This is a genomic window from Reella acinonychis (genome assembly GCF_052384575.1).
Taxonomy (GTDB): Bacteria; Pseudomonadota; Gammaproteobacteria; order Enterobacterales; family Pasteurellaceae; genus JBQSUQ01.
In genome coordinates, this window is the sequence record NZ_JBQSUQ010000016.1 from 56,682 (window position 1) to 114,352 (window position 57,671).

General features: G+C 38.7%; 45 protein-coding genes, 1 pseudogene and 1 riboswitch (2 of these 47 cut by a window edge). Of the genes and pseudogenes, 16 read left to right on the forward strand and 30 right to left on the reverse strand.

Going from position 1 to position 57,671, the window contains the following annotated elements; genetic code table 11:
• Positions 1–358: the 5' portion of a septation protein A gene (locus tag ACT2CV_RS08265; RefSeq protein WP_464972358.1), read on the reverse strand. It extends 176 nt beyond the left edge of the window; 358 of the gene's 534 nt are visible here — the first part of the coding sequence; its start codon is at positions 356–358; its stop codon lies beyond the left edge, outside the window.
• Positions 359–1,138, reverse strand: coding sequence for a hypothetical protein (locus tag ACT2CV_RS08270; protein WP_464972359.1), 780 nt, complete (start codon positions 1,136–1,138; stop codon positions 359–361). It lies immediately after the preceding gene.
• A gap of 261 nt (positions 1,139–1,399) precedes the next feature.
• On the opposite strand from ACT2CV_RS08270, the gene ACT2CV_RS08275 reads away from it, so the two are divergent.
• Positions 1,400–2,041, forward strand: a complete 642-nt coding sequence (locus tag ACT2CV_RS08275; protein WP_464973999.1) for an OmpW family outer membrane protein — start codon at positions 1,400–1,402, stop codon at positions 2,039–2,041.
• A gap of 90 nt (positions 2,042–2,131) precedes the next feature.
• Here ACT2CV_RS08275 and argA read toward each other — a convergent pair whose 3' ends face one another.
• The 5 genes from argA to potA form a co-directional block, all read right to left on the reverse strand.
• Positions 2,132–3,445 carry an amino-acid N-acetyltransferase gene (gene argA / locus ACT2CV_RS08280; RefSeq protein ID WP_464972360.1) on the reverse strand — a complete coding sequence of 438 codons (1,314 nt, stop codon included), beginning with the start codon at positions 3,443–3,445 and terminating at the stop codon, positions 2,132–2,134.
• Positions 3,446–3,600: 155 nt separating this feature from the next.
• Positions 3,601–4,650 carry an extracellular solute-binding protein gene (locus ACT2CV_RS08285; RefSeq protein WP_464972361.1) on the reverse strand — a complete coding sequence of 350 codons (1,050 nt, stop codon included), beginning with the start codon at positions 4,648–4,650 and terminating at the stop codon, positions 3,601–3,603.
• A 133-nt stretch (positions 4,651–4,783) separates the two neighbouring features.
• Positions 4,784–5,554 (reverse strand): spermidine/putrescine ABC transporter permease PotC, encoded by a 771-nt coding sequence (gene potC / locus ACT2CV_RS08290; protein WP_464972362.1) that lies wholly within the window; start codon positions 5,552–5,554, stop codon positions 4,784–4,786.
• Complete coding sequence (potB, locus tag ACT2CV_RS08295) at positions 5,554–6,411, reverse strand: spermidine/putrescine ABC transporter permease PotB (RefSeq protein WP_464972363.1); 858 nt, start codon at positions 6,409–6,411, stop codon at positions 5,554–5,556. The genes potC and potB overlap by 1 nt, the downstream gene beginning before the upstream one ends.
• On the reverse strand, positions 6,395–7,507 hold the full coding sequence (potA, locus tag ACT2CV_RS08300) for a spermidine/putrescine ABC transporter ATP-binding protein PotA (protein ID WP_464972364.1): 1,113 nt from the start codon (positions 7,505–7,507) through the stop codon (positions 6,395–6,397). The genes potB and potA overlap by 17 nt, the downstream gene beginning before the upstream one ends.
• Before the next feature lie 303 nt (positions 7,508–7,810).
• Between potA and pepT the strand changes: the two genes are divergently transcribed.
• A complete protein-coding gene (pepT, locus tag ACT2CV_RS08305; protein ID WP_464972365.1) occupies positions 7,811–9,049 on the forward strand; it encodes a peptidase T in 1,239 nt (412 codons plus the stop codon).
• Between the two features lie 67 nt (positions 9,050–9,116).
• On the opposite strand, the gene ACT2CV_RS08310 is transcribed toward pepT, so the two are convergent.
• The 4 genes from ACT2CV_RS08310 to argR are packed head-to-tail and all read right to left on the reverse strand — an operon-like array spanning position 9,117 to position 14,415.
• Positions 9,117–11,777: a PqiB family protein gene (locus tag ACT2CV_RS08310; protein ID WP_464972366.1), complete on the reverse strand. Its 2,661-nt coding sequence runs from the start codon at positions 11,775–11,777 to the stop codon at positions 9,117–9,119.
• On the reverse strand, positions 11,767–13,011 hold the full coding sequence (locus ACT2CV_RS08315) for a PqiA/YebS family transporter subunit (protein ID WP_464972367.1): 1,245 nt from the start codon (positions 13,009–13,011) through the stop codon (positions 11,767–11,769). The genes ACT2CV_RS08310 and ACT2CV_RS08315 overlap by 11 nt, the downstream gene beginning before the upstream one ends.
• Positions 13,012–13,043: 32 nt before the next feature.
• Positions 13,044–13,946 carry a TIGR01777 family oxidoreductase gene (locus tag ACT2CV_RS08320; RefSeq protein ID WP_464972368.1) on the reverse strand — a complete coding sequence of 301 codons (903 nt, stop codon included), beginning with the start codon at positions 13,944–13,946 and terminating at the stop codon, positions 13,044–13,046.
• Position 13,947: 1 nt separating this feature from the next.
• A complete protein-coding gene (gene argR / locus ACT2CV_RS08325) occupies positions 13,948–14,415 on the reverse strand; it encodes a transcriptional regulator ArgR (protein ID WP_464972369.1) in 468 nt (155 codons plus the stop codon).
• 252 nt (positions 14,416–14,667) lie between these two features.
• Between argR and mdh the strand changes: the two genes are divergently transcribed.
• Positions 14,668–15,597: a malate dehydrogenase gene (gene mdh / locus ACT2CV_RS08330; RefSeq protein WP_464972370.1), complete on the forward strand. Its 930-nt coding sequence runs from the start codon at positions 14,668–14,670 to the stop codon at positions 15,595–15,597.
• A 57-nt stretch (positions 15,598–15,654) separates the two neighbouring features.
• On the opposite strand, the gene ACT2CV_RS08335 is transcribed toward mdh, so the two are convergent.
• The 6 genes from ACT2CV_RS08335 to ydiJ all read right to left on the reverse strand — a co-directional run bounded on the left by ACT2CV_RS08335 (position 15,655) and on the right by ydiJ (position 24,386).
• Entirely contained in the window at positions 15,655–16,401 is a 747-nt protein-coding gene (locus ACT2CV_RS08335; protein ID WP_464972371.1) for an SDR family oxidoreductase, read from the reverse strand.
• Between the two features lie 81 nt (positions 16,402–16,482).
• Positions 16,483–17,784: an L-cysteine desulfidase family protein gene (locus tag ACT2CV_RS08340; RefSeq protein WP_464974000.1), complete on the reverse strand. Its 1,302-nt coding sequence runs from the start codon at positions 17,782–17,784 to the stop codon at positions 16,483–16,485.
• Between the two features lie 11 nt (positions 17,785–17,795).
• Positions 17,796–19,832 carry an oligopeptidase A gene (prlC, locus tag ACT2CV_RS08345; RefSeq protein ID WP_464972372.1) on the reverse strand — a complete coding sequence of 679 codons (2,037 nt, stop codon included), beginning with the start codon at positions 19,830–19,832 and terminating at the stop codon, positions 17,796–17,798.
• Between the two features lie 48 nt (positions 19,833–19,880).
• Positions 19,881–20,852: a ferrochelatase gene (gene hemH, locus ACT2CV_RS08350; protein WP_464972373.1), complete on the reverse strand. Its 972-nt coding sequence runs from the start codon at positions 20,850–20,852 to the stop codon at positions 19,881–19,883.
• Positions 20,845–21,273: a hotdog fold thioesterase gene (locus tag ACT2CV_RS08355; protein ID WP_464972374.1), complete on the reverse strand. Its 429-nt coding sequence runs from the start codon at positions 21,271–21,273 to the stop codon at positions 20,845–20,847. The genes hemH and ACT2CV_RS08355 overlap by 8 nt, the downstream gene beginning before the upstream one ends.
• Positions 21,274–21,296: 23 nt before the next feature.
• Positions 21,297–24,386, reverse strand: a complete 3,090-nt coding sequence (ydiJ, locus tag ACT2CV_RS08360; RefSeq protein WP_464972375.1) for a D-2-hydroxyglutarate dehydrogenase YdiJ — start codon at positions 24,384–24,386, stop codon at positions 21,297–21,299.
• A gap of 425 nt (positions 24,387–24,811) precedes the next feature.
• Between ydiJ and ACT2CV_RS08365 the strand changes: the two genes are divergently transcribed.
• The gene (locus tag ACT2CV_RS08365; RefSeq protein ID WP_464972376.1) at positions 24,812–26,905 is read left to right on the forward strand and encodes an autotransporter outer membrane beta-barrel domain-containing protein; all 2,094 of its coding nucleotides are present in this window, start codon (positions 24,812–24,814) and stop codon (positions 26,903–26,905) included.
• 146 nt (positions 26,906–27,051) lie between these two features.
• On the opposite strand, the gene fdhE is transcribed toward ACT2CV_RS08365, so the two are convergent.
• The 4 genes from fdhE to fdnG all read right to left on the reverse strand — a co-directional run bounded on the left by fdhE (position 27,052) and on the right by fdnG (position 32,687).
• Positions 27,052–27,951 (reverse strand): formate dehydrogenase accessory protein FdhE, encoded by a 900-nt coding sequence (fdhE, locus tag ACT2CV_RS08370; RefSeq protein ID WP_464972377.1) that lies wholly within the window; start codon positions 27,949–27,951, stop codon positions 27,052–27,054.
• A 65-nt stretch (positions 27,952–28,016) separates the two neighbouring features.
• Positions 28,017–28,706 carry a formate dehydrogenase subunit gamma gene (locus ACT2CV_RS08375; RefSeq protein WP_464972378.1) on the reverse strand — a complete coding sequence of 230 codons (690 nt, stop codon included), beginning with the start codon at positions 28,704–28,706 and terminating at the stop codon, positions 28,017–28,019.
• Complete coding sequence (fdxH, locus tag ACT2CV_RS08380) at positions 28,706–29,620, reverse strand: formate dehydrogenase subunit beta (RefSeq protein WP_464972379.1); 915 nt, start codon at positions 29,618–29,620, stop codon at positions 28,706–28,708. The genes ACT2CV_RS08375 and fdxH overlap by 1 nt, the downstream gene beginning before the upstream one ends.
• 1 nt (position 29,621) lies before the next feature.
• Positions 29,622–32,687 carry a formate dehydrogenase-N subunit alpha gene (gene fdnG, locus ACT2CV_RS08385; RefSeq protein ID WP_464972380.1) on the reverse strand — a complete coding sequence of 1,022 codons (3,066 nt, stop codon included), beginning with the start codon at positions 32,685–32,687 and terminating at the stop codon, positions 29,622–29,624.
• Between the two features lie 177 nt (positions 32,688–32,864).
• On the opposite strand from fdnG, the gene fdhD reads away from it, so the two are divergent.
• The 5 genes from fdhD (at position 32,865) to thiP (ending at position 39,660) form a co-directional block, all read left to right on the forward strand.
• The gene (fdhD, locus tag ACT2CV_RS08390) at positions 32,865–33,710 is read left to right on the forward strand and encodes a formate dehydrogenase accessory sulfurtransferase FdhD (RefSeq protein WP_464972381.1); all 846 of its coding nucleotides are present in this window, start codon (positions 32,865–32,867) and stop codon (positions 33,708–33,710) included.
• An 86-nt stretch (positions 33,711–33,796) separates the two neighbouring features.
• Positions 33,797–35,977, forward strand: coding sequence for a DNA helicase II (gene uvrD / locus ACT2CV_RS08395; RefSeq protein ID WP_464974001.1), 2,181 nt, complete (start codon positions 33,797–33,799; stop codon positions 35,975–35,977).
• 4 nt (positions 35,978–35,981) lie between these two features.
• Positions 35,982–36,863, forward strand: a complete 882-nt coding sequence (rarD, locus tag ACT2CV_RS08400; protein WP_464972382.1) for an EamA family transporter RarD — start codon at positions 35,982–35,984, stop codon at positions 36,861–36,863.
• A gap of 40 nt (positions 36,864–36,903) precedes the next feature.
• Positions 36,904–37,000: riboswitch (TPP riboswitch) on the forward strand.
• Positions 37,001–37,054: 54 nt separating this feature from the next.
• Entirely contained in the window at positions 37,055–38,056 is a 1,002-nt protein-coding gene (thiB, locus tag ACT2CV_RS08405; RefSeq protein WP_464972383.1) for a thiamine ABC transporter substrate binding subunit, read from the forward strand.
• Positions 38,032–39,660 carry a thiamine/thiamine pyrophosphate ABC transporter permease ThiP gene (gene thiP, locus ACT2CV_RS08410; RefSeq protein ID WP_464972384.1) on the forward strand — a complete coding sequence of 543 codons (1,629 nt, stop codon included), beginning with the start codon at positions 38,032–38,034 and terminating at the stop codon, positions 39,658–39,660. The genes thiB and thiP overlap by 25 nt, the downstream gene beginning before the upstream one ends.
• A gap of 85 nt (positions 39,661–39,745) precedes the next feature.
• Here thiP and ACT2CV_RS08415 read toward each other — a convergent pair whose 3' ends face one another.
• From ACT2CV_RS08415 to queA, 8 genes are all read right to left on the reverse strand, one after another.
• Positions 39,746–41,203: a DASS family sodium-coupled anion symporter gene (locus ACT2CV_RS08415; RefSeq protein WP_464972385.1), complete on the reverse strand. Its 1,458-nt coding sequence runs from the start codon at positions 41,201–41,203 to the stop codon at positions 39,746–39,748.
• Positions 41,204–41,450: 247 nt separating this feature from the next.
• Positions 41,451–42,344 carry a protein translocase subunit SecF gene (gene secF / locus ACT2CV_RS08420; protein WP_464974002.1) on the reverse strand — a complete coding sequence of 298 codons (894 nt, stop codon included), beginning with the start codon at positions 42,342–42,344 and terminating at the stop codon, positions 41,451–41,453.
• Positions 42,345–42,424: 80 nt separating this feature from the next.
• A complete protein-coding gene (gene secD, locus ACT2CV_RS08425; RefSeq protein WP_464972386.1) occupies positions 42,425–44,275 on the reverse strand; it encodes a protein translocase subunit SecD in 1,851 nt (616 codons plus the stop codon).
• Positions 44,276–44,297: 22 nt separating this feature from the next.
• On the reverse strand, positions 44,298–44,591 hold the full coding sequence (yajC, locus tag ACT2CV_RS08430) for a preprotein translocase subunit YajC (protein ID WP_464972387.1): 294 nt from the start codon (positions 44,589–44,591) through the stop codon (positions 44,298–44,300).
• Between the two features lie 76 nt (positions 44,592–44,667).
• Positions 44,668–44,892, reverse strand: a complete 225-nt coding sequence (locus ACT2CV_RS08435) for a sulfurtransferase TusA family protein (RefSeq protein WP_464972388.1) — start codon at positions 44,890–44,892, stop codon at positions 44,668–44,670.
• On the reverse strand, positions 44,892–45,404 hold the full coding sequence (locus ACT2CV_RS08440; RefSeq protein ID WP_464972389.1) for a hemerythrin domain-containing protein: 513 nt from the start codon (positions 45,402–45,404) through the stop codon (positions 44,892–44,894). Before ACT2CV_RS08440 ends, ACT2CV_RS08435 begins: the two co-directional genes overlap by 1 nt.
• A complete protein-coding gene (tgt, locus tag ACT2CV_RS08445; RefSeq protein ID WP_464972390.1) occupies positions 45,397–46,548 on the reverse strand; it encodes a tRNA guanosine(34) transglycosylase Tgt in 1,152 nt (383 codons plus the stop codon). The genes ACT2CV_RS08440 and tgt overlap by 8 nt, the downstream gene beginning before the upstream one ends.
• A gap of 56 nt (positions 46,549–46,604) precedes the next feature.
• Positions 46,605–47,672 (reverse strand): tRNA preQ1(34) S-adenosylmethionine ribosyltransferase-isomerase QueA, encoded by a 1,068-nt coding sequence (queA, locus tag ACT2CV_RS08450; RefSeq protein WP_464972391.1) that lies wholly within the window; start codon positions 47,670–47,672, stop codon positions 46,605–46,607.
• A gap of 163 nt (positions 47,673–47,835) precedes the next feature.
• On the opposite strand from queA, the gene ACT2CV_RS08455 reads away from it, so the two are divergent.
• The 6 genes from ACT2CV_RS08455 to ACT2CV_RS08480 all read left to right on the forward strand — a co-directional run bounded on the left by ACT2CV_RS08455 (position 47,836) and on the right by ACT2CV_RS08480 (position 54,251).
• Complete coding sequence (locus tag ACT2CV_RS08455; RefSeq protein WP_464972392.1) at positions 47,836–48,285, forward strand: DNA polymerase III subunit chi; 450 nt, start codon at positions 47,836–47,838, stop codon at positions 48,283–48,285.
• An 8-nt stretch (positions 48,286–48,293) separates the two neighbouring features.
• Positions 48,294–48,746 (forward strand): DIP1984 family protein, encoded by a 453-nt coding sequence (locus ACT2CV_RS08460; RefSeq protein WP_464972393.1) that lies wholly within the window; start codon positions 48,294–48,296, stop codon positions 48,744–48,746.
• A gap of 215 nt (positions 48,747–48,961) precedes the next feature.
• On the forward strand, positions 48,962–49,462 hold the full coding sequence (gene tpx, locus ACT2CV_RS08465) for a thiol peroxidase (RefSeq protein WP_464972394.1): 501 nt from the start codon (positions 48,962–48,964) through the stop codon (positions 49,460–49,462).
• Between the two features lie 222 nt (positions 49,463–49,684).
• Positions 49,685–50,440, forward strand: coding sequence for an ADP-ribosylglycohydrolase family protein (locus ACT2CV_RS08470; RefSeq protein WP_464972395.1), 756 nt, complete (start codon positions 49,685–49,687; stop codon positions 50,438–50,440).
• Positions 50,441–50,704: 264 nt separating this feature from the next.
• Positions 50,705–53,572 (forward strand): valine--tRNA ligase, encoded by a 2,868-nt coding sequence (locus ACT2CV_RS08475; RefSeq protein WP_464972396.1) that lies wholly within the window; start codon positions 50,705–50,707, stop codon positions 53,570–53,572.
• 67 nt (positions 53,573–53,639) lie between these two features.
• Positions 53,640–54,251, forward strand: coding sequence for a hypothetical protein (locus tag ACT2CV_RS08480; RefSeq protein WP_464972397.1), 612 nt, complete (start codon positions 53,640–53,642; stop codon positions 54,249–54,251).
• A 58-nt stretch (positions 54,252–54,309) separates the two neighbouring features.
• On the opposite strand, the pseudogene ACT2CV_RS08485 reads toward ACT2CV_RS08480, so the two are convergent.
• Positions 54,310–54,441: pseudogene (locus tag ACT2CV_RS08485) on the reverse strand (IS3 family transposase); the annotation flags it as partial.
• Positions 54,442–54,558: 117 nt separating this feature from the next.
• On the opposite strand from ACT2CV_RS08485, the gene ACT2CV_RS08490 reads away from it, so the two are divergent.
• A protein-coding gene (locus ACT2CV_RS08490; RefSeq protein WP_464972398.1) for an autotransporter outer membrane beta-barrel domain-containing protein crosses the window boundary here: on the forward strand, positions 54,559–57,671 show its 5' portion. Its footprint extends 325 nt past the window's final position; 3,113 of the gene's 3,438 nt are visible here — the first part of the coding sequence; the start codon lies at positions 54,559–54,561; the stop codon falls past the right edge of the window.

Below are 57,671 nucleotides of genomic sequence, written 5' to 3' on the forward strand. Positions count from 1 at the left end.
TTAAGCGATTCCACACCGCAGTTGGTAATTGAATTTCTTTACCGAGTAATTTTTGGATCAATGGGGTTTTAAATACAAACTGACCAATTAATAAGACAGCGGCAAACAGAGCATTAATTAATGTGACTTTCCATTGCAAATATTTAATATCATCAAAATAAGCAGTCAGCAAACCAAAGAAGACAACAGACCCACCTAGAATGATTTGCTGTTTTTCGATTTTTTTATATTTTAATTTTAAGATTAGCATTTGAATCATTGTGGCAATAACCAGTACGATTGCCGCTTCTCTTATGCCTGCTAATTTATATACCACAAAGAATAAAATCAGTGGGATAAATTCTAAAAGTTGTTTCATTTATGATGCCTTTTGCGTGAAAACTTGATAGAAACGATAGCTAAATACCATTAAAAAGAGGTTGAGAGCAGAAGTGAGGACGACTGCTAAAATCATCATCACTTCATTACGAGCTAATAATGCAATTTGCGCATTCAATATAGTAGCAAGAAAATAGTTGATGACACAGTAAAAAAATAAGGATGAATAGCCTTTCTTACCTAATTGAAAATTCACTTTTAACGTATTTCTAAAGGAAGAATTATTACTTAAATAAGCAATTGGGGATAAACAAAGACGGATTGCTAACCAGCTGGCGATAATAACCAAAATTAATGCTGGAAGTGGTGATATTGGTTCAACCCCTTGAAATAGATGGCTAAGTACAGCAGTTGCTAAGTAAACAATGCTGATTAATACAGGAATTAAAATCATGAGCGCCATGATGATGGCTCCCAATAAACGAGGTAAATGAGAGATTGCGGTTGGGATAATACCTTGAAACTCACGTTGACTAATTTTATGGACAGTTAATATTCCCCAATAAGAAATAAATAGCCCCACTAAAAATTGAACAACGGTGATTAAGCGGCCATCTGCATTTTGGGTTTGCTGTAATAAAATTTCCATACGTTGTTCTTGAGTTAATGCTTCGGCATTTTCAATAGCAACGGTTGGATGTAATAGGATTGCCATCAATGTATTTAAACTTAAAATAACAAGAAAAGTGATAGAAAATTGGCGCTGATTTTGCAAAAAATGCCAGCTATCTTTGAAAAGTTGCGTGAAATTAATTGGCATAATATCCCTTATAAAATATGGCAAAATTTGGTTGTCTATTATACCTGCTTTGATGGAAAAAGTATAAAAAAGTTAAAATTGATCTATATCAAAAATAAGGTTTTAAGTAAAAAATTAAAAAATAGACAATCAACATTATCTTTTTTTAACTTTTTTATTGTTTTATGATCTCGATCACAGTTTTTGTACTCAAAAAGAAGTATATTTAACTCCACGTTTAATGACGTATATTTTTTGTGGATATTAACTAAGGAGTCTATGATGAAAAAAACAGCTTTAGCATTAGGTTTAGCAGCAGCATTAGTAAGTGGTGCAACAATGGCTCACGAAGCAGGCAGTGTTCTTGTTCGTGCGGGTGGCGTATTAGTTGTGCCTAAAACTTCAAATTCAGATTTATCAATTGGCGGAGCTAAACAAGCTGCACCTTTATCTTTAGATGTGAATTCTAATGCACAATTAGGTTTAACAGCGACTTATATGATCACTGATAACATTGGTGTGGAATTATTAGCCGCAACACCATTTAGCCATAGCATCAAATTAGGTAATACTGTTGTTGCTAAAACTAAACATTTACCACCAAGCTTATATGCACAATATTATTTCTTAGATAAAGATGCGAAAGCACGTCCATATGTAGGTGTTGGTGTGAACTACACTACTTTCTTCAGTGAGAAAGAAGTGTTACCAGGCATGACAAACCTCAAATTAAAAGATTCTTGGGGCGTAGTTGCTAATGCAGGTGTTGATATTAATTTAGCAGATAACTTGTTCTTAAATGCAGCAATGCATTATGCAAAAATCAAAACAACTGCAAAATTTGATTTAGGTGGTGCACCAGTATCACAAAAAGTAAAACTTGACCCAATGGTTTACTTCCTAGGTTTAGGTTACCGTTTCTAATTTCATTTAGAAATGCAAAGCCCTTAATTGAATTAAGGGCTTTTTTGTTGGAAAAATATAAGAAAAGTGCGGTGTGTTTTTTCTTATTTTTTATTGGGATAGATTGAGAATAAGAATTTTAGAACGACGCTGATAGTTATAATTTTCTCTTTTCTCTGTTGGTAAATCTTCCACGTTTGCCATTCTAAAGCCACGTTCTTGGAACCAATGCACTGTTCTTGTGGTTAACACAAATAATTTTTCAATTCCTTGATTGATTGCTCTTTTTTGAATCGCTTCGAGGAGAATATCGCCTCGAGATGAATTTCTGTAATCAGGATGAACTGCAACACAAGCCATTTCTGCCATTTTTTCTTCAGGATAACTATTGAGTGCAGCACAAGCGATAATAACACCATCACGATCAATAATGGTGTATTTTTCAATATCCATTTCTAATTGTTCACGCGAACGTTTTACTAAAATACCTTGTTGTTCAAGCGGATGAATTAATTGAAGTAATCCCGGAATATCGCGAGCTGTTGCAATGCGAATATCTTCTGAATTTTCAATAGAAAGCTGCGTACCCACACCATCACGCGTAAATAGCTCTTGTAATAAAGAACCGTCTTCTTCATAGCTTAATAAATGGGAACGTTTTACTCCTGAACGACAAACATCAATAGCAGCCTGCAAGAAACGTGCTTGGGAACTGTGGTATTCATTTTTTTGAATAAAATGAGTTAAATATTCTTCGGCTTGTTGTGGTAGCAGATCGGAAATGGTTTGTTTTTGTTTGTCCAAAATCCCTTGTGTTGAACTAAAGCCAATTAATTTTTCCGCTTTAATTTTTATCGCCACTTGAGTGGCAATTTCTTCAAAAGGCAGGTTAAAACTTTCGCCTGTAACAGAAGGGGCAACAGGTCCAATTAATACAATGGCATCACGTTCTAATTGTTGTTTGATATTTTCAGTTTCAATGCGGCGTAATTTACCGCTTAATTGATAATCAACTCCATCATCCACACCAATAGGTTGCGCAAGAATGAAATTACTGCTGACCACATTGAGCAATGGTGCGTGAGGTAAACGCATAGAAAGGCGAGAGGTAATATCATAATTTAGCTTGCCTACAGCTTGCTTCACTAAATCAAGGGTTTTGAGATCCGTTATGCGAATATTTTTATGATATTGAGGAACAATACTATGTTGTTGTAATAATTCGTTAATTTGTAAACGAGCACCAAAAACAATAATGAGTTTAATCCCAAGACTATGTAGTAAACGAATATCGTTAATAATATTAATGAAATTAGGGCTTGCAATGGTATCGCCATCAAGCATGATGACAAAGGTTTTGCCTCTGTGCATATTCACATAGGGGGTTGATTGGCGAAACCAATGGACTAACTCAGTACTACGCATAATAAATCCTTATATTTATTCACTAATATTGAATTTATATTCAATTTTATGAATATGCAAGTGAAATTTATGGAAATAGAAAACTTTGTTATTTTACACCGCACTTTTGAGGATAATAAAAAGGCTTTCAATTAAGAAAGCCTTTTGTATAGCAATTATTTTGCTGCTTTTAATTCTTGATAGTATTTTTCGTATAACTCAACCGCTTCACCTACGTCATCTTGCCAGTAAGAATTTTGCAAGATTTCAGCTGTAGGGTAGATTGAAGGATCTTGAGTAATTTCTGTTGGTAATTTAGCTTTTGCTTTTAAGTTAGAGGTTGGGTAACCAATTTCTAACGTTAATTTTTCAGCAGTTGCTTCACCTAACATATAGTTAATTAATTTGTGCGCTGCATCTGAATTTTTTGCATTAGCTGGAATTGCTAATGTATCAACCCATAATACTGGACCTTCTTTTGGGAACACCATGTCGATAGTACCTGGTGCTTCTTTCTTAGCGATACGCACAGAACCATTCCATAATTGACCTAGTTCAACTTCGCCTGCAATAAATGAACTTGCTGGGTTATCAGAGTTGAATGAAAGGACATTTGGACGAAGTTTTAATAATTCTTCGTATGCTGCTTTGATTTCATCTGGATTAGTGGTATTAGGGTTTTTACCTAATTTTAATAATGCAATGTTAAATACTTCGCGAGCATCGTCTAATAATTGTACTTTACCTGCATATTCAGCTTTCCATAAATCACCCCAAGAAGTAAAATCAGAACCTTTATAAGCAGTTGTATTGAATGCAATACCTGGTGCACCTAATAATTGTGGTAAAGAATATTTGTTACCTTTATCGTAATCTTTATTCAACCAATCTGGATCTAATTCTGCAATAACAGGTAATTTGCTGTGATCAAGTTCTTTTAACATACCTTCGCGAGCCATTTTTGACACGAAGTAGTTTGATGGCGCAATAACATCATAGCTATCAGAACCTGCACCTTGTAATTTCACTTTAGCGAACATTGTCTCATTTGATTCAAGACTTGAACGATTCACTTTAATACCAGTTTCTTGAGTAAATTGGTCTAATAGACCATCTGGTACATATTCGGTCCAAGTGTAGAGGTTTACTGTATTCTCTTCACTTGCTACAGCTGGTAATGCAACTGAAATTAGGCCAGCTGCAACAAGACCTGCTAATTTTTTCATTTAGATCATCTCCTGTGATGAATTAATTAAGAGTAAAATCCGTCCTTCTTTTTCTCGAAGAAATAAAAAAACGCCTGACTTCGGTTTAGGGCCTAATGTCCGGCGTTATTTTATGTGTAAATCGTTATTTTGTCTAGGCTTTATCTTTTTTGCCAATTAATTGCGCTAATAAGACAAGAGCAAGAGAAAGCACGATCATAATGGTTGCTAATGCATTGACTTCAGGCGTTACACCAGTTTTTACTAATGAGTAAATCTTGAGTGGTAAGATCTCATAGCTTGCGCCACTTACAAATGAGGATACAACCACATCATCTAATGAAAGTGTAAAGCTTAATAACCAACCTGAAACAATTGCAGGTAACGCTAATGGTAAAATAATTTTACGTAAAATCGTTACTTCACTTGCACCTAAATCTCTTGCTGCTTCTAACATTCTCACATCAAAGCCTTTTAAGCGAGAATAAACACTCACTACAACATAAGGTAAACAGAACGTAATATGTGCTAATAGCAATGACCAAAAGCCTAATGAAATGCCTACCATCATAAATAGCGCTAATAAAGATACTGCCATAACAATATCTGGCGACATCATCACAATAAATAGCATTCCACTTACAGCTTGTTTACCGCGGAATTTGTAACGATAAAGAGCAATAGCGGTTAAGCTACCAATTAATGTTGCAATGGTTGCACCTACAAAAGCGATAACAACAGAATGGATAGCAGATTGAATTAAAGTATCATTATTAAATAAGCGTTCGTACCAGTTCCAGCTAAAACCTTTCCATGACAAACCATAGCGGTCTGTATTAAAAGAGTTGGTAACTAAGATAACAATTGGAATGTACAAATAGGCGTACACAACCAACATAAAGAAACTACGTAGTATGCGACCCATTATTCTAACTCCACTTTCTTATTCAATAATTTATTGGCTTTATAATAAACCATAATTAACAACGCCATTAAAATCGTTAAGCCAATACTAATTGCTGAACCAAATGGCCAGTTACGTGAAATTAAGAATTCACTCTTAATCACGTTACCCACTAATAAGACTTTCGCTCCACCAAGTAAATCGGCTACATAGAACATCCCCATCGCTGGTAGCAATACTAATAAGCAACCAGAGATAATTCCAGGCATAGTCAATGGGATAATAATCTTAATGAAACGTTGGAACGCATTTGCGCCTAAATCTTTTGCCGCTTCAAGTAGGCGAAGATCTAATTTCTCAATAGCAGAGTAGAGCGGTAAGATCATAAATGGTAATAGCAAATACACTAAACCAATAATCACTGCTACTTCAGTATTTAAAATACGAATAGGCTCACTAATCAAACCAATAGAGAGTAAGATTTCGTTTAGTACACCTTTCACGCCAAGAAAGATTTTCATACCATAAATACGGATTAATGAGTTTGTCCAGAATGGAAGTACCAACAAAAACATTAAAAAAGCGCGGTATTTTGGATTTATCTTGGTCATGATAAATGCAAAAGGATAGCCAACCACTAAACATAAAATCGTCGTGATGAGCGACATATACAATGAGTTCCATACCACTTTGCCATACAATGGCTCAAATAAGCGCGTATAGTTCTCAAAGGTAAAAGGTAAGGCATAGAAATTACTACTGTCTTTGCTGAGGAAACTCACAATAAACACCAAAAAGTTTGGTGCAAAAACAAAGAAAATTAACCAAGCAAAGATGATACCAACAGCGAATTTCTGGAACTTATTGGTCGTTTTCATCGTTTAATACAACCTCCCAGCCTTCGTGCCATGTGAGAGCCACTTTTTGACCTAAAGAGTGATCGATATTTGGATCGTCTTCATTAAAGAATTCGCTGACTAATACGTTCATACCATTGTGATCTAAGGTCACATTAGATTCTAATGTCATCCCTTTATAATTACGATCCGCTACGTGCCCAATAATTGCTTTGGAACTTTCATTTTCATCTAGTTCTTCAATCACAATATCTTCAGGACGTAACAAGACTTTTAATTTTTGTCCAGCTTGTACATCAAGTGCGGTGTAAATATCACAAATTCTGCCTTCAACATTGGCACGAACACGTTTTTCATCTTTACGCTCAATCACTGTTGCATCAAAGATATTAATTTCACCGATAAATTTCGCGACGAATAAATTTTTCGGATCTTCATAGATTTCACGCGGTGAACCATCTTGCTGAATATGACCTTTTTTCAGCACAATAATACGATCAGACATCGTCAAGGCTTCTTCTTGGTCATGAGTAACGAAAATAAAGGTAATACCTAATTGACGTTGTAATGATTTCAATTCGTTCTGCATTTTTTTACGCAATTTGTAATCTAATGCAGAGAGTGATTCATCCAGTAATAATACTTTCGGTTTATTTACTACGGCACGCGCGATAGCGATACGTTGTTGTTGACCACCAGAAAGTTGTGCAGGTTTACGATCAGCCATGTCTTCTAACTGAACCATACGCAATGCTTCCATTACACGAGGCTTAATTTCTGCCTCAGATACTTTTTGCATGCGTAAACCAAAAGCCACATTGTCAAAAATTGTCATATGTGGGAACAATGCATAACTTTGGAATACCGTATTAATATGGCGATTTTCAGCAGGAATGTTGGTAACATCTTCGCCATCAATAATGATTTGACCCGCATTCGCTTCTTCAAAACCAGCAATTAAGCGTAAAACGGTGGTTTTACCACAGCCTGAAGGACCTAAAATGGTGACAAATTCACCATGGTTAATGGTTAAGTTAAAGTCATTGATGATAGTGTTATCACCATAAGCTTTTTTAAGCGAGCGTAGCTCAACGATAGGTTTAGTAGTTTTTTCCACTAGCTTTGGTTTTCTCCCTGAAAAACTAAAATGAGATTAGTTTGAATAGAAGCAAAACGCTTATTTGTCAGATAAATAAGCACCGAAATTTCAAACAGTAATGATATAGCTATTACGACTTAATGAAAAGGGAAGAATATCATTTTGTTTAAATAATTTACAGAATCGTATTAATTTTGAACAGTAATAGAAAGTGTTATTTTTATAAAATTTGATTTAGGTAAAAGTGCGGTGTAATTTTTCGTAAAAAATTTGCACCGCACTTTATGTTTTTGCATAATCAATTCCCATAAGGAGAGAATTATGCAAACTTCGCAACAATATTTACTCGAACGTTTTTTAAATTATGTGTCATTTGATACGCAGGCTAAAATCGGTGCCAAAAGTTCGCCAAGTTCTTCAGGACAGTTAAAGTTAGCACAACATTTAGCACAAGAATTACAAGCTATTGGTTTAACTGATATCCAACTTTCTAAACAAGGCGTTTTAACTGCTTATTTAGAAGGCAATGTGCCAAATTCGCCAACAATTGGACTCATTGCACATTTGGATACCTCACCAGATTGCAGTGGCAAAAATGTGAAGCCTGAAGTGATCCAAAATTATCGCGGTGGTGATATAGCTTTAGGCATTGGTGAGGAATTTATTAGCCCCGTTTACTATTCATTTATGCACCAATTAATTGGTAAAACTTTAATTGTTGCGGACGGTACAACTTTATTAGGCGCAGACAATAAAGCTGGAATTGCAGAAATTATCACCGCACTTTCTATTTTAAAAGAGAGCAATCAGCCTCGCTGTCATTTACGCATCGCTTTCACACCAGATGAAGAAATCGGTTTGGGTATGCAACATTTCCCTTTAGAACAATTCGCTTGCGATTGGGCATATACCATTGATGGTGGCGAATTAGGGGAATTGGAATATGAAAATTTCAATGCAGCAAGTGCCACTATTACCTTCGTGGGTCGCAATATTCATCCCGGTTATGCGAAAGGAAAAATGGTGAATGCATTGGCATTAGCTTGTGAATTTCAACAACAGCTTCCAGCGCAGGAAGTACCAGAAAAAACAGAGAATAAACAAGGCTTTTTCCATTTACATCGTTTTTCTGGTGACATTGAACGAGTGGAATTACATTATTTAATTCGTGATTTCGATGCGGAACAATTTGAACAGCGTAAGGCATTTTTGTTAAGCAATGTCGCTCAGTTTAATCAGGAAAAAGGCTTGCTCCATCCAATTCAAATAGAGATTACTGATAGCTATAAAAATATGTATGAGACTGTTAAAAAAGTACCACAAGCTATTGAATTAGCAGATCGTGCTATGCGTGAATGTGGTATTTCACCGCAACATAAAGCAATTCGCGGGGGAACGGACGGAGCTTGGTTAGGCGAGAAGGGATTAGCCTGTCCGAATATTTTTACCGGTGGCTATAATTTCCATAGTAAGCATGAATTAATTTGTTTGGAAAGTATGCAAAGTGCAGTAGAAACGATTGTAAAAATAGCGCAGCTAGCAACGCAACTGTATAAGTAACTTATTGAAAACTAATCGGAAAAAGACCGCACTTTATAATGAAAAGTGCGGTCTTTTTTATCATTGTTTATTCGGCTAGCACACCTGAATTCCACTGCTTCGCGTCTTTCGGAGTTTTCACTTGCAGTAAGAATCGTTGGTTTGCTTTTGCTTGAGGTTGAACAACAGTTGACGACGGGGTAGAGAAAGATATACCGCCTTTCAATAACTGCTGGACAGATCCTGTATTTACTTCAATGCCAGACCAACCAAGTTCTGCCGAATAACCTGTTGTGATCCAGAATTGCGAGTTTTGTCGTACTAAATGAGCATATTTTGGTGCAATTGCAATGTGGATCAATACACGATCACCTAAATTATTAAGTGTTAATTGGCGAATTTTACCCACATCCACACCACGATACATCACAGGCGAGCCTTCAGTAAGATTTAGCGCATCATTCGCTTCCAAAATAATCGGGAAACCTTGTGTGAATTTCAGAGCTTTGGAATTGTTGTTATCCGATAAATTAAATTGTGTTTTATATTTACCAGCTCCTGCTTCAATGTCGATGTAAGGTTGTAATAAGCTGTCTATATTCTCAATTCCACCAGCAGAAATTTGTGGCGAAATGACTTTAAATACGCTGTTTTCTTTTGCCACAATCGACATATAATTTGGGTTCATTAAGGCTTTAGCTTTGATTTTCTTTGTAGCTTTATCTAAGCTAATTTCCTCAATTTCACCTACGGTTAATCCCATGTAGCGAAGATCCATGCCAGTGCTGAGATTTGTGGCATCATCTGTGATTAGTGTAATGATTTGTCCTGCAGATTTTGCTTTCAGTTCGCTTGCATACAAGGCGGTATTTTTTCCGCTACCATGATTATCAAAACTAATAGCACCTTTTAACGAACGAGCAATAGGCGTTGCTTGAATACTAATGCCTTTTGGTGTGATATCAATTTGTGCTGCACTTTCTACCCAAAAACGACTGTTTGGTGTTAATAAATGGGCAAATTTAGGATAAATGGCGATATCTACATCAAAGTGTTCTTTTAATGGACGCACTTCTAATACTTGTCCCACTTCATATTGGCGGTAAAGAACCAAGGAACCTTTGCTGATACTTGGTAATTGTTTGGTTTGCAAAGTAATACTTGGTTTTAAATTTGTGCTGACTAACCCCATTTCTGCATGAGACTGATCCTTGTAAATTGGATAGCTTGTTTTGGCTTCGCCATGCGGTTTTCCTGAAATGATACGAACGCCACCTTGCAACCATTTTTCTGGTCGTGCAGCATGCATTTTCAATCCATCTAATCCGAAAGAAATATCAAAATTCGTGGCGGCAATAAATTGTGTGCCAGCATGAATTAAATTGCGGTATTGAGGTGAAATCACAGCTTTAAAACGTACGCCATCGATATCTACTTTTTGTTCGATTAATCGCCCAATATTAATATTGTTGTAATAAATATATTCACCTTTGTTAATGCCGTAGGTTTCAGGCGCGGTTAAGGTCAAAATGAGCGTATTGGGCTGATTAAGCAATAATTCATCTTCTCTTAGTGCACTGAATTTAGTGCTTGGTTCGCCTTTACCCGCAATCATTTCTAAATAAACACCACGCAACATATCAGGTAATTTTTCTAAATTACCCAAATTAAGTTTAGGCGAATGGATAATAAATTGAGTGGTTTGGCGTAATGAATCCTTAATGCTTGGATTTAACAATAAGGTGCCTTCCATATAGTCATCATTGACATCTGCATCGTCAATGGAAGAAATAATGCCCACAGGCGATCCTTGTAAATAGACTTCGGTTATGCCTTCTTTAAATGAAGAATCATTGGGTAGTGTAATTTCAACTTCGATACCTCGTTGAGCAGAACGAAGATCAGGATAGAGAGTATATTGTTCATTTTGATTGGCAAGTTCGCTTTTTTCTGGTGAGTCAAAGGTAATGGCGCCTTGAACGACAGCTTGCAAACTATCCACATTGATATTTACTCCGCTAAAATCAACATCAGCACGAATACCACTGATATTCCAAAAGCGGCTGTCTTTTTTGATAAGATTTTTGTAGGCTTTCTCAATGGCTACGTGAATTTCAACGTTTTTCTGATCAGGCGTAAAGCCGTATTTTAATACTTTACCCACAGGAAGTTTTTTATAAAAAACAGCAGCGCCAGGGGAAATAGAACCTAAATCTTCTGAAATTAATCGAATTAATAAATCGCCATCATCAATTTGAGCGATTGGACTTTCTGTTTCCGCCACAAAATCATATTTATAATCGCCTTCACCCGGTTGAAGCGTAATATAGTTACCAGAAATTAAGGTGTCTAAACCTGAAATCCCAGCTAAAGATGCATTTGGTTGGACTAACCAAAATTTCGTTGTTTCTCTTAAAACAGTTTTTGCTTCAGGATAAATATTAGCTTCGACCGCTACACTTTTTAAGTCATCGGCAAAATTCACTTTTTTAACTACACCAATTTGTAATCCTTGGTAACGAACTTGCGTTTTATTGGCAACTAAACCATCACCTGTTGCAAAAGTAATATGGATCGTTTCGCCTTGCTCTTTAATGATTTGGAAGAATAAGGTCGCACCAATAATTAATGCAATGATAGGCAGTAACCAAAATGGCGATATACGACGGCTTTTTTTCACATTTGCTTCAGGTAGCTTTTGTGCTACTGAAGTTTCTTCTGCTGAATGAATTTGATGATTATTTGTCATAAATTTTCCAAAGTAAACGACTATCAAAAGTGGTCGTTGCGATCATAGTTAAAAATACCGATAAACCAAAATAAATTGCGGCAGGTCCTACAGAAAAATTGATAATTTGCCCGCGTGTGACTAATGACATCATGAGGGCGAGTACAAACAAATCAAGCATGGACCAGCGCCCAACAAAGTGAACAACATGAAACAATTTCAGTTGCCATTTTAAAGAATGTTGCCAACGGAAATGTATGCTAAACAGCAAATAGAGCATAATAATAATTTTGCTGATTGGCACAAAAATACTCGCAAAAAACACGATAAAAGCGACAAAATAGCTACCCATATCAATAAAGGAAATAACGCCCGAGATGAGCGTATCTCCAGTAGAAAGATTATTCATCGCAATATAAGAAATCGGATATATATTAGCAGGGAAGATCATTATCATGCCAGCTAAAAGTGCTGCCCAAGTTTGTTGTAGACTGATATCCGCTGATTTTTCTGGCGCGCTATGGCAACGAGGGCAGCGATCCTCATTTTTATGATTTTTTATAGGTTGCTCAAAAGTATATTGGCAATGAATACAAAAGTGCGGTGTATTTTTTAAGGATTTTGCGGAATATTTGACATTTTGAGGATAAAAGTTATCCCACAATGCACTTGGCTCAATTTTGGCAAAAAGCAAGGTTGTCAGTAGTGCCACAACCAAAAAGGCAATTAAATAAATATCAAAAGAGAGACTTGCATAATCTCTCACTTTAAATGCTGTTACGCCAATTGCAACCAAATACACATCAAACATGACCCAAGGTTTTATATAATTTAATGTAATCAATAGGTTGCGAGGTTTGATTCCCATTAATTTTGAGAACTGTAACAAGATAATCAAAAGACAAAAAGCGATAGGAATAAATACCGCACATAAGAAAATTAAAAATGCAGTGTAGGCATAGCCTTCTGTTGCCATTTTCCAAACACCTCCCCAAATTGACGCATCAACATTAACACCAATCAAATGAATAGTTAATAAAGGGTAGTTCAGTGCAAAAGGCATGAGAATGAGAATAGAAAAGGCAATAATTGAGCAGCGTTTTAGCGACCAATGATCTTGCGATTGTAATTCATGCTGGCAGCGAGGACAAACCGCATGTTCACCTTTTTGTAAATGCGGAATAGCAACTAAGGCATCGCATTCACAACAGCGAGAAACATGATCGATTTTGTCGTTTGAATAAGTTGCCTGCATAGTTTTCCTAGATAATTTTTCAAATCACCATTTTATACATTAATATTAGGCTTGCCAAATGTCGCCGAGAAATAGTCTTGTAATTGGGAATATTTGAAGTGGAAACCTTGTTGTAATAGTTTTTGCGGTTGCATATTTTGGCTGTCTAACAATAAAGCTGCACGTTCGCCTAAGAGCAATTTTAATAAGCAGGCGGGAGCCTGAGCAAAATAAGGTCGTTTTAGTTGGCGAGCCAATAAGCGATTAAATTCCGTATTTGTGACAGGATTGGGTGCACTGAGGTTGAAAGCACCATGACAAGATGGATGATGAATTAAAAAATCAATGGCATTCACCATATCTTCTAAAGCAATCCAAGGCATAAATTGTTTGCCATTACCTAATTTTCCACCAAATCCGCATTGGTATAGGGGTAACATTTTTTGCAATGCCCCACCTTGTGGTGATAAGACGAAACCTGTTCTTAACAAACAGACTCGCGTATTGGCAGATTTCGCGGCTTTTTCCCATTGTTGACAAAGGGATGCAACAAAAGAATGGTCTGCTGGCTGTTGTTCATTTATTGCTTGTTCTCCTGTATTGCCATAATAGCCAGAAGCCGAAGCGGAAATAAAACAGTCTGGAGGTGTGTTGGCAGCATTAATAAGTGCGGTCAATTTTTCGGTTAATTTTATTCGACTATCCCATAACCGTTTTTTTTGTTTATTACTCCAACGTCTATTAAAAATGGGTTCCCCAGCTAAATTAACGACTACATTAGCTTGTAGAGAAACGGGCAAAGAATCTACCGCAGTTAAATGTGGGTGATGTTGAAATAGGGCAAGTGCTTTTGTCGGAGAGCGGGTTAATATTGTAATTTGATGATGTTGTGCAAGCCATTTTCTGACAAGGGCTTGCCCAATTAAACCTGTTCCCCCTGTAATAAAAATAACCATGCTATAACGAATTTTCAAATAAACGTTGGATATTTTTGATTAACTGTTCTGTTGTTGTATTTTGAGTGGGCGTGATGAAAATTGTATCATCGCCTGCAATAGTGCCGAGAATACCGTCTGCTTTTCCTACGGAGTCAAGCAAACGTGCAATCAACTGTGCAGCACCAGGACTTGTTTTTACAACTACTAATAATGAATTGTAATCAATATCTAAAACCAGATTTTTGAGAGGGCTACTTGTATTTGGTACGCTTAATTCGTTAGGTAAGCAATACACCATCTCCATTCTTGTATTTCGGGTTCGTACTGCACCAAATTTAGTCAGCATACGTGAAACTTTTGATTGGTTAATATTCGCAAAGCCCATATCTTGCAAAGCGGTAACGATTTCACTTTGAGAACCAAAACGTTCTTGTGCCAGTAATGCTTTAAACGCATTTGTTAAGCTATCATTTTTTTGTTGAGTCATAGATTTTCATTATTCAATTGATTTGCATAAATTGTGCATAAAAATGCAAAATTAATCAATAAAAATTGAAATTATTTATTTGTGGAAAAAAGAGTGCGGTAAAATTTGAAGTAGATCTCAAATTTGGATTTTGCTATTTGAATTATATTGATCTTATACGTAAACTAGGAGGTAATCAAATAGAGTTAGCACTCATAAAAATTGATCACAGTTTTTATAAGCCCTAATTTTTAGATGTTTAAGGAGACAAAAATGAAAATTGCAGTTTTAGGTGCCGCAGGTGGTATTGGTCAACCACTCTCATTATTATTGAAATTACAACTTCCAGCTGGTTCAGAACTAGCATTATATGATGTAGCACCTATGACACCGGGTGTGGCAAAAGATTTAAGCCATATTTCCACCGCGGTTAAAGTTGAAGGCTATGCAGGCGATGACATTGGTGCAGCTTTACAAGGTGCAGATGTTGTTGTGATCTCTGCGGGTGTGGCAAGAAAACCTGGTATGGATCGTTCAGATCTTTTCAACATCAACGCAGGTATCATTCGTGATTTAGTCCAAAATGTAGCTAAATTTGCGCCAAAAGCTTGTATTGGCATCATTACTAACCCAGTTAATACCACTGTTGCGATTGCTGCTGAAGTATTAAAACGTGCAGGCGTATATGATAAACGTAAATTATTTGGTGTGACCACCTTAGACGTATTACGTGCTGAAACCTTCATTGCAGAACAAAAAGGCTTAGAAGTTGAGCGCAATAGTGTACCAGTCATTGGTGGTCACTCAGGTACAACAATTTTACCTCTTCTTTCACAAGTTCAATATGCAACTTGGGGCGATGAAGAAGTGGTTGAATTAACTAAACGTATCCAAAATGCAGGTACTGATGTTGTAAATGCGAAAGCAGGCGCTGGCTCAGCAACATTATCAATGGCTATGGCAGCAGCACGCTTTACCTTAGCACTAGTTCGTGGTTTACGTGGTGAATTAGCTGTTGAATGTGCTTATGTGGAAGGTGATGGCGAATATGCTCGTTTCTTCTCTCAACCAATTCGTTTTGGTAAAGAAGGTGTTGAAGCATTGTTACCAATTGGTCCATTAAGTGCGTTTGAAAAAGAGCAGTTAGACGCTATGTTACCGCAGTTGAAAGCGGATATTGAATTAGGCGAAAAATTCGTTTAATTACATTTCAAAACTTATAAAAAATAAACCGCACTTTGAAGTGCGGTTTATTTTTTTCTATTTTCTGACCACTTTGAGAGGGGAGAAAGCTTGTGCTACAGGCATGATTTCAATGCGATTCACATTGACATGGGCAGGCTGTTGGTAAATCCAAAGCGCTGCGTTGGCAATATCTTCTGGTTGAATGGATTGCACGCCTTTATAAAGATCAGCCGCTTTTTCATCATCACCTTTAAAACGGACATTGGAAAATTCAGTACCGCCACATAAGCCTGGCTCAATATTGGTAACACGAATAGCTGTACCAACAAGATCCGCTCGTAAATTTAAACTAAATTGCTCAACGAAAGCTTTGGTTGCACCATAGACATTGCCGCCTGGATAAGGATAAGTCCCCGCAATAGATCCTAAATTGATAATATGTCCTTTGTTTTTTTCGACCATTTTAGGCAATACTTGATGAGTAAGATAAGTAAGACCCACAATATTGGTATTGATCATGGTCAACCAGTCGTCAAATTTTGCTTGGTGAGCAAGCTCTAATCCCAATGCGAGCCCTGCATTATTCACTAATAAGTCAATATCAGCCCATTCAGCTGGCAATTGCGAAAGTGCGGTGTCAATTTCTTGTGTTTTGGACACATCCATTTGTAACGGATAGAAATTTTCGCCGAGTTCATGTTGTAGTGCTTGTAATTTATCTAAACGGCGAGCTGCACCAATGACTTTGTAGCCTGCATTGATAAAGGCTGAGCAAATCGCTTTACCAAATCCTGCTGATGCGCCTGTAACTAAAATTGCCATATAACCTCCTGTATTTAAAATATTGATTTATCATAACAAAAAATCCTACGCAAATGGAATGAACGTAGGATTTTTTATGGATTATGTTAATTTCGGTTTACTGACCATGATTTCAATCACTTGTCGGTCTGTATATTGCATACTGCGAGAGGCAATATTACATAAGTTATTGATGGAGCGATCAATATCATGCTCAACAATGCCTTCATTACCTGTGACCTGACTGTTATCTAATGCCATTAAAACAGACTTATAACCCGAAGTGACACTGGTTGACACTTTCATTGCACAACTGTTTGCCGCACCATCACAGATAATGCCACTGATATCGCCAATCATACTGCTGATTGCCATGCTAATACTTTCAAATTTCCCAGTTAATAGCCAAGCAACACCAGCGCAGCTTCCCATTGCTGCGGTAGTGGCAGCGCAAAGGGCAGAAAGTTTTGGGAGTTTGCTATGAATATAAATTGCCATTAAGTGAGATAAAAATAGTGCACGAATACGTTGCTCTTCCGTTGCATTGATGTGACGCGCGACCACTACAACAGGCATAGTTGCAGTAATGCCTTGGTTGCCTGAGCCTGAGTTACTCATCGCAGGAAGATTGGCTCCGCCCATTCTTGCGTCAGAAGCAGCAGTGGTTTCAATAACAATTCGGTTGAGCAAATCGTCGCTAATTAATCCCATACCAATTTGTTTTTGCAACGTGCGACCAATATGCAAACCGTAATCAGTGCGTAAGCCTTCTTGTGAAAGTGCACTATTGAGTTTTGCTGCCTCTTCAATAAAACGGATTTTTTCTAACTCGACATTCATTGAAAAATCGAACAGATCTTTTGCGGAAAGTGCGGTGAAAATATCTGCAATTTCATCATTTTCTACGGCGCAAGGTTTGCTAAAAATGCACTGACCATTTTTTTCAATATAAATCACATTGGTGTGATGAGCAGCAATACGAACACGAACGATATCATCTTGATAGAATAAATTCGCTTCTGAGTAAAGAATATGCTCTGTTTCAAAAATTGAAACGGAGACCTTGTCTTCACTTAGCATGGCTTTGGCTTGCTTAACTTGTTCTGCAGTAATCTGCTTTAATACTTCCAATCCAGCGTTCGGTTCGCCTCCAATTGCGCCGATAGCAGCAGCCATGGCTAATCCCACAGTACCTGTACCAGGAACAGTAACGCCCATGCCATTTTTCATGAGATTAGGCGATACTTTTGCTTCTATACGTTCAGGAATATAGCCTAAATGCTGGCGTCCAATAGCAGACGCCAACGCCAATGAAATGGGTTCTGTACAACCCAGAGCAGGAACCACTTCATTAGTTACAGCGGTAAGAATCGCTTGTTCTAAATTTTGCTGATTGATATCCATATCCATAAAGTTTATTCAATCCCTTTATGACGTAATAGCGCATCTAATGTTGGTTTGCGACCGCGGAAACGCTCAAATAATGCCATTGGTTCTTCAGAACCACCACGAGACAGAATTTCATCTAGGAAGGATTTACCTGTTACTGGATTAAAAATACCTTCTTCTTCAAAGCGTGAATAGGCATCTGCAGATAGCACTTCTGCCCAGAGATAGCTGTAATAACCGGCTGCATAACCACCAGCGAAAATATGGCTAAAACTATGTGGTGTTCTTGCCCAATCAACGCCTTTGATAACAGAGACATCTTGTTTTACTTGGTTTAATGTATCCAAAATTTGATTGGTTTGACCAATTTGATATTGATGATGTAAACGGAAATCAAATAAACCAAATTCTAATTGGCGGAGAACAAACATTGCCGCTTGGAAGTTTTTCGCTTTGATTAATTGAGTTAATTTTTCTTTTGGTAGCGGTTCTCCAGTTTCATAATGTCCTGAAATAAAGGCGAGTGCTTCTTCTTCCCAGCACCAGTTTTCTAAGAATTGGCTTGGTAATTCCACCGCGTCCCATGGCACGCCGTTAATACCTGCCACATCACCCACGTCAATTTGTGTGAGCATATGATGAATACCATGCCCAAATTCATGGAATAAGGTAGTGACTTCATCATGTGTGAATAATGCAGGTTTGTCGCCCACAGGTGCATTGAAGTTACAGGTTAAATAGGCAACGGGCTTTTGAATTGAACCATCAGCTAAACGTCTGCGACCAACGCAATCATCCATCCAAGCACCGCCACGTTTATTTTCACGAGCATATAAATCTAAATAGAAACTACCACGCACTTGATGTTGTTCATCCACCAAATCAAAGAAGCGAACATCTTTGTGATAGGTGTCAACATCAAAGCGTTCTACCGCATTAATGTTAAAAATACGTTTGATCAATTCAAATAATCCTGAAAGAACACGATTTTCTGGGAAATACGGGCGTAATTCTTCATCATTAATCGAATAGAGGGCTTGTTTTTGCTTTTCACTATAAAACGAAATATCCCAAGGTTGTAAATAAATATATTCTTGATCTTGCTGCACAAATTTTTTCAGATCACAAAGTTCTTTTTTTGCCTGATCCTTAGAACGTTTTGCTAGATCTTCAAGGAAATCTAAAACCTGTTGTGGATTTTCTGCCATTTTGGTGGCAAGTGAACGATCGGTATAGCGTTCAAATCCAAGCAGTTGAGCCAATTCCACGCGTAAATCAAGAATTTCACCCATGATTTCTGAGTTATCCCATTTACCTGCATTTGGGCCTTGATCTGAGGCTCTAGTGACAAAAGCGCGGTACATTTCTTCGCGTAATTCAGCATTTTCGCAATAAGTCATTACAGGTAAATAGCTTGGGAATTCCAAGGTAAAACGATAGCCTGTCATACCTTTGCTTTCAGCCGATTGTTTAGCAGCTTGTAATGCACTTTCTGGTAAGCCTGCTAATTGTGATTCATCGGTAATAATTTTTTCCCAGCCCATTGTAGCGTCAAGCACATTATTGCTGAATTGCGAGCTTAATTCGGATAAACGAGCAGCAATTTCGCCATAACGTTTTTGTTGTTCTGCTGGTAAGGAAATACCAGAGAGCTCAAAATCACGCAGGCTATTTTCAATGGCTTTTTTTTGCGCCACATCGTAATGTTCATATTCTGGGCTTTGTTTTAATGCGAGATAAGCATTATATAGTCCTTGGTGTTGCCCAACCCAAGTGCCATATTCCGATAATAACGGCAAACACGCTTGATAGGCTTCGCGTAATTCAGGGCTATTTTTCACCGCATTTAAATGACCAATTGGCGACCAAGCTTTACTTAAACGATCATTCACTTCTGCTAATGGCAAGTAAAAGTTTTGCCAACTAGGCTCAGGTTGCTTTAATAGTTGTTCTGTCACATCACGACAATCTTGGATTAATTTCTCTACCGCAGGTTGAATATGTTGAGGTTCAATTTTTGAGAAAGGAGGTAATGTATTATTTTCTAATAATGGGTTTGTCATAAATATCCTTATGGGGAGCAATGAAAACATTGCTCCGTTTGTTATTTATTAGTTGATTTTAGTAAGAATAAGATTTGCCATCATTGCAATATGGTCATCATCTGCATTTAATGCCGGAATATATTGGAAGGTTTTGCCACCATGTTCTAAGAAATATTCACGATTTTCTTCATCAATTTCTTCAATGGTTTCTAAACAATCCACAGAAAATCCCGGACAAACAACAGCAATTTTTTCAATGCCATTTTTTGCTGCATTTTGCATAAATTCATCCGTATAAGGCTGTAACCATTCTTCTTTTCCAAAACGTGATTGGAAGGTCATTTGCCATTGCGTTTCTTTCAAACCGAGTTGATCAACAACTGCAATGGTGGTTTGACGACAATGCTCACGATAATAATCGCCTTTTTGTTCATAACTTAATGGAATACCATGATAAGAGAACAGTAAAAACTCATCTTCTTGCATTTTCGCTTTGATGGAACGCACTAAAGCTGAAATATAGTTTTCATCTAAATGATAAGAATGAATAAAGTCAAAAGGCACAATATGGCGCTGTTTTTTCAATGCATCAGCAAAGGCATCAAAAACGGAAGCAGTAGTTGTACTACTGTATTGTGGGTACAGTGGTAACACAACGATTTTTTCCACATTCAAATCTGTTAATTTTTGCACCGCACTTTGAATGGAAGGATTGCCATAACTCATGCCAATTTCCACTTCAATATCTAAATCAGCATGATGTTGTGCAAAATAAGCCTGTAATTTTTCTTGCTGCTGCTTGGTGGTTGCTAAGAGAGGCGAGCCTTGTTCTGTCCACACCGATTGGTAATTCTTTGCAACTCGTTTTGAACGAGGTGGAAGAATAATAAAGTTAAGTAATGGCCACCAGCGCCATTTAGGCAGATCCACAACGCGAGGATCTGTCAAAAATTGACGCAAATAAGGCTTAATGGCTTCTGGAGTTGGTGCATCTGGTGTGCCCAGATTGGCTAATAAAATACCAATTTTTTTATTCATTATGATCTATTACCGAAAGTGTTAAACGTGAAGTGCAGCATAGTTTATCTTCTTGATCACGAATGTCAATTTGCCATACTTGAAGTGTGCGTCCAATTTTGATTGGATAAGCTTTACCAATAACAAAGCCCCCTTTTTTAGCAGGACGCAAGTGGCTAGCGTTGATTTCAGCTCCTACCACGATTTTGCCTTCTTCGGTGCAACAATAACCTGCTAATGATCCGACGGTTTCTGCTAGTGCCGCTGACACACCACCATGCAAAATGCCTACAGGTTGCATTGTTTTTTCATTAACAGGCATTTTTGCTTCAAGCCAATCATCGCCTTTGGCAATAAATTCAATGCCAAGATATTCTATCGCGCAATGCTTACAGCCTTCATTGAGGTCTTGTAAGCTAAATTCGCGTTTCCAAATCGCCATTTTACTTTCCTTAATGTTAATCGTTATTTAAAAAGTGTTAATAATGCTTGCACTGGGTGCAAGGCGGTAAATTGTTCAAATCGTTTTACTTGGCTGCGACAAGAATAGCCAGTGACTAAACAACGTTGTGGATTTTTTCCCTGTAATTTCTTTTGCCAAGAAATATCATAGATTTGTTTTGACATCTCTTGATTATTTAAATCATGACCAAAGACACCAGCCATACCGCAGCAGCCCACCGTATGAATTTGTAGTTCTTCTCCAAAAGCAGCAAAAATTTGTTGCCATATTTTTGGACTGGTTGGCATTGCAGTCGCTTCAGTACAATGTGGGAATAGATGCCAACTTTCTGCAGCTAAAGTGCGGTCAGAAATTTCACGATTTTGCACCGCACTTTTGAATACTTCAGTATTCAGCTGAGCGCTTAACCATTCGTGCGATGTTAAGACTTGGAAATCGCCACGTTCATGTTCTAAAACTTCTTTATATTCATCACGATAAGACAAAACAATGGCTGGATCGACCCCAACTAATGGAATCCCTAAATCTGCCACTCGATTCAAAAATGCGGACTGATTGCGAGCAGTTTGCGCAAATTGATTGAGGAAGCCTTTAATATGTTGTGCTTTCCCATTTGGTTTGAAGGGTAGCACAATCGGTTGATAACCTAATTTTTGGCATAACTCAACAAAATCAGCTACCACTTTAGCATCGTAATAAGAAGTATAAGGATCTTGCACAATAAACAACATATTGGTTTTTTCTTGCGCAGATAGCGATTCTAATTGCTCGAGCGGTTTATCTCTATAACCAATTTGCACTAATTGCTGTTGTAAATTAGGTTGGGAAAGTAGAGGTAAATCCACCATTCCTAAAGTTTTTTCCACCGCACTTTGTACCAGTTTTGCTTTGGTAAAGAAATTGAAAAAACGAGGTGCTTTCGCCATATAAGGCGCTGCAACTTCTAAATTCGCCACCACATAATCTTTTGCTGGGCGTGCATAGCGTTGATGATAAAAGTAAAAGAATTTTGAACGGAAACTTGCCACGTCAATTTTAATTGGGCATTGACTTGCACAGGCTTTACAGGCTAAGCAAGTATCCATTGCCGATTTCACTTCATGAGAAAAATCGTATTCTTTGTCTTTTTTCAATGTGTTTTTGATTTTTTGAACAAACTCACTGAGTTTTATGTTGCTTTGTTTAAATTTTAATTGCTCAGGTTGAACCTGTTCTTTTGCCATTAAATGTAACCATTCACGCACCATAGCAGCGCGACCTTTTGGCGAAAGTAAACGGTTTCGGCTAACCTTCATCGAAGGACACATGGTGCTATACACATCAAAATTAAAGCAAAGTCCATTACCATTACAATTCATTGCGCCAGAAAATTCTTCTCGTATTTGAATCGGAATTTGGCGATCGTAATCTGCACGCATTGTGGTTGCAGCAACAGAGTAGAGCTCATCTTCGCAATTAAGTGGTGTGCAAATTTTGCCTGGGTTGAGGCGATTATGTGGATCAAAGAGGAACTTCACATAGCGTAATTCTTGCCAAAGTTCTGGGGTAAAGAATTTTTCCCCATATTGTGAACGCATGCCTTTACCATGTTCACCCCAAATTAAACCGCCATATTTTAATGTGAGATCGGCAACTTGATCGGAGATTTGTTTAAATAGTTTTACTTGCTCAACATCCGTCAAATCAAGGGCTGGACGAACATGCAAGACACCAGCGTCAACATGTCCAAACATGCCATACTGTAAATTGTAGCTATCTAATAAAGCACGAAATTCTAAGATGTAATCCGCTAATTGCTCTGGTGGCACGCAGGTATCTTCAACAAAGGCAATAGGTTTTGCCCAACCTTTTGCATTACCTAATAATCCCACCGCTTTTTTACGCATCGCGTAAATACGTTCAATAGAAGCAAGGTCTGAAGTGACTTGATAACCAATAATGTTATCCTGTTTCTGTGCTATTTTTTGGTCTAATTGCTGACAAAGTGCGGTGACTTGTGCGTGAATTTTTGCTTGGTTATTGCCTGCATATTCCACAATATTTAAACCTAAAATTGGATTTTCAGGTTCTTCAGTTAATAAATCATTGACGGAATGCCAAATAATATCTTCTTTCGCTAAACCTAACACTTTGCTATCTACAGTTTCAACAGATAGCGCATTGGCTGCAACCATAAAAGGCGCATTGCGTAATGCAGCATTGAAGGAACTGTATTTAATATTAATTAAGGTGCGATATTGCGGAATTGGGGTTAAATCTAACACCGCTTCGCATATAAAGGCGAGGGAACCTTCGGAGCCCGTTAAAATTCGGGTTAAATTAAAGGCACTTTCATCATCATTAAAGACATTTTTAAGATCATAGCCTGTTAGAAAACGGTTTAATTGCGGCAGATCATTGAGAATCGATTGACGTTTTTGTTGGCAACGATTGAATATTTCTTCATGTAATTGTCTTCCATGGGCAGAAAGATTATCAGGTAAATTCTGTAAAAATTGCACTGTTTTCACCGCACTTGTATCTAAAATTTCCCCGTTGATTAATACGCTTTTTAAGCCAAGCACATGATCGGATGTTTTGCCATATTGTAATGAGCCTTGCCCCGAAGCATCTGTATTAATCATGCCTCCAATGGTTGCTCGGTTACTGGTAGAAAGTTCGGGCGCAAAAAACAATCCGTAAGGTTTGAGATATTGATTCAGTTGATCTTTTACGACACCAGCTTGTACTCTTACCCAACGTTGTTCGACATTGAGTTCTAAAATGCCAGTCATATGGCGTGACAAATCAACGATAATATTATTATTCAGAGATTGCCCGTTTGTGCCAGTACCCCCGCCACGCGGCGTGAAAGTTAAAGATTGGTATGCTTCGCGTTGTGCTAATTTAGTAAGACGTACCACATCAGCAACGGATTTAGGAAATAAAATAGCCTGCGGAAGTAATTGATAAACACTGTTATCAGTGGCAAGACTGAGACGATCGGCATAATTTGAAGCAATATCGCCTTCAAAAGATTGTTGTTGTAGATCTTGTAAATAATCTGCCACAACAGGATTAAGTTGGGGCACATCTTTTAAACGAGGTAGCATAAAATTTCTCTGCCTATTAAAGTCAAAACTGCCTGAAATCTTATCACAAAATTGAATTAAAAAAGTATTTATTCAATAAAAAAGCAAGGAACATGACCAGTAAAAAACATCAGGCTTCATTTCATCGTTTGCGTAGTCAGAACTTAGTAAAATAGCATTTATTTTACCGCACTTGATTAAATCAATCATTTTCCCGTTCAATTTTGATAAATTTACTCATTTTTTTACAAAAAGATGATTAATTAGTAGTCGAGTTGTTTTTTTTTGTACAATTTCGCCCGTTTAAAGTAAATCAAATCTCAGTATAGTTTGGGTTGATGAGCTTTATCAATGAAACTTAATTGTTTAACAAATGTTATTAAGTCAACAAAGGATATTTCAGTAATATTCTCATTTAATATTTAATCTTATAAGGAACACATAATATGTTTTCAAAAACAAAATTGGCAATAGTGATTGCCTCTACATTAGCAACAGGGGCGGTTTATGCTAGCTCATTAACCACTGCCAAAACACCAGAGGAAATCTCACGTACTGAGATCGGTAGTGAGTTTGCTCATATTCTTAATGCAGATAATGGAAGTGTGTTAGAACAAAATACAATAATGAGTGGTGATGGAAAAGTGCTTGTGTTGTTTGCGGCAGATTTTTCTGGTGCTCAGGAAACTGCCTCAAGAATATTTTTTGGCGATGATTTTAGTAAAAAACACATTATTTCAGGGGATGTAGATAACGGTGTGCCAACGCTCAGTTATGATGGTTCTATTGTTGTTCATTATTTTAATACTTATACTGTGCGTGAAGGGGATAAATGGATTGAGCATAAAGTCCCTGAGACAGAGAATTATACCTTATTAGGCGTTACACCAAGTGGCTTACTCTATGGTATTGGAAATGATAATGCCATTCAGTTGAGAACCCCTATTGATCATAAAGTGGTTAAAGAAAAATTTATAGGCAAATTCGCTCCAATTGTTGGGCGTAACCATGATGGCTCAGTGCTATTAACTAAGTTTGGTAACCCAACAGTGTATTATGGCGAGAATTATAGTAAAAAGAAAGAACTTATCTTTTTTAAAGATGGCGTATATGCAGATGGGATTTCTGGTTTAGTGAGTGGTGAACTTGCTAAAGTTAGCCCTGATGGTAATGTGATTATGAATCACGATATTGTGTATTCAGGACCTGATTATGAGAAAAAAACGGTTGTTAGCAAAACATTAAATGGTAAAACAGATCCTAATAGTGTAGTTATATTACAAGTAGCAAATAAAGATGGTTCGGTGTTAGGCGGTTCAATTGCTGGTCCTCAACTTGAGGGAGGTAATGATTTCCGTAGGGAATATCGTCCTGTAATTTGGTTTGGCAAAGATTGGTCAGAAACTAAAGATTTAGGTACTTTAGGTCAAAAAGATACAGATCAAGGTATTGTATATGCGATGTCTGATGATGGTGAAGTGATGACTGGTTTATCGACTAACGCAGAAGGTAAATATGCCGTCACATTATGGAAATTAATTAAAAAAGAAGAACCACAAATAGAGCCTCAAGTAGCACCTCAAGTTGAGCCTGAACAACCAAAAAATGATTTTGATACTGTTGCAATTGATGCGGCGAAAACCCGTGAAAGCGTAGCGAAACGTGCAGCAAGCACTTTAAACATGTTTGAAAACCAATATTATGGTTTACGCAGTTTATTAAACGGTTGTGATATTGAAAACGAACAAGCAGGCAGCTATTGCGTATCAGCACGTTCAAATTTAGCAGGTCGTCAAAATGCGAGAGAAGTGAAAGTTGGCGTAAGTGGTGCCTATAACTTCACTGAAAACTGGTCAGCAGGTTTTGTATTAGATCATACAGTTTATGCAAAATGGACAGATGGCTATCACCGTAACAAAAACAACTACGGCGCAAGCGTGCACGCACAATGGAAAAATAAATACAACGACACTACCGAATTTTATATTCGCCCAGCGTTAAGCTTCAGCAACTATAAAATGAACGTAGACCGTCCAATGTTAGCGGGTACAGAATTAGGTCATGGCAAAACACGCTTTAAAGGCTTAATGCTGTCATTAACCTTAGGTCAAAACTACCAAGGTAAAGAATTTGCATTAGGTTGGAATGCAGGTGTACGCCACAGCCGCTTAGCACAAAATGCCTACAATGAAACAGATATTGCTTTCCCAATCAGCTATGGTAAAGCAAGCTACAAAGATATCAGCGTATTTGCAGGTTTAAATGTGAAAAAAGCGGTCACAGAGAAACTTAATTGGTTAGCGGCATTAGAAGTGGAAACAGCATTCAAGCAAAAACACCCAGAAATGAAAGCCTACAACCAATATTTAGGTGAAATGACCCACAGCAAAACCATGCCCAAAACGTCAATTTCATTTGCGACAGGTGTTGAATACAAACTTAACCAGAACTTCCGTCTTGAGTTAATGCCAAAAGTCACCAAAGTGAACCATGGACCAGTACGCTGGGATGTAAGTTTGAATTTAACAGGCCAATTCTAATAACTTGTTAGGTTATTTATTTTAATGAAAAGCACCGAAAGGTGCTTTTTTGTTGTACTTAAGAAACGATAAACTAAAAAAGCGTGGTCAAATTTTTCTTATTTTTGACCGCGCTTTATTAAATAAAATCCTTGCTTTTTTATTATTTATTCAGCGGGGAATATGAATGGGTTCAGTCCACTGCGAGCAAAGCCTTTTTCTTCCATTTCAATATCTAAGAAAAGACTTGCTAGATCATCAGCTACTGCTTCAACCTGTGGATCTTTCTCTTGATAGAGAATTTTTAAGTAACTATGGCAATCGCCACAGCTTTCGGTTTTAACGGCTGCTGCTTGATTATCAATCGACCAATAGTTAAGTTCTTTTGATTGATCACAGTTAGAGCATTTTGCACGTACAACATTCCATTCACTTTCACATAAGGAACAATGCAAATAACGCAGTCCTTGTGCTGAACCAAAATGCACTACACTTGCTACTGGTGCAGATGCACAAATTGGGCAATGATGTAAGCCATCGTTACTTTCCATATTAGCATTATGTGAAATCTGTTGGCTCAGTTGTAACCAATATAACGATAATGCGGCCCAAATGAAAATGGCTTTATCGCTGGATACATTGGCATAATCTTGTGCCAGTAATTTATCCGCTAATTGTTCAAGTTCATCATGGGATGCTTTTTCTAACCAGTCAATCGTTGCCAAAATTTGTTCATTGGCATGAGGCTTCATTTCCGCTAAAAGTGCGGTTAAATATTCACGCCATTTTGTATCACGTTGCCATGTTTTGATGTTTAATGGCAAGGTTTCCGCAGTGGACAATGTTTGTTTTGGTAAGGGATTTTCTTGCAGAATGAGTAATTGTGCGTCCACAAGTTGTGCGGCAAAATTCAGATAATCTGCAAAAGGATGTTGCTGAGCTAATTCCCGTAGGCGTTTGGCTCGGCGTTGATAAAGATTTTTAGGATTAGCAAAAAGCAGCGCAGGTTGTTGGAAAGAATGTGCCGCTTGTCTAATCTCGTTTTCAGGAAGAATTCGAATACTCATAGTTCTACATCTGTTGTAAAAAAGTGTGGTAGATTTTACCGCACTTTTTGATTAGTTGATTGTTATCATTTGGCGTTTTTGTTCGCTTCAATTTCTTTTTCTAATTGAGGCAACACGTCTTCATTGTACCATTTAGGATGGTGTTTTTTCGCCCAACGAACAGTTACCCAACCTTCAACCATGCCGCGAATTGAGCCTTTGACCCAAAATGCCATGTACATATGCACCATAATACCAGTGAACAAGGCAAATGCACTTGCAGAGTGAAGTAAAATCGCAATGCGAAGAACAGGGATAGGGAAGTAGTGACTGAAATATTGACGCCACATAATGATACCCGTTACTAATAGGGTGATCATTGCGAGAATCAATGTCCAGAATAACATTTTCTGCCCTAAGTTATATTTGCCGTTGTAAGCAACCGCATGTTCGTTACCTTTTAGGACTTCGCCCACGTTTTTAAGCCAGCGAAGATCGTTTTTTTCTGGAATATTATGGCGCCAGTAAATCACCACTAAAATCCAGAACGCAACAAACATGATTATCCCTGTAAATGGGTGTACTGCACGTGCGATTTGAGGCGTACCTAAGATTTCCGTTAGCCAAGCAAAGTCAGGGAAAAAGAATGCGATCCCTGAAAGTGCGGTGGTAAAAAAGCAAATTACCAACAACCAATGGCTTAAACGTGAAGGGGTTTTATGACGAATGATTTTGGTATCATTCGTGATTTCAGTCAATTTTTCTGAGTGACTCATTATTTGCCCCCTTCCTTATCTTCTTGCTCAAATTTTTCGCTGTGATCCTCAACATCTTCTTCATTGTTTGGACCAACAACGAGGTAGTGACCAATTTCAGCTAATGCCAAGCCACCCATTGCAACCGCAGCGACTGGTTTTAAGATATCCTTCCAAATTTGGACGCCGAGATCAATCTTAGGATCTTTTGGTAAACCAGAATAAAGTTCAGGTTTATCTGCATGATGTAACACATACATTACATGCGTACCGCCCACACCTTCAGGATTATAAATACCCGCATTTTTATAGCCACGAGATTTCAGATCTGCCACGCGTTTTTCACCGTAGTCGAGCATTTCTTCTTTGCTACCAAAACGGATTGCACCTGTTGGACAGGTTTTCACGCAAGCAGGCTCTTGACCAACTGCAACACGATCTACACAAAGTGTACATTTATAAACGCGGTGATCTTCTTCATTCATGCGTGGAATGTTGAAAGGACAACCTGCGATACAATAACCACAGCCAATACATTTATCGGATTGGAAATCCACAATACCGTTCGCATATTGGATAATTGCGCCTGGTGCAGGGCAGGCTTTTAAGCAGCCCGGTTCTGCACAGTGCATACAACCATCTTTACGAATCAGCCATTCTAAGCGGTCGTTTTCTTCCACTTCGTTGAACTTCATCACAGTCCATGCTTTTGCATTAAGATCGATTGGGTTGTCATAAACACCAACGCAAGCTTCTGGCTCTGAACGTAAATCATTCCATTCAGAACAACCAACTTGACAAGCTTTACAACCAATACAGGTTGTTACATCGATCAATTTAGCGACTTCAACTTGGTGATCGCGCGCTTGTGGTGGTGGAGTTAGGCTTGAAGTTGCAGAGGCCTTAATAATGTTTTGAGATTGAACTACACCCATATTATGCCCCCACTTTTTCAATATTAACTAACATACATTTTGACTCAGGTGTTTGAGTATTAGCATCACCTGTACGCACCGCTAAGTTATTGGCAAAGAAACCTTTTTTCGCTCCAGTTGTGGCTGCAAAGCCCCAGTGAATTGGAATACCCACTGTGTGAATTGGTTTGCCATCAGCGACTAAGGTGCGAATACGTTTTGTGACAACAGCCACAGCCTTGATATAGCCACGTTTTGAAGACACTTTTACTGTATCGCCTTGTTTAATGCCTTTTTCAGCCGCAAGATCTTCGCTAATTTCAACGAATTGTTCTGGTTGAGCAATTACATTGAGTAACGCATTTTTTGTCCAATAGTGGAAATGCTCTGTTAAGCGATAAGTTGTACCTACATAAGGGAACTCATCATTAGTACCTAAATCTGCTTTATCATTATCTAGGATACGTGCCACTGGGCTAGATACTACATTTGGATGCAGTGGGTTTGTACCAATTGGGCTTTCCATTGGTTCGTAATGCTCTGGGAATGGCCCATCAACCATACGTTCACGTACGAATAAACCACTAACACCTTCAGGTTGCATAATAAATGGTAATACAGGGCTATTTGGTGGTGCTGTACCATAGTCAGCGATATCCACATAGTTCCAGTTTTTACCATTCCATTTCACTAATTGACGTTTAGGGTTAAATGGATTACCTGCTAAGTCAGCACTTGCGCGGTTATAAAGAATACGGCGGTTTGACGGCCATGCAAAGCCCCAACCTAATGTATTTCCTAAGTTTGATGGATCTGAATTATCGCGGTTCGCCATTTGGTTACCTTGCTCAGTCCATTGACCTGTATAAATCCAGCAAGCACCTGAAGTGGTACCATCATCACGCATTTGAGCAAAGCTTGAAAGTAACTGACCTTTTTTCAGGATGATATTGCCATTCTCATCTTTCAGATCTGCTAGGGCATAACCATTATTTTCTTTTGCCACTTCTTCTGGTTTTGGCTCAAGTGGATTTGCATAATCCCAAGACATCGCTTCAAGTGGTTCTAATGGTGCTTTACCGCCTTCTTTATGGTAAAGATGGATAAGTTCAGCACGTAATTCAGAAAGAATTTCCCCATCTGTTTTTGCTTCTGCTGGTGGTTCAGCACCTTTCCAGTGCCATTGTAACCAACGTCCAGAGTTAGCAATTGAACCATCTTCTTCTACGAAACAAGTTGTTGGTAAGCGGAAAACTTCAGTTTGGATCTCTTCAGGATTCACATCATTGTATTCACCGTAATTTTTCCAAAATTCTGATGTATCAGTAATCAATGGATCACAGATAACTAGGAATTTTAACTTGCTTAATGCTTTGATCATTTTTTGTGAATTTGCATAAGAAGCAATAGGGTTCATACCTTGGCAGAAGAAACCATTGACTTTGCCCTGATACATATCTTCCATGTAACGGAAATGATCAGTGCCACCTAATGGTAATTTTGGTAAATAATGGTAGCCAAATTCATTTTCAGGCGTTGCTTTATCACCATAGAATGATTTCAACATACTTACCATAAATTTAGGCGTGTTCTTCCAGTAGTTGACCTGATCTTTAAGCATTGTTTTTGGTGTGATACGTTTCAACAATTTTTCTAAAGAACTATCAGCTTCGCCTGGTAGAGGTAAATAAGCTGGTAAACGAGCAGGGAATAAACCTAAGTCTGTAATACCCTGTACATTTGAGTGACCACGTAAAGCGTTTACACCACCACCGGATACCCCAATGTTACCAAGTAGTAATTGAATCATTGCCATGGTACGAATGTTCTGGGCGCCAACTGTATGTTGCGTCCAACCTAAAGCGTACAAGAATGTTGCTGCTTTATCTGGTGCAGAGGTTTTGGCAATTTCTTCACAGAAAATTTGGAAATCTTTTTGTGATGTACCCGTAATACGTTCTACCATTTCAGGTGTATAGCGTTCAACGTGTTCACGTAATAAATTAATGACACAACGAGGATCTTGTAAGGTTAAATCACGTTTGGCGTTACCTTCCGCATCGAATTGATATGACCAAGTTGAACGATCATATTTGCGAGTGGCTTCGTCATAACCAGTGAATAAACCATCTTCAAATTTGAAGTTTTCATTTACTAAGAATGCCGCATTGGTGTAGTGCTTAACGTATTCGTGTTGAATTTTATCGTTTTTCAATAAATAACGAATAACGCCAGATAAGAAAGCAATATCAGTGCCGGGACGCAGAGGCATATAAATATCTGCCACAGCTGCAGAGCGGTTAAAGCGTGGGTCCACCACCATTAACTTCGCACCGTTTTGTTTTTTGGCTTCAATCGCCCAACGGAAACCAACAGGGTGTGCTTCCGCAGCGTTACCGCCCATTACAATTACTAAATCAGAGTTTTTAATATCAACCCAGTGGTTTGTCATCGCACCGCGACCAAATGATGGAGCAAGACTTGCTACCGTTGGTCCGTGTCAGATACTCGCTTGGTTGTCGGTAAAGACGATACCGAGAGAACGCACAAATTTTTGGGTTAATATACCGGTTTCATTACTACAAGCTGAGCCGGCTAGAAAACCCGTTGTCATCCAACGATTGACAGTTTCGCCTTTTTCATTTTTCTCAACAAAGTTAGCATCTCGGTCGTCTTTTACATGGCGAGCAATACGTTCAATTGCTTCATGCCAAGAAATGCGTTTCCATTCTTTTGAGCCAGGTTCTCTGACTTCAGGATATTTAACGCGGCGGTCGCTATTTACATAATCTAATGCGCCTGCGCCTTTAGGACATAATGCCCCTCTACTTACTGGGTGATCTGGGTCCCCTTCAATGTGAATGAGTTTGCCTTTGGAATTCATTGCGCCATCGCCTAGGCTGTATAGCAACATACCACAGCCAACAGCACAGTATGTACAGGTGTTACGCGTTTCACGAGTGCGTAATAGTTTGTATTCTCGAGGTGCGGCTAATGCAGCGGTAGGTAACATACCTAATGCTGCAACAGATGTCCCCGCCATACCACCTGCACAGACCTTAAAGAACTTACGTCTTGTGATCTGCATAGATAATCCTTATCCAAAATTGGAAGTAGGGTGGAAAGATTCGTTAAATAAGTTTAGTAGAATTATTTGCGTAATGGTTTTTCTGTCCCTAAAATAAACAGGGCACAGAAATTGTGAGTAGCATACCTTATGTTAGCGTATGAAATCTATAACCATTTTTTAGCAATGAGGTATATTTTGACACAGATTACAAAAAGAACAATTAAATTTTTCAAAAAATTAACAAATAATCAACATATTGATAATGATTTTCACTTATCCGCGGTTTTAAAGGAGAAAGAGGACTTTCTGGCTAAAGAAGTGCCTGTTGCTTTAGTTTATAACGGTATTTCTCATACGGTCATGATGTGCACTCCAACTGATCTAGCGGATTTTGCTTATGGATTCTCTTTAACCGAAGGCATTATTGATAAACCGTCGGATATTTATGGTATCGATATTGTGGAAACCTGCAATGGCATTGAAGTGCAGATCGAGTTGGCAACCCGTTGTTTTGTTCGTTTAAAAGAACTACGCCGCACTTTAACAGGCAGAACAGGGTGTGGGATTTGCGGTTCGGAACAATTAGAACAAGTCACGAAAAAGTTACCCAAATTAGACCGCACTTTACAGCTCAATTTGCATTTGTTAGATAGCTGTTTAAATAAATTGTATCAAGTTCAAACATTAGGTCAGCAAACAGGTTCAACGCATGCCGCAGCCTTTTTTAATATTCAAGGCGATTTATTAGCTATTCGCGAAGATGTGGGACGCCATGTTGCTTTGGATAAATTATTAGGTTGGCAAGCGAAATCAAATAAACCGCAGGGCTTTATTTTGGTCACTAGCCGAGCGAGTTACGAAATGGTGCAGAAAGCCGCAACCTGTGGTGTTGAGCTTCTGGCGGCTATTTCAGGAGCAACAGAGCTTGCGGTAAACATGGCGGAAGAGGTTGATTTAACCTTATTAGGTTTTGTGCGAGAAGGGCGAGCAACGGTTTATCATGGCGAACAGCGTTTAATTTGGGACAATCCCAACGAATAAGTAGATAAAACTGCGGTTGTTTTTTTATAAGTTTTCTCTATAATGCACTGTAAATATAAACAGATAGTAATGATAAATAATAGATGATGGATATTTCGCAACTTCTTGATGGATTAAATGACAAGCAACGTGAAGCGGTGGCAGCACCTTTAGGCAATTATTTGGTACTGGCTGGCGCGGGTTCTGGAAAAACGCGTGTGCTTACTCATCGTATTGCGTGGCTCATAGCAGTAGAAGGGATTTCGGAAGGTGGTATTATGGCGGTCACTTTTACCAATAAAGCTGCGGCTGAAATGCGTCATCGTATTCAATCAACCCTTGCGCAATATTCACAACATAGTTTGTTTGGTATGTGGGTCGGCACTTTCCACAGCATTGCTCATCGCTTATTACGAGCTCATTATGCTGATGTAAATTTACCGCAAGATTTCCAAATTTTAGACAGTGAAGATCAATTGCGTTTAATTAAACGCTTATTGAAGTTACATCATTACGATGAAAAAATATTTCCGCCTAAACAAGCTTGTTGGTATATCAATCAGAAAAAAGATGAAGGATTGCGACCTCATCAAATTGATCATATGAATGATCGGCAAGAGAAAGAGTGGGTTCGAATTTATCAAATTTATCAAGATACTTGCGATCGTTCAGGTTTAGTGGATTTTGCTGAAATTCTATTGAGAGCTTATGAGCTCTTTTTAACCAAACCCATCATTTTACAAAACTATCAACGCCGTTTTCGTCAAATTCTGGTGGATGAGTTTCAAGACACCAACAAAATTCAATATGCTTGGATCAAATTATTAGCCGGTCAGAACACAAATGTGATGATTGTAGGCGATGATGACCAGTCAATTTATGGTTGGCGTGGTGCACAAATTGAAAATATTCAGCATTTTTTAGATGATTTCCATCAAGCTCAAACTATTCGTTTAGAGCAAAATTACCGCTCCACAGGCAATATTTTACAAGCTGCAAATGAGCTGATTGCTAATAATGACAACCGTTTAGGTAAAGATTTATGGACGGATGGCGATAAGGGTGATCCTGTGGGAATTTACGCGGCATTTAATGAATTAGACGAAGCCTTATTTGTATCATCGCAAATTAAAATTTGGTTAGAAGATGGTGGTAAATTAGATGATTGTGCAGTGCTTTATCGTAGCAATAGCCAATCTCGTGTGCTAGAAGAAGCATTAATTCGCGCGCAAATTCCCTATCGCATTTATGGTGGAATGCGATTCTTCGAACGCCAAGAAATTAAAGACGCTTTGGCCTATTTACGTTTAGTTAATAATCGACATGATGACGCTGCGTTTGAACGTGTGATTAACACACCAACCAGAGGAATTGGTGACCGCACTTTAGATACCTTACGTCAACTGACCAGAGAGCGAGAAGTCACTCTGTGGCAAGCCACGCAAATTGCGATGCAAGAGAATATGTTAGCAGGGCGAGCAGCCACCGCGTTATTACGTTTTGTGGAATTAATCAATTCATTAGCCCAAGATAGTATGGATATGCCATTATTTGAGCAAACCGATTTTGTGATTAAACATTCTGGTTTATATCAAATGTATGAGCAAGAAAAGGGCGAAAAAGGCGAAGTACGTATTGAGAACTTAGCTGAATTAGTGTCTGCAGCGAGAGAATTTATTAAACCTGATGATGCGGAAGATATGTCTGATTTAACTGCATTTCTGACGCACGCGTCATTGGAAGCGGGCGAAGAACAAGCCAATCCGCATCAAGCAAGTGTTCAGATGATGACCTTACATTCAGCGAAAGGGTTAGAGTTTCCTCGTGTTTTTATGGTAGGAGTTGAAGAGGGCATTTTCCCGAGTTTCTTATCCTTAGAGGAACCAGGGCGCTTAGAAGAAGAACGTCGTTTGGCTTATGTGGGCATTACACGAGCAAAACAAAAATTAACTATTTGTTATGCTGAAAGCCGCCGTTTATATGGTAAAGAAGAACGCCATATCCCTTCGCGTTTTATTAGTGAATTGCCTGATGAATGTATCCAAGCGGTGCGTTTACGTGGTACAGTAACCCGCGCCTACAATCAAAGTGCGGTGAATTCTAGCCGAGTTTTTGTGGACGAAAATAGTGGTTGGAAAGCAGGACAAAAAGTGCGCCACGAGAAATTTGGCCAAGGCACCATTATTAATGTCGAAGGTGCGGATAACAACACTAGATTACAAATCGCCTTCCAAGGTCAAGGCATTAAGTGGCTTATTGCGCATTTAGCAAAATTAGAACGGTTATAAATATATGATTAAAGGGATTTCGTTTTCTATCATTGCCTCTTTATTGTTCGGCATTGTGTATTTTCTTTCTACGGTGCTACAACCGCTGGAAGGCGAAATGTTATTTGGCTGGCGAACGTTAGTGACCTTACCTTTTCTAGCTGTGCTACTTTACAGCTTGAAACAGCACAAAGCCTTTTTTCAATTTTTAATCCAAGTAAAAAATCAACCGCGCTTATTTATTGTTCTGCTTTTTACAAGTGCCACTATGGGTGTGCAAATGTGGTTATTTGTATGGGCGCCTGTACATAATCGAGCCATTGAGGTTTCAATTGGTTATCTATTAATGCCTTTAATTATGGTATTAATTGGGCGTTTTTTCTATAAAGAACGGATGTCTAAAATAAAGACTTATTCGGTTTTATTTGCAGCTATCGGCGTGCTAAGTAAAGTGATTTTGACGGGCGTTTTCTCTTGGGAAACGGGCTTGGTTTGTATTGGCTATCCCGTCTATTTTGCTGTAAGAAAATATTTTAATGTGCTGCATTTATCCAGTTTTATTTTTGAAATGTTGTTACTGGTACCCGCTTCAATTTATTTTGCTTCCCAAACGGATATGGTTTGGATTCAAAGTCAAAATCCTCATATCTATCTCTGGCTTGCGTTGCTTGGTGCTGTAGGTGGTTTAGCACTGGGGTTATATATTTTATCAAGCCAATGTTTACCTATTAATTTATTGGGATTATTAGGATATTTTGAACCTTTTTTCATGTTATGTGTTTCTTTCTTAATTGGTGAAAGCTTACAAAGCGATTCTTACCTTTTAATGATCTGTTTACTTATTGCCGTTGCGCTTTTAGTTTGGGATGGTATTGCGAATTTACCTAAAAGACGAATTAAGGTATAGATTTTTATTGCTAAGTTTGGGCAAAAACACTTACACTAAACCGTTCTCATCGGGGTGCTAATATTCATTGGCTGAGAAAATACCCGTTGAACCTGAACCGATTAATATCAGCGTAGGGATTTGAGAAACGTCAACTTTAACAAAATTTGACCGCACTTAAATTCCTTTAATTTTTGATTAGAGGATTTTTTATGTCTAACAAAACATATGGTTTTATCACCGCACTTTCTTTATTTTCCACTTCTGTACTTGCTAATAGCACCACTGTCAATGTGTATTCTGAAGAGTTTTTTGGTTCTGAATGGGGACCGGGTGGAGAAGTGAAACAATTGTTTGAAAAACAATTCCCACAATGTTCAGTGAATTATCAAGTGTTCGATAGCCGAAATACTTTATTAAATCGTCTTCGTTTAGAAGGAAAGAAAACCAAAGCGGACGTTGTGTTAGGGTTGGATAATTTCCAAATGGAAGCTGCACAAAAAACAGGATTATTTGCAAAAACATCAGTAGATTTAACCGCACTTTCACTACCATTTGATTGGCAAGATCAAACTTTTGTTCCTTATGAGTTTGGTCAATTTGCCTTTATTTATGATAAGAACAAATTGAAAAATCCACCAAAAAGTTTGCAAGAATTAGTTGAGCGTCAGGACTTGCGCATCATTTATCAAGATCCTCGTACTAGCAGTATGGGGCGTGGTTTATTAGCTTGGATGAATGTGGTTTATCCCGCAGATAAAATTGAACAAGCTTGGAAAAACTTAGCGAAACATACGGTAACAGTGGGTAAAGGTTGGAGCGAAACTTACGGTGTATTCCTCAAAGGTGAATCAGATCTAGTATTTAGTCACAATACTTCGCCAATTTACCATGTGCTTAATGATAAAACTGATCAATATGTTGCCACTGATTTTAGTGAAGGAGCTTTGTATCAAGTGGATACTATGGCGAAAATTGCAAGGCATGATAATCCATGTGCGGATCAATTTATCCAATTTGTCCTATCACCAGCAGCACAAAAAGAGATTAGTCAGAAAAATGTCATGCTTTCTGTGATTGCAACAGAAGTAGAGCCACATTTTGATGCATTAAAACAACAACAGTTTAAGGTGAAAAGCCTGAATACAGAAAAAGTAACAGAGCAAAACATTAAGCAATGGACATCGGCATGGCAATCGATTTTAAGTCAATAAAGATTGCCGTTAAACAAAATTTACCGCGTTTATCTTGGCAGCATTATATTGCTGCCTTGATCGTTTTATCTATTTTATTGTCTGTTTATTTTTCTAGCTTGCGCGCGGTTTGGCAAGTTGGCGACAACGTTTTGCAAGGTGTATGGCAAGATCCTTATATTTATCAAGTTATCTCTTTTAGCTTAACTCAAGCCTCATTATCAGCTTTGTTATCTCTGATTATTGGATTACTATTTGCCCGCGCTTTTTTCTATCAAAGTTTTAAGGGCAAAAGTGTCTTACTCAGATTATTTTCATTGACCTTTGTATTACCTTCACTCGTTGCTATTTTCGGTATCCTTGGTGTTTATGGTGCATCTGGTTGGTTAGGCGGATTAAGTAAACAATTCGCTTTTAGTTGGACGCCTTCTATCTATGGTTTGACAGGGATTCTGATTGCGCATTTATTTTTTAATATTCCTTTAGCAACCCGATTGTTTTTGCAAGCATATCAATCAATTCCTTATCAACAACATCAGCTTGCAGCACAGATCAATTTACGCGGTTGGCAATTTATTCGTTGGATTGAACTTCCCTATTTAAAACAACAAATATTGCCCGTATTTATTATGATTTTTATGCTGTGTTTTACCAGTTTCGCTATTGTACTTGTATTGGGCGGTGGACCTAAGTACACCACATTAGAAGTCGCTATTTATCAAGCGATCATATTTGATTTTGATTTACCCAAAGCGGTGCAATTTGCATTATTACAATTTGTTTTTTGTATCCTATTATTTTTATTAAGCAGTTGGTTTAGCCCAACAGCAGAAACACAACTAAGCCAACGTAGCTATTGGGTTGCGCACCAATCAAAATGGGTACAATACTGGCAGATTACATTGATATTCATCACGAGCTTATTTTTACTTTTACCCTTAATGAATATTGTGATTAGTGCGGTTTCATCTGAGGCGATTTTGACTGCATGGAAACAAGTCGCGTTATGGAAAGCAGTCACTTATTCAATGAGTATCGCTCCTTTATCCGCGCTGGCATCTGTTGTTATGGCAATATCATTATTGCTAGCGTCAAGACGATTATATTGGTTAGGATTTCAACGATTTTCTGATGGAATGATCCATTTTAGTTTGGCAATTTTAGCGATTCCAATGTTATTGCTCGCTATGGGACTGTTCTTATGGTTAAGAGAATGGGACTTTACCCGAATTCATCTCTTTATTTTACTGATCTTTTGTAATTCTGTGATGGCATTGCCTTTTGTAATTCGTATTCTCGCAAGCCCAATGAAATATAATCTGAGCCATTATGAAAAACTTTGTCAGTCATTAGGCATTACGGGGTGGCAACGTTTCAAATTAATTGAATGGCACAGTTTATCGGCACCAATGAAATATGCTTTTGCACTTGCTTGTTGTCTGTCTCTGGGCGATTTTACGGCGATCGCATTATTTGGTAATCAAGACTTTAGTTCACTGCCTTATTTGCTTTATCAACAATTAGGCAGCTATCGTGGTGATGAAAGTGCAGTTACAGCACTGATTTTATTATTAAGTTGTTTGGGATTATTCTACTGGTTAGAAAAGCATAAACATAACGAATAAAAATAGCAGAAAATCCACCGCACTTTTAAGCAAAAATAAAGGCAAAGTGATTAAACTTTGCCTTGTTGATTATTGGGAGATGGAATTACCACCAACCTAACATTTTCATCCAAATACCGCCAACACCAAACCAAATAATGAGTGAGACAATTGAAGCTGCGAAGCTTACTCCCCACCATTGCCCAGTGCTGTTGTAACCTGAACCATATAATGCAGGCCCTGGACCGCCAGCATATTGTGTTAAGCTCATTGATAACGTAGAAGTATAACCTAGACCAATTGCCGCAATAATTGGTGGTGTCCCTACTGCGATAGCAGCTGCCAAGAAGGCTAAATACATCGCTGAAATATGCGCCATAGCAGAGGCGAAGAAGTAACGGGTATAAAAATAAACCAGTACCAAAATAGAGAATGCAATAGGCCAGCTAAATGTTCCTACTGAATTTGCGATATGGTTTGACACCCACGCAATTGCACCGTATTTATTCAATGCATTTGCCATCATAACTAATACAGCAAACCAGAACATAGTATCCCAAGCGGTTGTTTCTTCGACAATGTTTTTCCACGTCATGATATTAGTAAATAATAAAATGACTAAGCCAATAAAGGCAGAAACTGTAGCTGGAATATGGAAAACAAGATCACCAACAGTCCAAAGGAATAAAAGTAAAACGAAATCTAAAGCAAGGATGATTTCTGCTTTACTCATAGGTCCCATATTTTTGAGTTCTTCTTTTGCCATTTCTGCCATTTTTGGCGTGTTTTTGAGTTCTGGTGGATAAATCAGATACACAAAATAAGGCAAGACAATTAAACTCACAATACCTGGAACAATGGCACCTAAGAACCAAGTCATCCAAGAAATATTAACGCCTTGCCCTTTGGCTAGTTCGGCAATAAGCGGGTTTCCTGCCATAGCGGTTAAGAACATAGTACAAACTATGGTATCAATTTGTGATACAGCGATTGCTAAAAATGCACCTGCGCGGCGAGCCGTTGGGCCAGGTTTTGAATCGTAAGCATCAGCAATGGATTGCATGATAGGGTACATAATACCGCCCCCACGAGCAGATGCTGACGGAATACCAGGTCCGATAATTACATCGGCTAAGGCGATACCATAGGCAACACCCATCATTTTTTTACCAAAACGAGCTACGAAATAGAGTGCAATGCGTTTCCCTAAGCCTGTTTTTATGACGGCACGTGATAAAAACATGGCAATACCAATTAACCAGATAGTACCATTGGCAAAGCCTGAAAGCATACCAACATCGCCTTGTTTGGCTGAAAGTGGTGTTAATCCCGTTAAACCACTTACCACTAAAGCGACGAGAGTAGCAGCCCCCATAGGCATCGCTTTCGCAATAATTGCAACAATGGTTGCAACGAATAAAGCTAACATTCCCCATGCTTTAGGTGATAAATTTTCAGGAGTTGGGCAAAACCAAATCGCCAATCCCACTAAAATGGCGATGAGTAAACCTTGCCACTTAAATCCGAGTTTTACTTCAATATGATTTTTTGCTTGAGCCATCATATATTCCCTCCAACAAAATAAAAAAGGGATATCTTGATGATATCCCCGCCAAATGAGGTTATGTATAAAATACCATCATTCGAGTATCGATTCTAGCATACCACTAATGAGTTAGTAAGTGTTATTTAATACTGAAACGATATTATTTAAATGATATATAAAATAGAAGGAAATTCACCGCACTTTGTTCAAATTTTTCAATAAAAAACGCCACATTTTATTGTGGCGTTTTTTGTGTTTTGTGTATTTAGAAACCTTCTTCCCAATCTTCTTTTTCATTAATTTTGATTTGCATATGTTCACGTTTTAAGCCGAGATCAAATGCAACTGCAATCGCAACGAAAATCGATGAATAGGTACCAAATCCAATACCAATTAATAAGGCTAATGAGAAGCTATAAATTGTTGGACCACCGAAAAAGAGCAAGGCGAATACCACGAATAACGTGGTTACCGAAGTAATCATTGTTCTCGCTAAGGTTTGCGTTAAAGAAATATCAATGATTTCTTCACTACTCATACGGCGAATTTTACGGAAGTTTTCACGTACGCGGTCAAATACAACGATACTATCATTGAGCGAGTAACCCACAACCGTCAGAATCGCAGCAACGAAGCTCAGATCCATTTCGATTTGTAGGAAAGAGAAAATACCTAATGTAACGATCACGTCGTGGGCGAGTGCTAAAATACCACCTGCGCCTAAGCGCACTTCAAACCGCATCCCAATATACGCAAGTAGCATCACAAGGGTTGCTAACATCGCATAAGTAGCTCCTTGAGTCAGTTCTTCCCCTACATTTGGACCTACAAATTCAACCGCTCTGATTTGAATATTAGGATCAAGTGCGGTCATAATTTCTTTAATTTTACTGCTCATTTGTGCATCACTTGTAGACGTCGGCAAGCGAATAATAACATCACTTGTTGAGCCTGATGTTTGCACTAATGCACCAGTAATATTATTTTCCACTAAGCTTGAGCGAATATTGTCAAGATTTACTGCTTGTGAAAAATGGGTATCAACCACCATACCACCAGTAAAATCAAGCCCCCAGTTAAACCCTTTTGTAAAAATAGTAAACAGGAAGAAACTGGTTATCAATAATGAGAAAATGTAACCGAATTTACGGTATCTCATAAAGCGAATTAATGGGAATGGCAAGGAAACACCTTGGTATTCATGTTTTGATTTAATTGAGCTCACAATTTCTCTCCTTGCTAAATGGATAATTTCTCAACACGTTTACCGCCGTATAACCAGTTGACTAGCATACGGGTTCCAGTGATTGCTGTGAACATAGAAATTGCAACCCCTAATGAAAGTGTAATCGCAAAGCCTTTCACAGGACCAGTTCCTACCGCATAGAGTACAATTGAGGTGAGGATTGTTGTGAGGTTAGCATCAAAAATTGATGTCCAAGCACCATTATATCCTTCATGAATCGCTTGCTGTATTGGTCTTCCATTACGGATTTCTTCTTTTATACGTTCGAAGATCAATACGTTTGCATCGACGGACATACCCACAGAAAGAATAATCCCTGCAATACCTGGCATGGTTAAGGTTGCGCCTGGAAGAAGTGACATTAAACCTACTACCAAAATCATATTGACGCAAAGAGCAAGGCTTGCTACTAAACCAAATAATTTATAGAAAATTAAACAGAAGACAATAACGATAGCCAAGCCCCAAAGACCTGCTTTTAAGCCTTGTTCAACGTTTTGAGCCCCTAATGAAGGTCCAACAGTACGTTCTTCAACAATTTGAATAGGGGCAGTTAAAGCACCAGAACGTAATAAAACAGAAAGGTTTTGTGCTTCAGCTAGGCTATCAATACCTGTAATTTGGAATTTACTACCGAAGATCCCTTGAATTGTCGCCACATTCACGACTTCTTCATGTTTTTCTAAGATGACTTTACCATTTTCGTCTTTGTTACCATTGTCCTTATATTCTACATATAAGGTTGCCATTGGTTTTTTATAATTCAAACGAGTGATATCTGCCATAATGTTCCCCCCCTCGCTGTCAAGAGTAATACTCACTTGAGGGGTAGAAGTTTGTTGGTCAATACCCGCTGTTGCATTGGTAATATGTTCACCACCTAATTCGGTTTTACGATAAAGGGCAACAGGCTGACCGTTTCGGTTAAATTTAATTTCAGTATCTGATGGCACAACGCCGCGAGAGAGTGCTTCAGGGCTAACATTGCCATTTACAATGCGGAATTCTAAGGTTGCAGTTGCACCTAAGATTTCTTTTGCACGTGCGGTATCTTGAATACCTGGTAATTCAACAACAATACGTTCAGCACCTTGACGTTGAATAACAGCTTCTGCCACACCTAATTCTTCAACACGTTTACGTAAAATACTGAGGTTTTGCTCAATTGCATTATCACGAGAGGTGTTTAATCCTGCTTCAGAAAGGCTTAAAGAAATGGTGTTATCAGAGACTTTATTTATTTCTAATTCAGGATGTTGTTTACGTAAGAATTGTTGTGCTGCAAAGACTTTTTCAGGATTAATGATAGTCACAAGCGTACTGAAATTTTCCCCTGCTTTAATAGCAGAATATTGCAATTTTTCTTTGCGTAACTCAGTACGTAAACTATCTTGTAATTGCTCTTGGCGTTTGCCAAGCGCAGTATTCATATCTACTTCCATTAAGAAGCGAACACCACCACGCAAGTCTAAGCCCCATTTCATTGGATTACCACCAATATTTCTTAACCATTCAGGTGTTGATGGCGCAAGGTTTAGGGCAGTAGAGTAGCTATTTCCTAATTTTTCAGCAATTTTATCTTTAGCAAGTAATTGCGCTGTGGTGTCGTGGAAACGCGCTAAGATTGATCCATTTTCTAATAACAATGATTTTGGTTCAATTTGGTTGGCGTTAAGTAGATGTTGAATATCGTTTAATGTGGTTTCGTTGGCTTGTTGTCCGCGAACGCCAGAAATCTGTACCGCAGGATCTTCGCCATAAATATTTGGAAGCGCATATAAAGCACCAATGGCGATCACGAGGATCACCATTAGATTCTTCCATAAAGGAAAACGGTTTAACATAAGTTAATAACCTTCATTGGAATTAAAGAGATTTGATTGAACCTTTTGGCAATACTGCAACGATAAAGTTACGTTTGATTGTTACTTCGGTTGTTGGGTTTAATGCAATCACTACTTCATCATCTGCTAGTTTTGTGATTTTGCCGATTAAACCACCTGAAGTTAAAACTTCAGAGCCTTTGTTTAATGATTCCATTAACGCTTTGTGCTCTTTGTTACGTTTCGCTTGTGGGCGGTAAATCATAAAATAGAAGATTAAACCAAATGCGACAAGCATAATCACAGTTAACATTGGGCTGCCTTGTTGTGCGTCCATGATAATTTCCTTTTAGTTGATAAAGTTGATAAATAAAAATTGAGGTGGCTAAAATACCACAAAATCAAGGGAAAAGCTAAGGCTTTTGTAGCTTGATTTGCCATCCAAGTGCGGTTAATTTCTGACAAGAAATCCAGCGATAATCTTTCCTATCGCATAAAACTTTAAAATCTTGCACCGCACTTGTGTGGTTTAGGATGACACATAATATCGCTTTTGATTCCAATTGCTCCATTGCCTTTTGCACCATAAACAGTGGCAGAGGGCAATGGTATTGACGGAGATCTATCTGATATTCCATTAAATTTTACGACGATTTGCCATGATTTGACCCATAGTCGTTAATTCTTCCGCAGGGATATGTTGTTGACCTAAAGCGAACAAGGGTTCTTCTAAGGCAATATGTACATCATAACCTGAAATAAATTGAAGAATCAGTTCTGGCTCAATATGGCTGATTTCATCATCCAATAATTTTTGCAATTGAATGGAAAGATTATCCCAATTCTTGTGTAACACAATGTGTTGGCTTTCCAATTCATCAATATTTTTCTGTGCTTGAGGTGCATATTTCAATAGCGCAGGGAAAAAATCTTTTTCTTCATCATCATGATGCAGCGGAGCAGCCACATTAAAATAGGTCAGAATTTGCTGAACATCATTTTTTACAGCTTGATTAACACCATTTTTCTGTAAATATTCTGGCAAAATCGCTAATTGGCGACAGAAACTCTTTACTCGATTATGGCAAGCATAAAGCATATCAATCGGTTGCTCCCAGCTAGCAAATTGTTCAGGTGCTAAATTAATCATTGGCTAATTCCTGTTGTAATGGCGGAACCTCTTTGCCAATTTTGGCATAAAATTCTGTTACAAATTGTTCAAAACGATCTTGTTCAATCGCTGTACGAATTTGTTCCATTAAACGTTGGTAGTAACGCAAATTGTGAATGGTATTTAATCTTGCACCTAAAATTTCACCGCACTTATCTAAATGGTATAAATAAGCTTTGGTGTAATTTTTACAGGTATAACAATCACATTCCGGATCTAAGGCTGTGGTGTCATCTTTATATTTGGCATTGCGGATTTTTACAATGCCATCGCTGACAAATAGATGTCCATTACGTGCATTACGGGTTGGCATAACGCAATCGAACATATCAATGCCACGACGTACGCCTTCCACTAAATCTTCAGGCTTGCCCACGCCCATTAAATAGCGTGGTTTGTCTTGTGGTAATAATGGAGTAACAAATTCTAAAATACGGTGCATTTCTTCTTTAGGTTCGCCCACAGCTAAACCGCCGACAGCATAGCCATCAAAGCCAATATTGACCAAACCTTCTACCGAAATTTTGCGTAATTCTTCGTAAGTGCCGCCTTGTACGATACCAAATAGCGCATTTTGATTACCTAATTCATCAAAACGATTACGGCTACGCTGTGCCCAACGCAATGACATTTCCATTGAATTTTTAGCATAATCAAATGTAGCAGGATAAGGTGTACATTCGTCGAAAATCATCACAATATCGGAACCCAAATCATATTGAATTTCCATAGATTTTTCAGGCGATAGGAAAATACGTTCGCCATTAATTGGATTTTGGAAATGGACCCCTTCTTCTTTAATTTTACGTAGTTTACCTAAGCTGAATACCTGAAAGCCGCCAGAGTCCGTTAGAATTGGACGATGCCATTGCATAAAATCATGTAAATCCCCATGTTTACGCATCACTTCTTGCCCTGGGCGGAGCCATAAATGGAAAGTGTTACCCAATAGAATTTCTGCACCAGTGGCTCGTACTTCTTCAGGCGTCATGCCTTTTACAGTGCCATAAGTACCAACAGGCATAAAGGCGGGCGTTTGTACCGAAAATTCGCCTTGTGGGCGTTTAAAAATCATTTCTCCACGACGAGCTGTGCCACTCGTGGTTTTTAGGTTAAATTTCATGTATTTTCCTTTTGTCGAATAAACAGTTCAACGAAATTAATTTAAATTTTTACATATTATTTAGTGATGAACATCGCATCGCCATAACTGAAAAAACGATAGCGATTTTCCACCGCACTTTTATAAGCGTTCATCACATTTTCATAGCCAGCAAAGGCGGAAACTAACATAATCAACGTACTTTCAGGTAAGTGGAAGTTGGTGATTAAGCAATCAATAACGCGGAATTTTTTACCTGGATAAATAAAAATAGACGTGTCAGCAAAAAAAGGCGTAATTAATTCATTTGAGCCTTTTTCTTCTGCTGCTAAAGCTGCACTTTCGATAGAACGAACAGAAGTTGTGCCTACAGCAATAACACGCTTGTCTGCGGCTTTAGTTGCTAAAATCGCATCTACCACATCTTGACTCACTTCAACATATTCGGCGTGCATATGATGATCTTCAATTTTTTCCACTCGAACAGGTTGGAACGTGCCAGCGCCAACATGTAAGGTGACGAAAGCAAAATTTACTCCTTTATTTTTGAGCTTTTCTAATAGCGCATCATCAAAATGTAAACCAGCGGTTGGTGCAGCAACAGCGCCCGGTACTTTGTTATAAACGGTTTGATAGCGTTCTTGATCGCTGTCTTCATCTGGACGATCAATATAGGGAGGCAATGGCATATGCCCGATTTGCTGTAATAAATCTAAAAGTGCGGTGGATTTATCCACAATTTCCACTTCGAATAAGGCATCTTGTCGCCCTCGCATAATGGCTTTGATTCCTTTGCCTTCGCCTAATTTATCTTCGCCCAAATATAATTCACTATCCACTTTAGGCGCTTTGCTTGAGCGAATATGCGCGAGAAAGGTGCTTTCGGTTAATACGCGCTCTACCAACACTTCAATTTTTCCGCCACTGGCTTTACGACCAAACATACGCGCAGGAATCACTCGTGTGTTGTTAAAAATTAACAAGTCACCAGCGTCGATAAGATCAAGAATATCGGTAAAAGTGCGGTGAAAAAATTCACCGTTTTTGCCATCCAAATGTAGCAATCGGCTAGAACTACGCTCTGTTTTTGGGTAGCGAGCAATCAGTTCATCGGGTAAGTCAAAATAAAAATCAGAAACTAACATATGTATGAGAATTTTTTATCTAAAAAGTGCGGGTAAATTTACCCACTTTATGAAGTGGTGGTAGTCTATTGTGATTTTTGCCTAAGTACAAGTAAAACCTTTATTTTTGCCTCATTCTTAGTTAGAATCTCGCAGATCAGTTTCTTATTCAACGGAAAGTCGCATGGCTAAGCAAGCAACATTTTATCTTCTCTCTTCCACAGAATATCAAGGCGAACTTTCGCCTGATGAAGCGCTTGCTTGCGATTTGTCCGCTGAAATATGGCGAGCAGGCAAGCGAGTATTAATCGCTTGTGAAACAGAGCAACAAGCATTGCGTTTAGATGAAGCTTTGTGGCAGCGAGAACCCGAGCAATTTGTGCCACACAATCTTTCAGGTGAAGTGACAAATTATGCCACACCGATTGAAATTAGCTGGAAAGGCAAACGTAATGCACAGCGTCGAGATGTGCTCATTTTATTACAACGAGAATTGCCGGATTTTATTAATAGTTTTAACCAACTCATTGATTTTGTTCCCGCTGATGAACAACAAAAAGTATTGGCGCGAGAACGTTATAAACAACTCAGACAACAGGGTTGGCAATTATCGACAGAACAGAGTACGAAATAAGGATTTATATGAAATTAGCAGAAGCATTAATGGAACGTGCAGATGCACAACGTCGTTTAGCACAGCTTCAACAACGATTACAACAAAATGCGAAGCACCAAGAAGGCGAAACTCCTGCGGAAAATCCAATGGAATTATTGGCAGAATATCGACAAACTGCGGATAGTTTGGAAACTTTAGTGGTGAAAATTAACCAAGCAAATCAAACAATTAGCCTATCCAATGGTTTAACAATGTTACAAGCTTTGGCCAAACGTGATCGATTAAAAGAAGAACATTCAACCTTAATTCGTTTAGCTGAGTCAGCGTTACCAGAGCAAGATCGTTATAGTCGCAGTGAAATTAAAACCTTGGCTTCGGTGGACATTAAGGCTATTCGCAAGCAAGCGGATCAACTTGCGAAACAACACCGCGAGTTAGATGTTTTAGTGCAACAGGCTAACTGGCAATACGAGATCTAATCTGAATAAAGTGCGGTGAAATTTTAGGTATTTTTATTCAGAGGCGAACACAAAAAACACCATTACGAGAACGAAGAGCAGTTCATTTTTTTCTGAACAACTTTTGCTCCGTACAAGTGACATGGTACACATACTTTGTATTGTAACAACCCTGTGTTGATCTGAATAAAAATGGGTGGGAACGGGGATTTTATTTTTATTATGAGGACAAACTTATGAGTCAAATTACATTAGCAGGCAACCCAGTAGAAGTAGCGGGTAACTTCCCAAAAGCAAGTGAAACAGTTGCAAACTTTGTATTAGTGAATAATGAATTAGCGGATGTGGCATTAGCGGATTTTGCGGGTAAACGCAAAGTATTAAACATTTTCCCAAGTATTGATACAGGCATTTGCGCAGCTTCAGTTCGTATGTTTAATCAACAAGCCGCAAATTTAACCAATACCGTTGTGTTATGCATTTCTGCGGATTTACCATTTGCTCAAGCACGTTTCTGTGGTGCAGAAGGTATTGAAAACGCATTAACCTTATCTTCATTCCGCAACAAAGCAGTTCATGCACAATTAGGTGTGGATATGGTAACGGGCCCATTAACTGGATTAACTGCACGCGCAGTGATCGTGTTAGATGAAAATAATAACGTGCTACATAGCGAATTAGTGCCAGAAATTAAACAAGAACCAAACTACGAAGCCGCTTTAGCAGTATTGAAATAAGCTTAACTAAGTGATACAGGGGCAATTGCCCCTGATGTTGTTTAAATGATAGGTTATTCTGATTTAAACAAAGAATTTGCATTTAAGTTCTAAGGTCGATTTTTATCCTGAAATTAATAGAAATAGATGTCATGAGACACAACCTGTCGCACCAGTTGTTTATACTGACATTAGCATTATTTGAATAGCCATAATTTATAAACAACATTTAGGAGAATAACTATGTTAGGTGCAGCAATCGGCGATATTATCGGCTCTCGTTTTGAGTGGAATAACTACAAAGGCACAGATTTTGAACTCTTTACCCCTGCTAGCAAGTTTACTGATGATACGGTGTGTACCGTCGCTATTTCAGAATGGGCATTGAGTGGCTTTCAACTTGATTTGCCTGATACAGTACGGAAATGGGGCAACAAATACCGCAATGCGGGCTATGGTGGAATGTTTTGCCGTTGGCTAAACCCCCGTTTTGAACCACAACCTTATAATAGCTGGGGCAATGGTTCCGCGATGCGAGTTTCAGCGGTGGGCTGGTTGTGTGAGGATATGGAAAGCGTGTTGGAATACGCCAAACGCTCCGCAGACATTACCCACAACCACCCAGAAGGAATTAAAGGGGCACAAGCTGTTGCTTCCGCCATTTTCTTGGCTCGTAAAGGCGAAAACAAAGCGGCAATTAAGCAATTTATTGAGCTATTTGGCTATAATTTAAACAGTACTTGCGATGAAATTCGCCCAAATTACACCTTTGATGTGAGTTGTCAAGGCTCTGTGCCGCCTGCTATCATCGCGTTTTTGGAAAGCGAAAATTTTGAACAAGCGTTGAGATTATCGATTTCCTTAGGAGGTGATTCCGATACATTGGCAGCGATTACAGGATCCATTGCCGAAGCCTTTTACGGCGTGCCAGACTCTCTAAAACAACAAGTAAAAGCCTATTTGCCTGATGAAATGTTGAGTATTCTTGAGCGGATTTAGCTCGTTGGACTACTTTTAAAATTAACGCAAATGGCTACAAGAGGCAGATTTGAGAAATAAAGTGCAAAAATTTTCAACATTGTGATCCGTTGTCAGCGATGTAAATAGATAGCGCTCGTCTTTGACGAGTGCTGTAATTTTGACTAGAAAAGCACTCGTGTGGACACGAGCGCTAGCGGGGTGACAACTTGCAGAAGATGCAATAAATATTTGGGTTTACCCTACAATTTTAGATTTTGAAAATAAAGATCAAGAGAAAAACCAATGACAAAAACCTTTGAAATGGCTGACCGTTTTGATGCGTCAGCAGTAGAACAAGCCCTGTATAAACACTGGGAAGAGAGCGGTTATTTTAAACCGTCGGAAGATACCACTAAGCCAAGTTATTGCATTGCCATTCCGCCTCCGAATGTGACGGGTTCATTGCATATGGGGCATGCTTTCCAGCAGACTTTAATGGATACGCTGATCCGTTTTAACCGTATGGAAGGTAATAATACCTTGTGGCAGGCAGGGACTGACCACGCTGGGATTGCCACCCAAATGGTGGTGGAACGTAAAATTGCTGCGGAAGAAGGCAAAACTCGCCACGATTATGGGCGTGAAGCGTTCATCGAAAAAATTTGGGACTGGAAAGCTTATTCAGGCGGTACGATCAGCCAACAAATTCGCCGTTTGGGTAACTCAATTGACTGGGATCGTGAGCGTTTCACAATGGACGAAGGTTTGTCCAATGCGGTGAAAGAAGTGTTTGTACGTTTGCACGAAGAAGGCTTGATCTATCGTGGCAAACGCCTTGTGAACTGGGATCCAAAACTTCACACGGCGATCTCTGATTTGGAGGTGGAAAACAAAGAGAGCAAAGGTTCACTTTGGCACTTCCGCTATCCGTTGGCAAATGGCGCGAAAACCGCAGACGGCAAGGATTATTTAGTGGTGGCGACCACGCGTCCTGAAACAATGTTGGGCGATACGGCGGTGGCGGTTCATCCAGAAGATGAACGTTATCAATCACTTATCGGTAAAACCGTGGTGTTGCCGTTAGCCAATCGTGAAATTCCAATTATTGCCGATGATTATGTGGATCGTGAATTTGGTACGGGCGTGGTAAAAATTACCCCTGCCCACGATTTCAACGACTACGAAGTGGGCAAACGCCATAGCTTGCCAATGGTCAATGTGATGACACTGAACGCCGATATTCGTGCGGAAGCGGAAATCGTCGGTTCAGACGGTAAAATTCTTGAGAATTACACCGCACTTATTCCAGCGGATTATCAAGGCTTAGAGCGTTTTGCGGCGCGTAAGAAAATTGTGGCGGATTTTGAAGCCCTTGGCTTGTTAGAGGAAATCAAACCGCACGATTTGAAAGTGCCTTATGGCGACCGTGGTGGCGTGCCAATTGAGCCAATGCTTACTGACCAATGGTATGTGAGCGTGAAACCGCTGGCGGAAGTGGCGGTGAAAGCGGTGGAAGATGGCGAAATTCAATTCGTGCCGAAACAGTATGAAAATCTCTACTTCTCTTGGATGCGTGATATTCAAGACTGGTGTATTTCTCGCCAACTTTGGTGGGGGCACCGCATTCCTGCGTGGTATGACGAGCAAGGCAATGTGTATGTGGCGCGTGATGAAGCGGAAGTGCGTGCGAAACACAACTTGCCTGCGGATTTAGTGTTAAAACAAGATGAAGACGTGTTGGATACTTGGTTCTCATCAGGCTTGTGGACGTTCTCCACTCTTGGCTGGCCGGAGCAAACCAAGGATCTAAAAATGTTCCACCCAACGGATGTGTTGATCACGGGCTTTGACATCATTTTCTTCTGGGTTGCGCGTATGATTATGTTTACGATGCACTTCATCAAAGACGAAAATGGCAAGCCGCAAGTGCCGTTCAAAACTGTGTATGTCACGGGGCTAATTCGTGATGAAAACGGGCAGAAAATGTCCAAATCGAAAGGTAACGTGTTGGATCCGATCGATATGATCGACGGCATCAGCCTTGAAGATCTGCTTGAAAAACGCACGGGCAATATGATGCAGCCGCAATTAGCGGAAAAAATCGCCAAAGCCACACGCAAAGAATTTGCAGACGGCATTTCTGCTCACGGTACGGACGCATTGCGTTTCACGTTGGCTGCGTTGGCGAGCAACGGTCGTGACATCAACTGGGATATGAAACGTTTGGAAGGTTACCGCAATTTCTGCAACAAATTGTGGAACGCTAGCCGTTTTACCCTGATGAATATCAACAACTTAGAATTAGGCGAAGGCGAAAAAGCGTTCAGCTTGGCGGATCGTTGGATCCAAGCAGAATTTAACAACGCCGTGCAAACCTTCCGTACCGCCCTTTCGCAATACCGTTTCGACTTGGCAGCGAACACCCTTTACGAATTCACGTGGAACCAATTCTGCGACTGGTATTTGGAACTTACCAAACCAGTCTTCGCCAACGGTTCGGATGCACAAAAACGCGGTGCGTGCTTTACGCTGGTGAACGTGTTGGAAAAATTATTGCGTTTAGCTCACCCAGTGATCCCGTTCATCACCGAAGAAATTTGGCAGAAAGTGAAAGGCTTTGCAGGCGTGGAAGGCGACACCATTATGTTGCAACCATTCCCGAAATTTGACGCAAGCCTTGTGGACGATGAAGCGGTGGCACAAATCGAATGGTTGAAAGAAATCATCGTCGCCGTGCGTAACATTCGTGCCGAAAGCAACATCGCTCCAAGCAAACCGCTAGATTTACTCGTTCGCAACATCACCGACGCAGATCGTAAAATCTTGGCAGAAAACCACCGCTTGTTGCAGGCAATGGCGAAACTCGACAGTGTGAACGCACTCGACGCTGGCGCCACCGCCCCACTTTCCGTAGCGAAATTAGTGGGTAACGCCGAAGTGCTTGTGCCAATGGCAGGTTTCATCAACAAAGACGCAGAACTGGCTCGTTTGAATAAAGAGATTGAAAAATACCAAGGCGAAATCCAACGTATTGAAAACAAACTCGCCAACGAAGCCTTTGTCGCCAAAGCCCCACCAGCAGTCATCGACAAAGAACGCGCCAAAATGGCGGAATACGCTGAAGGCTTGGAAAAACTGCAACAGCAGTATCAAGCGATTGAAGCGTTGTAATTATTAAATAAGATAGAGGCAGCTCATTTAGAATGGACTGTCTTTCTTTAATCGGAGAGTAAAGATTATGATTAGAAAAATTTTCCTACTTTTTTCTGTATTTTTGAGTTTAGTGCTAAGTGCCTGTTCTACAACAAATGGAATCTCAAAATATGGAAAACCAAATCTTCAAGAGAAAGGGGTTCTTCTCCTAGCAGTGACTGATCGAGCTCTTTTTACTGCGACAGGAATCTCTTTTACTATAGAAGATATAAATAATAAAAAGACTGTTTTAGTTGTAAATGATTGGGATGAACTCTTTTCATTAAAGAAAAGAGGAGTGCGAAAATTCTTTCGTGCATTTGAATTACCTGAAGGAAATTATAAATTCACTTCTTGGGAATTTATTCGTACGCAAGGGAAGCCTGCCGAAAAGCCAAAAGAGCCGTTTGAGTTTAGTATTAAGCAAGGTGAAGTAGTCTATATCGGTAATTTTGATGCTGTTCGCATATTAGGTAATGGGAGATTTAAAAATAACTATGAGGAAGATAGTAAGGCATTCCAATCACTTTACTCTTGGTTAGAGCAGATAAACATCAAAAAGGAATTACTAAAACCTTCTGAATGGCTTTTACCAGACGGAAAAAAATTTGAAGAGTTTGAAAAAGAAGCCAAACAGCCAAAGGCTATTTCAAATTAGTCGTCCATAGTATTGAAAAGGCTTATCTTTTGATCTGCCCCAAAAAAGTTAGACTGATTTAATTGAAGGACTGAGTTCTGTATTGTACGGGATTTAGTCCTTTTAATTTCACTTGAATACGCTCATTGTTGTAGTAATGCACGTATTCGTGAATAGTACGCTCTAGTTCAGCAAAACACTCAAACTTTTTGTTTTTAAATCCCTACTTTATTCATGTCTTTACATTTATTAACAAAAATCTGTTCGTTAATTGATCTTTATTTGTATTATAATTAAGCAGAAATATGATCGATAAAGGAGATTTTCCATGAATAAAATTTTCAAATCAAAATGGTGTGTAGCAACACAAACTTATGTGGCTTGTTCTGAATTAGCTAAACGAGCTGGAAAAGTTTCAGCGGGAGCTGTGTTACTTACTGCAAGTGTCATTAGTTCTGTTAGTGCAGCACCGAGTAATCCTGAGTCAATTACTACTGATACAACATTAGTTGGTGGCGTGAGAGATCTTTCAGTTAATGGCGGTTCTGCAATTAGTATCGGTAATGCAGCAACCGCAACATTGAATGATCCTCTTACTTTAAACTTACAAACTGGAAATGAATCAGAACCAAGAGGTTTTGATATTACTAATGGTAATTTAATTGCAAACGGCAAAGTTTCCATCAATTACCAACCAGTCGGAACAAATCTTCATAATCGCCCAAAAGGTATCATTGTTAGATCTAAGTCAGATACACAAATCAAAGATTTATTAGTCAATGCTGTTTTGGCGAGTGAGACTGAAGCATATTCAGTACCCGCAGATTCTAATGCAGGATATGGCGTTGCCGTTGGCTATAATTATGCTGGAGGTAGTAGTGCGGATAAATCCTTATTAACCGTAGAAAATGCGGAAATCAATGTCACTAATACGCCTAATACTAAATACTCAAGAAGAACTGTAGGTAGTGGCTGGGTTTCAGCAACGGCTATTTTCGGTCATCAATTATCAGGCTTAAAAATTTATAGAACTGATGGTGCTATACCTGAGTTTACCTCAAATGGTAAGGTTAATATTAATGTGACGGATAGCAGTGTAGCTAAAGCGGGTGATTATTTAGTTGGTCTGTATATTTCAGGCCATGGTTCGAAAGCAACATTTAATGGCGATACAGAAATTAAGGTGTCAGCGAATGGTATTAACTCGGCGGGTATTAAAATTGGTAAACCTTTTGATGGTGGCACTGTTGTTGGTGAGAAAGGTTCTTCAGTAATTGCTAATGGCAAATTAGTGGTGGATACCACGGAGACAAAAGATTCTGCTGCTATTCGTTTATTTGGTAACTCTTCTCAATTGAAAGTAACCGGGGAGAAAACGGAAGAACAATCTTTAATTCATTCAGGCAACTCTGCGATTGTTTTTGATACGCAAGATTATCAATTACAAGCGGAAACTATTTTGGGAGAAATTAAAGCCTCCCGTAATGAGAATGGCATTGATCAATCTGTTATTTTGAATAATACAAAACTGCAAACAAATTCAGAGAATGCTAGTTTAGTTAAAGTCAAAGCGGAACAAGTGAGAGATGAAAGTTTTGGGTATGCCTCTAAATTTTCATCGCAGCTAAATTCAGGCTCTTTTAATGTTCAAAATGCGACATTTACCTTAACAGGTGATAAATCCTTAGCAACTGCCGCAGATAAAGGTTGGTTAATTGAAGTGCAAGGACAAAAAGATAATTCTTCTAGCCTAACTGCTAACATTGAAAAGAAAGCAAAAGTTGTGGGATTAGTGCATAAAGAATTATCGTCTTCTTTAATTATGAATGTGGATGACGCCACTTGGGAATTAAAGAAAAAAGGCGATAACATTAGTACTGCAAATAGTGTAAATCTAAATAATGGCGGTGTATTAGATGCGTCTAAAATGTCTTCTTTAACACAAGCAGAGCTAGATGATAGCGTTGCTGCTGCACAAGATGCATTAAATAAAGCTAATAATATGGAAAGAGCTTGGTATGAGTCTGTAGAGAAATTTAATGTTAGAAAACAAAAAACAATAGAGACCGCTACTGCAAATTTAGTGGCTGCTCAAGATTTAGCAGCAAAAGGTCCTCTAAATCGTGCTGAATATACAGTCCGTTTAACTAGTGATGGTACAAATACAGATGGTATTTTGAAAAACGGTGGGGTGATTACCTTAGCGAATGATAGATACAATGATGTGTTAACCCTTGAAGGCAATTATGCAGGTGCTGCTGGTGCAACCTTAAAAGTGAATACGGAATGGAATTCGCCAGGCGGTGAGAATGGTGAAAATTCTAAATCGGATTTATTTGAAATTAAAGGGGCTGCTTCTGGAAGAACTAATGTTGTTACGGTTAAAGCTGACGGTAGTGCAGAAAACGTAATTGATGGCTCTATTGGTTCTATTGCAGCAGATTTACATAAAAACAGTGAAGTTGTTGTTCGTGTACATGATCTTAGTGCAGGTAATAACCATGCCTTTGAAGGAACAGCACAAACAACGGGTGCTGGAGAATTACAGTTAGCAGAACGAACTGTGGAAAAAGACGGCAAAATGGTACGTGAGTATTATTGGACCATTACTGCGGTAAATCCTATTCCGCCTGAGCCAGAACCTGAACCGCAGCCAGATGCTAAACCTGAGCCGAAGCCAGAACCTGAGCCAACGCCTAAACCAGGGATGAAGCCAGAACCTAAACCTGAGCCGAAACCACAACCGAAACCAACCCCTATTTATGCGCAATCTGTTTCAGGTTATGTACAAATGCCTCGCGTAAACTTAGAACAGGGTTATGCTTCGATTGCAACATTGCATACGCGTCGTGGTGAAAATCAGACATTAGCTTGGGATGATTGCAGCCGTTGTGGAAGTGATGTAAAAGGACAAAGTTGGGCAAGAGTTTTTGGTTCGCACTTAGAAGCTGATGGAAAAGTGCGGTTAAATTTTGATACAAATTTATTTGGTGTTCAACTTGGGCATGATTTTGCTGTACAACGTACTGCAGAGAACGGTCATCGTTTAACTGGTGTTTACGCAACATATACACAAGCGAAAACGAACTTCTTTGATGATGAAAGAAGAGTGAATGCAAAACTTGTTGATGATAAATTTACTGGTTCAGGTAAATCTAAATCTTGGAGCTTTGGTTTGACTCATACTCGTTATGCAGCAAATGGCAGTTATGTTGATTTAGTTGGTCAAGTTTCATTTATCAATAATAAATATACTTCTCGAAATAACGTTAGTGCGAAAAATAAAGGTATGAGCTACTTACTTTCTGCTGAAGTTGGTCGCCCTTATGCATTAGGTGAAAGAGGTAAAACAGAAGGCGGCTGGTTAATTGAGCCACAAGCACAATTAATTGCACAATATCTTGATTTAAAACGCTTTACTGATGAACAAGGTAAAAAAGT

Bases quoted from the DNA above. Each gene is read 5' to 3' on its own strand.
- tgt (WP_464972390.1), bottom strand. From the start codon at position 46,548: ATGAAATTTAACCTAAAAACCACGAGTGGCACAGCTCGTCGTGGAGAA.
- argR (WP_464972369.1), bottom strand. From the start codon at position 14,415: ATGACTCAACAAAAAAATGATAGCTTAACAAATGCGTTTAAAGCATTA.
- ACT2CV_RS08270 (WP_464972359.1), bottom strand. From the start codon at position 1,138: ATGCCAATTAATTTCACGCAACTTTTCAAAGATAGCTGGCATTTTTTG.
- mdh (WP_464972370.1), top strand. From the start codon at position 14,668: ATGAAAATTGCAGTTTTAGGTGCCGCAGGTGGTATTGGTCAACCACTC.
- fdxH (WP_464972379.1), bottom strand. From the start codon at position 29,620: ATGGGTGTAGTTCAATCTCAAAACATTATTAAGGCCTCTGCAACTTCA.
- potC (WP_464972362.1), bottom strand. From the start codon at position 5,554: ATGGGTCGCATACTACGTAGTTTCTTTATGTTGGTTGTGTACGCCTAT.
- thiP (WP_464972384.1), top strand. From the start codon at position 38,032: ATGGCAATCGATTTTAAGTCAATAAAGATTGCCGTTAAACAAAATTTA.
- pepT (WP_464972365.1), top strand. From the start codon at position 7,811: ATGCAAACTTCGCAACAATATTTACTCGAACGTTTTTTAAATTATGTG.
- fdhE (WP_464972377.1), bottom strand. From the start codon at position 27,951: ATGAGTATTCGAATTCTTCCTGAAAACGAGATTAGACAAGCGGCACAT.
- ACT2CV_RS08315 (WP_464972367.1), bottom strand. From the start codon at position 13,011: ATGCAGGCAACTTATTCAAACGACAAAATCGATCATGTTTCTCGCTGT.
- ACT2CV_RS08480 (WP_464972397.1), top strand. From the start codon at position 53,640: ATGATTAGAAAAATTTTCCTACTTTTTTCTGTATTTTTGAGTTTAGTG.
- secF (WP_464974002.1), bottom strand. From the start codon at position 42,344: ATGAGATACCGTAAATTCGGTTACATTTTCTCATTATTGATAACCAGT.
- ACT2CV_RS08470 (WP_464972395.1), top strand. From the start codon at position 49,685: ATGTTAGGTGCAGCAATCGGCGATATTATCGGCTCTCGTTTTGAGTGG.
- tpx (WP_464972394.1), top strand. From the start codon at position 48,962: ATGAGTCAAATTACATTAGCAGGCAACCCAGTAGAAGTAGCGGGTAAC.
- queA (WP_464972391.1), bottom strand. From the start codon at position 47,672: ATGTTAGTTTCTGATTTTTATTTTGACTTACCCGATGAACTGATTGCT.
- ACT2CV_RS08375 (WP_464972378.1), bottom strand. From the start codon at position 28,706: ATGAGTCACTCAGAAAAATTGACTGAAATCACGAATGATACCAAAATC.
- ACT2CV_RS08455 (WP_464972392.1), top strand. From the start codon at position 47,836: ATGGCTAAGCAAGCAACATTTTATCTTCTCTCTTCCACAGAATATCAA.
- ACT2CV_RS08435 (WP_464972388.1), bottom strand. From the start codon at position 44,892: ATGGAATATCAGATAGATCTCCGTCAATACCATTGCCCTCTGCCACTG.
- ACT2CV_RS08320 (WP_464972368.1), bottom strand. From the start codon at position 13,946: ATGGTTATTTTTATTACAGGGGGAACAGGTTTAATTGGGCAAGCCCTT.
- potB (WP_464972363.1), bottom strand. From the start codon at position 6,411: ATGAAAACGACCAATAAGTTCCAGAAATTCGCTGTTGGTATCATCTTT.
- ACT2CV_RS08365 (WP_464972376.1), top strand. From the start codon at position 24,812: ATGTTTTCAAAAACAAAATTGGCAATAGTGATTGCCTCTACATTAGCA.
- ACT2CV_RS08335 (WP_464972371.1), bottom strand. From the start codon at position 16,401: ATGGCAATTTTAGTTACAGGCGCATCAGCAGGATTTGGTAAAGCGATT.
- ACT2CV_RS08415 (WP_464972385.1), bottom strand. From the start codon at position 41,203: ATGATGGCTCAAGCAAAAAATCATATTGAAGTAAAACTCGGATTTAAG.
- ACT2CV_RS08310 (WP_464972366.1), bottom strand. From the start codon at position 11,777: ATGACAAATAATCATCAAATTCATTCAGCAGAAGAAACTTCAGTAGCA.
- hemH (WP_464972373.1), bottom strand. From the start codon at position 20,852: ATGAATAAAAAAATTGGTATTTTATTAGCCAATCTGGGCACACCAGAT.
- ACT2CV_RS08285 (WP_464972361.1), bottom strand. From the start codon at position 4,650: ATGAAAAAATTAGCAGGTCTTGTTGCAGCTGGCCTAATTTCAGTTGCA.
- ACT2CV_RS08440 (WP_464972389.1), bottom strand. From the start codon at position 45,404: ATGATTAATTTAGCACCTGAACAATTTGCTAGCTGGGAGCAACCGATT.
- yajC (WP_464972387.1), bottom strand. From the start codon at position 44,591: ATGGACGCACAACAAGGCAGCCCAATGTTAACTGTGATTATGCTTGTC.
- ydiJ (WP_464972375.1), bottom strand. From the start codon at position 24,386: ATGCTACCTCGTTTAAAAGATGTGCCCCAACTTAATCCTGTTGTGGCA.
- argA (WP_464972360.1), bottom strand. From the start codon at position 3,445: ATGCGTAGTACTGAGTTAGTCCATTGGTTTCGCCAATCAACCCCCTAT.
- prlC (WP_464972372.1), bottom strand. From the start codon at position 19,832: ATGACAAACCCATTATTAGAAAATAATACATTACCTCCTTTCTCAAAA.
- ACT2CV_RS08275 (WP_464973999.1), top strand. From the start codon at position 1,400: ATGAAAAAAACAGCTTTAGCATTAGGTTTAGCAGCAGCATTAGTAAGT.
- thiB (WP_464972383.1), top strand. From the start codon at position 37,055: ATGTCTAACAAAACATATGGTTTTATCACCGCACTTTCTTTATTTTCC.
- ACT2CV_RS08340 (WP_464974000.1), bottom strand. From the start codon at position 17,784: ATGGATATCAATCAGCAAAATTTAGAACAAGCGATTCTTACCGCTGTA.
- ACT2CV_RS08460 (WP_464972393.1), top strand. From the start codon at position 48,294: ATGAAATTAGCAGAAGCATTAATGGAACGTGCAGATGCACAACGTCGT.
- uvrD (WP_464974001.1), top strand. From the start codon at position 33,797: ATGGATATTTCGCAACTTCTTGATGGATTAAATGACAAGCAACGTGAA.
- rarD (WP_464972382.1), top strand. From the start codon at position 35,982: ATGATTAAAGGGATTTCGTTTTCTATCATTGCCTCTTTATTGTTCGGC.
- secD (WP_464972386.1), bottom strand. From the start codon at position 44,275: ATGTTAAACCGTTTTCCTTTATGGAAGAATCTAATGGTGATCCTCGTG.
- ACT2CV_RS08355 (WP_464972374.1), bottom strand. From the start codon at position 21,273: ATGGCGATTTGGAAACGCGAATTTAGCTTACAAGACCTCAATGAAGGC.
- ACT2CV_RS08475 (WP_464972396.1), top strand. From the start codon at position 50,705: ATGACAAAAACCTTTGAAATGGCTGACCGTTTTGATGCGTCAGCAGTA.